The 55,955-nt window shown below is 72.0% G+C and carries 51 protein-coding genes (1 of these 51 running past the window's edge); 23 read left to right on the forward strand and 28 right to left on the reverse strand.

The annotated features are described in order from the left end of the window. Positions 1-117 precede the first annotated feature (117 nt). Both ABIC29_RS00005 and lepB read left to right on the forward strand, forming a co-directional pair. Entirely contained in the window at positions 118-798 is a 681-nt protein-coding gene (locus tag ABIC29_RS00005) for a DUF305 domain-containing protein (protein ID WP_116080324.1), read from the forward strand. Then, the gene (gene lepB, locus ABIC29_RS00010) at positions 795-1,334 is read left to right on the forward strand and encodes a signal peptidase I (RefSeq protein WP_354241583.1); all 540 of its coding nucleotides are present in this window, start codon (positions 795-797) and stop codon (positions 1,332-1,334) included. The genes ABIC29_RS00005 and lepB overlap by 4 nt, the downstream gene beginning before the upstream one ends. A gap of 87 nt (positions 1,335-1,421) precedes the next feature. On the opposite strand, the gene ABIC29_RS00015 is transcribed toward lepB, so the two are convergent. From ABIC29_RS00015 to ABIC29_RS00025, 3 genes are all read right to left on the reverse strand, one after another. Further along, entirely contained in the window at positions 1,422-2,183 is a 762-nt protein-coding gene (locus ABIC29_RS00015; protein WP_354241586.1) for an IclR family transcriptional regulator, read from the reverse strand. After that, a complete protein-coding gene (locus ABIC29_RS00020) occupies positions 2,180-3,652 on the reverse strand; it encodes an APC family permease (protein ID WP_158551722.1) in 1,473 nt (490 codons plus the stop codon). The genes ABIC29_RS00015 and ABIC29_RS00020 overlap by 4 nt, the downstream gene beginning before the upstream one ends. Positions 3,653-3,767: 115 nt before the next feature. Further along, a complete protein-coding gene (locus ABIC29_RS00025; RefSeq protein ID WP_147309096.1) occupies positions 3,768-4,547 on the reverse strand; it encodes a hypothetical protein in 780 nt (259 codons plus the stop codon). Between the two features lie 172 nt (positions 4,548-4,719). Here ABIC29_RS00025 and ABIC29_RS00030 point away from each other — a divergent pair, with 172 nt between their 5' ends. The 3 genes from ABIC29_RS00030 to ABIC29_RS00040 all read left to right on the forward strand — a co-directional run bounded on the left by ABIC29_RS00030 (position 4,720) and on the right by ABIC29_RS00040 (position 8,366). After that, a complete protein-coding gene (locus ABIC29_RS00030; protein ID WP_354241590.1) occupies positions 4,720-6,237 on the forward strand; it encodes a peptide MFS transporter in 1,518 nt (505 codons plus the stop codon). A 61-nt stretch (positions 6,238-6,298) separates the two neighbouring features. Further along, complete coding sequence (locus ABIC29_RS00035; protein WP_116080330.1) at positions 6,299-7,066, forward strand: polyprenol monophosphomannose synthase; 768 nt, start codon at positions 6,299-6,301, stop codon at positions 7,064-7,066. 64 nt (positions 7,067-7,130) lie between these two features. Continuing rightward, positions 7,131-8,366 carry an MFS transporter gene (locus ABIC29_RS00040; RefSeq protein WP_354241593.1) on the forward strand — a complete coding sequence of 412 codons (1,236 nt, stop codon included), beginning with the start codon at positions 7,131-7,133 and terminating at the stop codon, positions 8,364-8,366. 43 nt (positions 8,367-8,409) lie between these two features. Here ABIC29_RS00040 and ABIC29_RS00045 read toward each other — a convergent pair whose 3' ends face one another. Then, the gene (locus tag ABIC29_RS00045) at positions 8,410-9,249 is read right to left on the reverse strand and encodes an AraC family transcriptional regulator (protein ID WP_354241596.1); all 840 of its coding nucleotides are present in this window, start codon (positions 9,247-9,249) and stop codon (positions 8,410-8,412) included. A 188-nt stretch (positions 9,250-9,437) separates the two neighbouring features. On the opposite strand from ABIC29_RS00045, the gene ABIC29_RS00050 reads away from it, so the two are divergent. Together ABIC29_RS00050 and ABIC29_RS00055 are read left to right on the forward strand one after the other, a co-directional pair. Beyond that, complete coding sequence (locus tag ABIC29_RS00050; protein WP_354241599.1) at positions 9,438-9,776, forward strand: ArsR/SmtB family transcription factor; 339 nt, start codon at positions 9,438-9,440, stop codon at positions 9,774-9,776. Beyond that, positions 9,773-10,480 (forward strand): cation diffusion facilitator family transporter, encoded by a 708-nt coding sequence (locus ABIC29_RS00055; protein WP_354241602.1) that lies wholly within the window; start codon positions 9,773-9,775, stop codon positions 10,478-10,480. The genes ABIC29_RS00050 and ABIC29_RS00055 overlap by 4 nt, the downstream gene beginning before the upstream one ends. A 39-nt stretch (positions 10,481-10,519) precedes the next feature. On the opposite strand, the gene ABIC29_RS00060 is transcribed toward ABIC29_RS00055, so the two are convergent. The 6 genes from ABIC29_RS00060 to ABIC29_RS00085 all read right to left on the reverse strand — a co-directional run bounded on the left by ABIC29_RS00060 (position 10,520) and on the right by ABIC29_RS00085 (position 17,278). Next, positions 10,520-11,755: an ROK family transcriptional regulator gene (locus tag ABIC29_RS00060; RefSeq protein WP_354241605.1), complete on the reverse strand. Its 1,236-nt coding sequence runs from the start codon at positions 11,753-11,755 to the stop codon at positions 10,520-10,522. 80 nt (positions 11,756-11,835) lie between these two features. Continuing rightward, positions 11,836-13,335 (reverse strand): carboxylesterase/lipase family protein, encoded by a 1,500-nt coding sequence (locus ABIC29_RS00065; protein WP_354241608.1) that lies wholly within the window; start codon positions 13,333-13,335, stop codon positions 11,836-11,838. Between the two features lie 11 nt (positions 13,336-13,346). After that, complete coding sequence (locus ABIC29_RS00070; protein WP_354241611.1) at positions 13,347-14,663, reverse strand: MFS transporter; 1,317 nt, start codon at positions 14,661-14,663, stop codon at positions 13,347-13,349. 156 nt (positions 14,664-14,819) lie between these two features. Then, positions 14,820-15,338, reverse strand: a complete 519-nt coding sequence (locus ABIC29_RS00075; RefSeq protein WP_116080337.1) for a DUF805 domain-containing protein — start codon at positions 15,336-15,338, stop codon at positions 14,820-14,822. Between the two features lie 142 nt (positions 15,339-15,480). Further along, on the reverse strand, positions 15,481-16,695 hold the full coding sequence (locus tag ABIC29_RS00080; RefSeq protein WP_354241615.1) for an ROK family protein: 1,215 nt from the start codon (positions 16,693-16,695) through the stop codon (positions 15,481-15,483). A gap of 4 nt (positions 16,696-16,699) precedes the next feature. Then, positions 16,700-17,278 carry a TetR/AcrR family transcriptional regulator gene (locus ABIC29_RS00085; RefSeq protein WP_199471207.1) on the reverse strand — a complete coding sequence of 193 codons (579 nt, stop codon included), beginning with the start codon at positions 17,276-17,278 and terminating at the stop codon, positions 16,700-16,702. A 100-nt stretch (positions 17,279-17,378) separates the two neighbouring features. Between ABIC29_RS00085 and ABIC29_RS00090 the strand changes: the two genes are divergently transcribed. The 5 genes from ABIC29_RS00090 (at position 17,379) to ABIC29_RS00110 (ending at position 22,753) form a co-directional block, all read left to right on the forward strand. Next, positions 17,379-18,689, forward strand: coding sequence for an MFS transporter (locus tag ABIC29_RS00090; protein WP_354241618.1), 1,311 nt, complete (start codon positions 17,379-17,381; stop codon positions 18,687-18,689). Further along, entirely contained in the window at positions 18,689-19,477 is a 789-nt protein-coding gene (locus ABIC29_RS00095) for a phosphatase PAP2 family protein (protein WP_116080340.1), read from the forward strand. Before ABIC29_RS00090 ends, ABIC29_RS00095 begins: the two co-directional genes overlap by 1 nt. Before the next feature lie 50 nt (positions 19,478-19,527). Beyond that, the gene (locus ABIC29_RS00100) at positions 19,528-21,810 is read left to right on the forward strand and encodes a glycoside hydrolase family 3 C-terminal domain-containing protein (protein WP_354241621.1); all 2,283 of its coding nucleotides are present in this window, start codon (positions 19,528-19,530) and stop codon (positions 21,808-21,810) included. Between the two features lie 132 nt (positions 21,811-21,942). Beyond that, positions 21,943-22,383: a hypothetical protein gene (locus tag ABIC29_RS00105; RefSeq protein ID WP_116080342.1), complete on the forward strand. Its 441-nt coding sequence runs from the start codon at positions 21,943-21,945 to the stop codon at positions 22,381-22,383. A gap of 22 nt (positions 22,384-22,405) precedes the next feature. Next, positions 22,406-22,753, forward strand: coding sequence for a hypothetical protein (locus ABIC29_RS00110; RefSeq protein ID WP_354241624.1), 348 nt, complete (start codon positions 22,406-22,408; stop codon positions 22,751-22,753). Positions 22,754-22,828: 75 nt separating this feature from the next. On the opposite strand, the gene ABIC29_RS00115 is transcribed toward ABIC29_RS00110, so the two are convergent. Genes ABIC29_RS00115 through ABIC29_RS00130 form a run of 4 tightly spaced genes read right to left on the reverse strand, consistent with a single transcriptional unit; the run spans position 22,829 to position 27,528 of the window. Then, positions 22,829-24,235 (reverse strand): alpha-hydroxy acid oxidase, encoded by a 1,407-nt coding sequence (locus ABIC29_RS00115; RefSeq protein ID WP_354241627.1) that lies wholly within the window; start codon positions 24,233-24,235, stop codon positions 22,829-22,831. A 32-nt stretch (positions 24,236-24,267) separates the two neighbouring features. Beyond that, entirely contained in the window at positions 24,268-25,008 is a 741-nt protein-coding gene (locus ABIC29_RS00120; protein WP_354241630.1) for a FadR/GntR family transcriptional regulator, read from the reverse strand. A gap of 57 nt (positions 25,009-25,065) precedes the next feature. Continuing rightward, positions 25,066-26,355 (reverse strand): NYN domain-containing protein, encoded by a 1,290-nt coding sequence (locus ABIC29_RS00125; RefSeq protein WP_354241633.1) that lies wholly within the window; start codon positions 26,353-26,355, stop codon positions 25,066-25,068. A gap of 21 nt (positions 26,356-26,376) precedes the next feature. Further along, positions 26,377-27,528 carry an NYN domain-containing protein gene (locus ABIC29_RS00130; RefSeq protein ID WP_116080346.1) on the reverse strand — a complete coding sequence of 384 codons (1,152 nt, stop codon included), beginning with the start codon at positions 27,526-27,528 and terminating at the stop codon, positions 26,377-26,379. A 137-nt stretch (positions 27,529-27,665) separates the two neighbouring features. On the opposite strand from ABIC29_RS00130, the gene ABIC29_RS00135 reads away from it, so the two are divergent. Next, positions 27,666-28,160: a DUF1707 SHOCT-like domain-containing protein gene (locus ABIC29_RS00135; protein ID WP_354241636.1), complete on the forward strand. Its 495-nt coding sequence runs from the start codon at positions 27,666-27,668 to the stop codon at positions 28,158-28,160. Positions 28,161-28,186: 26 nt separating this feature from the next. On the opposite strand, the gene ABIC29_RS00140 is transcribed toward ABIC29_RS00135, so the two are convergent. Continuing rightward, entirely contained in the window at positions 28,187-28,777 is a 591-nt protein-coding gene (locus ABIC29_RS00140; RefSeq protein WP_354241638.1) for a DJ-1/PfpI family protein, read from the reverse strand. A gap of 229 nt (positions 28,778-29,006) precedes the next feature. Between ABIC29_RS00140 and ABIC29_RS00145 the strand changes: the two genes are divergently transcribed. Continuing rightward, the gene (locus ABIC29_RS00145; protein ID WP_158551725.1) at positions 29,007-29,783 is read left to right on the forward strand and encodes an IclR family transcriptional regulator; all 777 of its coding nucleotides are present in this window, start codon (positions 29,007-29,009) and stop codon (positions 29,781-29,783) included. Between the two features lie 166 nt (positions 29,784-29,949). Here ABIC29_RS00145 and ABIC29_RS00150 read toward each other — a convergent pair whose 3' ends face one another. Then, positions 29,950-30,882, reverse strand: coding sequence for an endonuclease domain-containing protein (locus ABIC29_RS00150; protein ID WP_354241641.1), 933 nt, complete (start codon positions 30,880-30,882; stop codon positions 29,950-29,952). 289 nt (positions 30,883-31,171) lie between these two features. Between ABIC29_RS00150 and ABIC29_RS00155 the strand changes: the two genes are divergently transcribed. Next, the gene (locus ABIC29_RS00155; RefSeq protein WP_354241644.1) at positions 31,172-32,143 is read left to right on the forward strand and encodes an aldo/keto reductase; all 972 of its coding nucleotides are present in this window, start codon (positions 31,172-31,174) and stop codon (positions 32,141-32,143) included. Positions 32,144-32,313: 170 nt separating this feature from the next. Beyond that, entirely contained in the window at positions 32,314-33,951 is a 1,638-nt protein-coding gene (locus ABIC29_RS00160; RefSeq protein ID WP_354241647.1) for an alpha/beta hydrolase, read from the forward strand. A 5-nt stretch (positions 33,952-33,956) separates the two neighbouring features. Here ABIC29_RS00160 and ABIC29_RS00165 read toward each other — a convergent pair whose 3' ends face one another. From ABIC29_RS00165 to ABIC29_RS00175, 3 genes are all read right to left on the reverse strand, one after another. Continuing rightward, positions 33,957-34,928, reverse strand: a complete 972-nt coding sequence (locus tag ABIC29_RS00165) for a serine hydrolase domain-containing protein (protein ID WP_116080352.1) — start codon at positions 34,926-34,928, stop codon at positions 33,957-33,959. 92 nt (positions 34,929-35,020) lie between these two features. Beyond that, positions 35,021-35,944 (reverse strand): 2-hydroxyacid dehydrogenase, encoded by a 924-nt coding sequence (locus ABIC29_RS00170; protein ID WP_354241650.1) that lies wholly within the window; start codon positions 35,942-35,944, stop codon positions 35,021-35,023. Positions 35,945-35,981: 37 nt separating this feature from the next. Continuing rightward, entirely contained in the window at positions 35,982-36,446 is a 465-nt protein-coding gene (locus ABIC29_RS00175) for a TetR-like C-terminal domain-containing protein (protein WP_158551727.1), read from the reverse strand. Positions 36,447-36,545: 99 nt separating this feature from the next. Here ABIC29_RS00175 and ABIC29_RS00180 point away from each other — a divergent pair, with 99 nt between their 5' ends. Then, a complete protein-coding gene (locus ABIC29_RS00180; RefSeq protein WP_354241653.1) occupies positions 36,546-36,698 on the forward strand; it encodes a hypothetical protein in 153 nt (50 codons plus the stop codon). Between the two features lie 33 nt (positions 36,699-36,731). Beyond that, the gene (locus tag ABIC29_RS00185; protein ID WP_147309098.1) at positions 36,732-37,304 is read left to right on the forward strand and encodes a hypothetical protein; all 573 of its coding nucleotides are present in this window, start codon (positions 36,732-36,734) and stop codon (positions 37,302-37,304) included. Positions 37,305-37,355: 51 nt separating this feature from the next. Here ABIC29_RS00185 and ABIC29_RS00190 read toward each other — a convergent pair whose 3' ends face one another. The 9 genes from ABIC29_RS00190 to ABIC29_RS00230 form a co-directional block, all read right to left on the reverse strand. Beyond that, on the reverse strand, positions 37,356-38,813 hold the full coding sequence (locus ABIC29_RS00190) for a rhamnulokinase (protein ID WP_116080356.1): 1,458 nt from the start codon (positions 38,811-38,813) through the stop codon (positions 37,356-37,358). Further along, the gene (locus ABIC29_RS00195; protein WP_354241657.1) at positions 38,810-40,846 is read right to left on the reverse strand and encodes a bifunctional aldolase/short-chain dehydrogenase; all 2,037 of its coding nucleotides are present in this window, start codon (positions 40,844-40,846) and stop codon (positions 38,810-38,812) included. Before ABIC29_RS00195 ends, ABIC29_RS00190 begins: the two co-directional genes overlap by 4 nt. Then, complete coding sequence (locus ABIC29_RS00200; protein WP_116080358.1) at positions 40,843-41,781, reverse strand: alpha/beta hydrolase; 939 nt, start codon at positions 41,779-41,781, stop codon at positions 40,843-40,845. The genes ABIC29_RS00195 and ABIC29_RS00200 overlap by 4 nt, the downstream gene beginning before the upstream one ends. A gap of 4 nt (positions 41,782-41,785) precedes the next feature. Further along, complete coding sequence (gene rhaI / locus ABIC29_RS00205; protein ID WP_116080359.1) at positions 41,786-42,952, reverse strand: L-rhamnose isomerase; 1,167 nt, start codon at positions 42,950-42,952, stop codon at positions 41,786-41,788. Further along, a complete protein-coding gene (locus tag ABIC29_RS00210; RefSeq protein ID WP_116080360.1) occupies positions 42,949-43,428 on the reverse strand; it encodes an L-rhamnose mutarotase in 480 nt (159 codons plus the stop codon). The genes rhaI and ABIC29_RS00210 overlap by 4 nt, the downstream gene beginning before the upstream one ends. A gap of 210 nt (positions 43,429-43,638) precedes the next feature. Then, positions 43,639-44,673 carry a rhamnose ABC transporter substrate-binding protein gene (gene rhaS / locus ABIC29_RS00215; RefSeq protein WP_116080361.1) on the reverse strand — a complete coding sequence of 345 codons (1,035 nt, stop codon included), beginning with the start codon at positions 44,671-44,673 and terminating at the stop codon, positions 43,639-43,641. Between the two features lie 63 nt (positions 44,674-44,736). Next, positions 44,737-45,795, reverse strand: a complete 1,059-nt coding sequence (locus tag ABIC29_RS00220) for an ABC transporter permease (protein WP_116080362.1) — start codon at positions 45,793-45,795, stop codon at positions 44,737-44,739. Continuing rightward, entirely contained in the window at positions 45,795-46,802 is a 1,008-nt protein-coding gene (locus ABIC29_RS00225; protein WP_116082103.1) for an ABC transporter permease, read from the reverse strand. The genes ABIC29_RS00220 and ABIC29_RS00225 overlap by 1 nt, the downstream gene beginning before the upstream one ends. 29 nt (positions 46,803-46,831) lie before the next feature. Beyond that, positions 46,832-48,322, reverse strand: a complete 1,491-nt coding sequence (locus tag ABIC29_RS00230) for a sugar ABC transporter ATP-binding protein (RefSeq protein ID WP_354244541.1) — start codon at positions 48,320-48,322, stop codon at positions 46,832-46,834. Positions 48,323-48,489: 167 nt separating this feature from the next. Here ABIC29_RS00230 and ABIC29_RS00235 point away from each other — a divergent pair, with 167 nt between their 5' ends. From ABIC29_RS00235 to ABIC29_RS00255, 5 genes are all read left to right on the forward strand, one after another. After that, positions 48,490-49,539 carry a LacI family DNA-binding transcriptional regulator gene (locus ABIC29_RS00235; protein WP_354241663.1) on the forward strand — a complete coding sequence of 350 codons (1,050 nt, stop codon included), beginning with the start codon at positions 48,490-48,492 and terminating at the stop codon, positions 49,537-49,539. Between the two features lie 97 nt (positions 49,540-49,636). Then, positions 49,637-50,488 (forward strand): urea amidolyase associated protein UAAP1, encoded by an 852-nt coding sequence (locus tag ABIC29_RS00240; protein WP_354241666.1) that lies wholly within the window; start codon positions 49,637-49,639, stop codon positions 50,486-50,488. Positions 50,489-50,503: 15 nt separating this feature from the next. Beyond that, the gene (locus ABIC29_RS00245; protein ID WP_116080366.1) at positions 50,504-51,202 is read left to right on the forward strand and encodes an urea amidolyase associated protein UAAP2; all 699 of its coding nucleotides are present in this window, start codon (positions 50,504-50,506) and stop codon (positions 51,200-51,202) included. After that, the gene (gene uca, locus ABIC29_RS00250) at positions 51,199-54,840 is read left to right on the forward strand and encodes an urea carboxylase (protein ID WP_354241669.1); all 3,642 of its coding nucleotides are present in this window, start codon (positions 51,199-51,201) and stop codon (positions 54,838-54,840) included. Before ABIC29_RS00245 ends, uca begins: the two co-directional genes overlap by 4 nt. Next, on the forward strand, positions 54,837-55,955 hold the 5' portion of the coding sequence (locus ABIC29_RS00255) for an allophanate hydrolase (protein WP_116080368.1). Its footprint extends 555 nt past the window's final position; the window shows 1,119 of its 1,674 coding nt (coding positions 1-1,119); its start codon is at positions 54,837-54,839; its stop codon lies off the right edge, out of view. The genes uca and ABIC29_RS00255 overlap by 4 nt, the downstream gene beginning before the upstream one ends.

The following is a 55,955-nucleotide window of genomic DNA, read 5'->3' on the forward strand; positions in this document are numbered from 1 at the left end:
GGGGGCGGGGGGGGGGGGGGGGGGGGGGGCGGCGCGGGGGGCGGCGGGGGGGGGGGGGGGCCGCCCCCCCCCCCCCCCCCCCCCCCCACCGTTCCACCCCACAGGACAGGAGCACCGATGCGACGACCCATCGCGACGACCATCGCCCTCGCGGCCGTCCTCGTCGCCGGTGCGGCCATGATCGGCCCGCGGCTCGCGGCGGCCGATGCCGCGCAGGCGTCCGAGCGCATCGACGGCGCGCCGGGCAGCACGGTCATGGAAGCCTCCGGCCGGGCCGCGGCATCCGAGGCCCGAGCACCCGCGGAGGCGCCCGACGTCTCGGCCACGGCGGTCGACGAGCTGCCGAACGACGCGGACATGATGTTCGCGATGATGATGATCCCGCACCACGAGCAGGCGGTCGAACTCTCGCAGCTGCTCGCCGCGACGCCCGGCATCGACGGGTTCTCCTCCTCGCTCGCGGCGTTCATCGAGGCCGACCAGACCAAGGAGATCGTGGCCATGAACGCGTGGCTCGACGCCTGGCACGGGGTCGGGGTCATGAACCACGCCGGTGGCGGCACGATGGCGGGCATGGCGACGCCCGAGCAGATCGCCGAGTTCGATGCGCTGTCGGGCGCTGCCGCCGAGGCCCGCTTCCTCGACCTGATGATCGCGCACCACCGCGGCGCGCTCGCCATGGCCGACGACGCGATCGCCGACGGTGAGAACAGCTACATCCGCACGCTCGCCAAGCACATCGCCGCCGAGCAGCAGCGCGAGATCGCGGCGATGGTGCTCAGGCGGGACGAACTGTGAACGGCCGCCGGGTCGTCGCGCTCGCCGGGGCCGGCGGGGCCGCGATCGCCGCGGTCGCGCTCGGCCTCGGCGCGCTGGGCGGGGCCGTGTACCGCGCGGACTCCGCGTCGATGCGGCCGATGATCGAGGTCGGCGACGTCGTGGTCGCGGCCGGGCTCCACGGGGCGCCGGAGCGGGGCGACGTGGTGGTCTTCTCCGACCCCGGCGGTTGGGGGCCTCGCGTCGCGCGACTGCTCGGTCAGGAGGAGGTGCCAGGCACCTTCGTGAAGCGCGTGGTCGGCCTCCCCGGAGAGCGGGTCGCCTGCTGCACCCTGACCGGTGAGCTCACCGTCGACGGGGCGCCGTTGCCCGAGGCGTACCGGGTTCCCGCCGCCGGCCTCGCGAGCGTGCTCGCCTTCGACGAGGTCGTTCCCGAGGACGCGGTGTTCGTGCTCGGCGACGCCCGTTCGGCATCGATCGACTCACGCTACCTCGGAAGCGTGCCGCTGGACTCGGTGTCCGGCATCGTCCACCTCGTGGTGCCGCTCGGCGGCTGAGCCGCGGTCGCCCTGGCGCTCGTTCGGCGCCGACGCCATCCGCGGCGGCCGGCGCGAGGCGGTCGCCCGCGTCATCCGATCGGCGCGTCAGCTCGTCGTGGAACCCACCGGAGCGGCGAGGCGCGCAAGCTCGGCGCCCGCCTCGAGCAGCGCCCCGAGGTGACGCTCCGCCGCCTCGACCTCGACGCCGCCCGTCGAGAGCGCGACGGCGGCGACCAGTTCGCCCTCGAGCGAGTGCACGGGAATCGCGATGCAGGTGCGCGAGACGGGCCCGGGCTCGATGCAGCGCGCGTACCCGAGCCGTTCGACCTCGGCGGCGATGCGCCGGCGCTCCTCGATCGAGATGCCCGAGGCGCGCGCCGAATCGGCGACGACCTTCGCCGCGCGCGGATCGGCCGTGGCCTCCAGCGGCGGGAACGCGGCGATGAGCAGCCGACCGATCGCCGTCGCCCCGAGCTGGCGCCGGGTGCGGTCGATCGAGAGCAGCGGCAGGTCGGGATCCTCGTCGACGACCATCACCCGCCCGCCCGAGTACCGCACGAAGTGGATCGCCTCACCGGTGCGCTCCCGGAGCCCGGCGAGGATCTCGGGGATCGGGTCGGCGTTGCGGGGCGCGATGAGATGGGCCAGCTCGACCACGCGCACGCCGAGCACGAAGCCGTCGAGGGTCGGATGCCGCAGCAGGTACTCGTCGCTCGTGAGCGAGTTGATGAGGCGGTACGCGCTCGTGCGCGGCATGCCGAGCAACTGCGCGATGCGGTTGGCCGAGAGTGTCGGACCGCCGCGCGCGACCTCTTCGAGCACCGCGAGCGCGAGGGCGACGCCGCTGCCGCCCGACGGGCCGCTCATGATCGCCGAGCCGGTGCGCCGGAGGAGATCGCATCGGATGCCACGGGCGTGTCGTAGGCGCCGACGCGACGCGCGAGCCCCGGCCCGGAGCGCACACGCAGGAGGTGCGCGATCGTGGCGACCGCGATGAGCGCGACGAGGATGCACAGCGCCGTCGCGTCGTCGGCCGCCTCGGCGAGCATCTCGGTGGCCGCGACGCCGGCGAGGGCGACCGTGCCGAGCAGCGCCGGCCACGCCTCGCGGAGGCTGAACTCCCGGATGCGCACCAGGTACGGGGTCGCCGCCGCGCAGACCGCGAGGTAGGCGATGATGAACGCCATGCTCTCGGCGAGGTGCACGACGTCGCGGTAGAGGGAGTCCCTGCCGGCCGAGACGAGCAGGAGCGTGCCGATCACGAGCACCGCGCCGACGCCGAGGGCGGCCACATGGGGCGTCGCGAACCTGGTCGACGTGCGTCCGAGGGCCTTCGGGAGCACGCCCTCGCGGGCCATCGTGAACACGAGGCGCACGAGGGCGTTCGTGCACGCGAGGGTGCAGGCGATCCACGATGCGGCGACGACCGCGTGGATCACGGGGTCGAGCCACGGGCTCGCGGCGAGGTCGGCATCCGTCAGCAGCGAGGCCTCCCGCCCTCCGGCGACCGCGGAGATCTGGGCGAGCATGCCGAACAGGTACACCGCGGCGACGGAGCCGACGGTCCACACCAGCGCTCGCGGCACGGCGGCGAGGGGGCGCCGGCTCTCGGGGCCGAGTGCGGCGCCGCTCTCGAAGCCGACGAAGCAGACGAGCGCGAATCCGATGCCCTCGGCGAACGCCGAGAGGGAGGGGGCGGCCCCGACGTCGGGAACGATGCCCGAGACGTTCCAGCCGGTCGCCGCGAACACGGTGAGCGAGACGGCGATGAGGGCCGCGACCACGACCGCCTCGACGACGAGCATGACCCGCGTCGACGTGCGGGCGCCGAGCGCGATGACCGTGGTGATCGCCGCGCCGATGCCGATCACGAGCAGCGTCGAGGCGAGTCCCTCGCCGGCCCAGCGCGAGGTGCCGCCGAACGCCGCGTCGAGCCGGCGCACGGCGCTGCGCAGGGTGTCGATCGAGACGCCCGCGTAGCCGAGCAGGAGTGCGACGCCGGCGACCATGCCGGCGGCCGGACCGAGGCCCCTCGTCACGAACGTGTAGATGCCGCCGGCGGCGGAGATCCGCCGGGCGAAGACCGACATGGCGAGCGCGACGAGGATCACCGCCGCGGCGGTCAGCAGCAGGGTCACGAACGCGAACGATCCCGTTCGGTCGATGAGTCCGCCGGTGAGGATGAGGAGGCCGCCGGCCGGCGCGACCGCGGCCACCGACTGGGCGACGAGGTCGAGCGTCGTCACCGATCCGCGGCGCAGGCCGTGCAGCGGCGACACGGATCCGAGGCTCGCGTCGGGTGTCCGTCGCGCGATCGCGTCGCTGAGTGCGCTCACCGGTGCCTCCTCGTGGTCCCTGCACCGTATGCTCCACCGATTTCGCCGCCGTCATCGCCGTGTTACGCGGGTATGACCTCACGCGGGAACCCTGGGGTGCCGGCACCCGCCGGGGTCAGGGCGCGACGGCCGTGACGGTGACCGTGCCGTCCGGCAACCACACGACCTCGAACCGGGCGGCCTCGCGCTCGGCGGCCACGCGGATGCCGCCCTCGGGGAAGCGTCCGTTCTCGGTGCAGCGACTCAGCCCGCCCTCCGGCACGAAGTCGATGATGAGGCAGGCCTCGCGGTCGCGCAGCGCCGCGAAGACGCCGGAGCCGTCCGGCAGGGTGAGGAGCAGTCGCTGCTGGCGGAATCCGTCGCGCACCCATGAGCGCGACAATGCGTCGCCCGAGATCGACTCGCGCGAGAAGACCGCCGCCGCTCCGGCCTGGGAGACGAGCGGCAGCGACTCCAGGTACTCCGCGTACGCCACGGCCGTCGCGGGCGGCGAGGAGGAGGGTGGCGGAGACGCGCCCGAGACGGGGTCGAGGGCGTCGCGGGACCCGAGCCCCCAGCCCACGAGGACGCCCGCTGCGAGGGCGAGCGCACCCGCGACGAGCGTCCACCGCAGGCGCGACTCCGGTCGGTCGGGGGTGACGGATGCCGGTGCGCGGCCGCCAGGCGTGACATCGCCCGTCGAGCGGGGCGGGGTGGCCGCAGCCGACCGCGGCACGGCGAGCAGCGCCGACCCCTCGGAGGAGTCCACCCCGGCGAGCTCGCGAACGGCCGCCTCGCGCTCCGCGTCGGTCGCCCCCGAGCCGAAGGCGACGCGCTGCAGGCGGGCGACCTCGGCATCGCGGTCGCCCGCGGCATCCCGAATCGGATCGGCGTCGTGCCGCTCGTTGCCTGCCATGCCGTCCTCCAGCACCGGTCGTCGGAGGGGCGGCGACCGCGAGATCGGGTCTCCCTCAGGATCCCGCACCGATCGGGCTGCGGCAACCATCGAAGGGTGGATGTCTCGCCGCGGCGCCGTCGCCCGAAGCGCTGCTCGCGACATCCGACCGCCCGGGTCTAGGCTGACCCGCATGGGCAAGGTCACCGAACCTGCCCCGGGGGAGTACGGCCCGCCTGAGCCTGCGAGTGAGGGCGCGAGCGAGCACGACACCCGGGGAGACCACGGCTTCTTCGGGCAGCCGCGACCACTCGTGCACATCTTCGGGGTGGAGATGTGGGAGCGGTTCAGCTTCTACGGCATGCAGGGCATCCTGCTGCTGTACCTGTACTACTCGGTCGCCGACGGCGGCCTCGGCATGGACCAGGCGGCCGCGGCCGGCATCGTCGGCGCGTACGGCGGTGCCGTCTACCTCTCGACGATCCTCGGCGCATGGCTCGCCGACCGGTTGCTCGGCTCCGAGCGGGTGCTGTTCTACAGCGCCATCGTCATCATGGGCGGTCACATCGCGCTCGCCGCGCTGCCCGGGTTCCTCGGCGTCGGCGTGGGCCTCGTGCTGGTGGCGTTCGGCTCTGGCGGCCTCAAGGCGAACGCCACGAGCGTGGTCGGCACGCTCTACTCCGAGCACGACCCGCGCCGCGACGCGGGCTTCTCGCTCTTCTACCTCGGCATCAACCTCGGCGCGTTCCTCGGACCGCTCATCACGGGCCTCGTGCAGGACACTTGGGGCTTCCACTGGGGCTTCGCCGTCGCCGCGGTCGGCATGGCGCTCGGCCTCACCCAGTACGCGTTCGGGCGCAAGGGGCTGCCGGCCGTGGCATCCGTCGTGCCGAACCCGCTGCCGCGCTCGCGGCGGGGCCTCGTGATCGGCGTCGCCATCGCGGCGGTGCTGCTCATCGCGGTGCTCGTGCTCACCGGGCTCGTGAACGCGGGCAACCTCGTGTCGTGGGTCATCGGGGCCACGATCGTCGCCGCCGTCTCGTACTTCGTGGTGATCCTGCGCAGCCAGCGCATCACGTCGACCGAGCGCAGCCGCGTGTACGCGTTCATCCCGCTGTTCATCGCGAGCGTCGCGTTCTGGTCGCTGTACCAGCAGCAGTTCACGGTGCTCACGATCTACGCCGACGAGCAGCTGAACCGCAGCATCTTCGGATGGGAGATGCCGGTGCCGTGGGTGCAGTCCATCAACCCGGTCTTCATCATCGTGCTGTCGGGCGTGTTCGCCGCGATCTGGACGAAGCTCGGCGACCGCCAGCCGTCGACGCCGATCAAGTTCGCGGTCGGCACCGCGCTCATGGGCGTCGCGTTCCTGCTGTTCCTGCCGTTCGCCGGCGGCGGCGCGAACTCGACCCCGCTGCTCTGGATGGTGCTCATCCTGCTCGTGTTCACGGTCGCGGAGCTGCTGCTCTCGCCGGTCGGGCTGTCGGTCGCGACGAAGCTCGCACCAGGGGTGTTCCACACCCAGATGGTGGCCCTGTTCTTCCTCTCGGTCGCGCTCGGCTCGTCGATCGCCGGCCTGCTGGCGGGCTTCTACACGGTCGTGAACGAGGCGACGTACTTCGGCGTGCTCGGCGCCATCGCGATCGTGCTCGGTGCCGCGCTGTGGCTGGGCCGCAAGCCCGTGTTGCGGCTCATGGCGGGCGTCAGCTGACGCGGCGACTGCACGCTCCTCGGCCGGATACGATTGGCGGGCACGCACGAGGGGAGTACGGATGTCGCGCGCCCTCGTCGTGATTCCGACGTACAACGAACGGGAGAACATCGCCGAGACCGTCGCACGTGTCAGGGCGGTCGTGCCCGAGGCATCCGTGCTGGTCGTCGACGACAGCTCGCCCGACGGCACCGGCTACATCGCCGAGGGGCTGGCGGCCGAAGACGGCGCCGTGCACCTGTTGAGCCGAACGTCGAAGGACGGCCTCGGAGCCGCGTACCTCGACGCGTTCGGCTGGGCGCTCGAGCGCGGCTTCGACCCGATCGTGCAGATGGACGCCGACGGCTCGCACCTGCCCGAGCAGCTGCCCTCGCTGCTCACCGCGCTCGAGACGACGGATGCCGCGGGCAGGCCGGTCGACATCGTGATCGGATCGCGGTGGATCCCCGGCGGCACCATCGAGAACTGGCCGAGGCGGCGCGAGCTGCTCTCGCGGTGGGGGAGCGCCTACGCGCGCAGCATGCTGCGCCTCTCGACGCGCGACGCGACCGCCGGGTACCGGGTGTTCCGGGCGTCCGCGCTGCGGGCGATCCGCCTCGACGACGTGCACACCCGGGGCTACGGGTTCCAGGTGGACATGCTCTGGCACGCCCGCCAGGCCGGGCTCGTGGTGGTCGAGGTGCCGATCACGTTCGTCGAGCGCGTGCGCGGCCGGTCGAAGATGAGCTCCATGATCGTGGTCGAGGCCATGCTCAAGGTCACCGTATGGGGCATCGCCGGGCTGTTCCGGCGTTCCGCCGCGACATCCGGACGTTTCGTCGGGTCCTGACGACGAACGGTCGGGCGGGTGATCGCTCCCTTCGGAAGGGTGGAGTTCCACCTGAAGGAGCGCCATGTCGACGAACACCGCGAGCACCACCGTCATCTCCCCATCGCCCGCTGGGTCGGCCGGCACCGGCACGGCCGCCGCGGACGACCCGGTCGCCCCCCGCCGTGCCGCGTGGGCCGGGGTCGTGTCGCTCGGCCTCGGCATCTTCACGCTCGTCGCGAGCGAGTTCCTGCCGGCGAGCCTGCTCTCGCCCATCGCGGCGGACCTCGGCATCACCGAGGGCGTCGCCGGCCAGCTCGTGACCGCCACGAGCGTCATCGGCATCATCGGCGGCCCGCTGGTCGTGTCGGCGCTGCCGCGCGTCGACCGCCGCACCGTCATGGTCGGCCTCACGACGCTCGCCGTCGTGTCGAACGTGCTCGTCGCGATCGCGCCGGTGTTCGGACTCATGCTGGCGTCGCGGCTGCTGCTGGGGCTCGCGATCTCGGGATTCTGGGCCATGTCCCTCGCGGTGACCTCGCAGCTCGTGCCGGCCGATCGGCTCGGTCGTGCGATGACCATCGTGAACACCGGCCTCTCGCTCGCGACGATCGCCGCGGTGCCCGCCGGCGCCGTCCTCGGCGAACTGGTCGGCTGGCGCACGGTGTTCCTCGGCGCCGCCGCCGTCGGGGTCATCGCCCTCACGGTGCAGATGGTCACCCTGCCGTCGGTGCCGCCGACCGGCGCGCCGGGCTTCGGCACCCTCGTGCGCACCGCCGCGCGCCCGGTGGTCGCGCTCGGGGTGCTCTCGGTCGTGCTCATCTCCGGCGGGCACTTCGCCGGGTTCACCTACCTGCGCCCGGCCTTCGAGTCGATCGGCGCGGTGACCCCGGCGACGCTCGCACTGCTGCTGGCGGCCTTCGGCGTCGCGTCGCTCGCCGGCAACCTCGTCGCCGGCCCGTTGGCCGATCGCCGGCTCGGCGTGCTGCTCGTCGCGGCACCGACCGCCATCGGCGCCTCGATGGTCGCCTACGCGCTGTGGGGTGCGGACCCGGTCGTCGCGGTCGTCGTGGTGGCCGTGTGGGGCGCCGGATTCGGGGCCGTGCCGACGATGATCCAGACCTGGATGGCGCGCGTCGCGCCCGACCGCCTCGAGAGCGCGGGCGGACTCATCGTGGCCGCCTTCCAGACGGCGATCACGATCGGCGCCGCCGTCGGAGGCCTGCTCGTCGACTCGGTGGGCGTGCAGGTCGCCTTCCTCGGCGGCGGCATCGCCGCCGTGATCGGCGGCATGGTGCTCGTGTCGGCGCGGGGGCACTGAGCGGCGACGTCTGCAGGTGCGGGCGGCGCGCAGCCGCCCGCGGTCAGGCGACGGGCTGCAGTGCGGTCCGTCGCCACCGGCTCGGGGCGATACCGCTGTGGCGGCGGAACGCGCGGCTGAACCCGTCTTCGCTGTCGTAGCCCAGGCGGTAGGCGATGCCGCTCACCGGCTCGCCGTCGCGGAGCATCCGCTCGGCCTGCGTCATGCGGATGCGGGTGACGTACCGCGCCGGGGTGTCGCCGACCGCGTCGCGGAACTGCTCGGCGAACTGCGAGCGGGACGCACGCGCGATGCGGGCGAGGGACGCCACCGTCCACGGCGAGCCGGGGTTCTCGTGGATCGCCGCGAGGGCGTCGCCGACGTTCGGATCGCGAGCCGCGGCCAGCCACGCGCGGGCCGTGCCGCAGCCGTGCTCGAGCCAGAACCGCACGGCCGCCGAGATGACGACGTCCGTCAGCCCGGCGAGCACGATGCTGGAGCCGGGCCGTGCGTCGGATGCCTCGCGGTGCATGGTGTCGAGCAGGCTCGAGAATCCCGGCTCGCTGCGACCGAACCCGCGGGCGGCCAGCACCGGCGGCATCGCCCGCGTCATCGTCGGGATGGGGTCGACCAGTGCGATGGTCGCGCTGAGCACGCGGGCCCCATCGGAGGCGGTCAACCGCGTCGGACCGCCGAGCGGCAGGAGCGCGACGTCGCCTCGGTCGAGGACGACCGCCTCGTCGTTCCGCACGAGTTCGATCGTGCCCGAGAGCACCACGTGCAGCCTGGTCGACTCGTGCGTCTCGCGACGCACCTCGCCCACGGCGAGATCGCGTCCGGACGCCTCGAGCACCGACCACCGCAGGTGTTCGAGGAACCGCTCGATCGTGCCGGCGTCATCCACCAGGCCATGGACCTGCGGCAACGGCGTGATCCTGCACATGTGAGGTGCAATCGCCGCGGGGCCGCGATCATTCCCGGGTGTCGCGCGGCGTCATCGCGATCCGCGTGCTGCGGCCCGAGATCGGGAAGCCGGGCAGGAGGCACAGTACAGCATTCCGTTAATTCAGAGATCCCTGTATAGTCGTGCGCATGCCGACCGCAACTGCCACCGTGACGCACACCGCTGCCCTGGCCAGACTCGGATATGCGCTCTCGGACGCGACCAGGGCCGGCGTGCTCCTCGCGCTCCGCGAGGCTCCGGCACATCCATCCGACCTGGCCGATGCGCTCGGCGTCTCCCGGCAGGTCATGTCGAACCAGCTCGCCTGCCTTCGCGGATGCGGGCTCGTCGAAGCGGTGCCCGACGGGCGCCGCACCTGGTACCGCCTCGCCGATCCGCACCTCGCCCCCGCGCTCGACGAACTGCTGCAGGTCGTGCTGTTCGTCGAGCCGGATTGCTGCGCCGGAGAGCAGTGCACCTGCGCATGACGAACGCCACATCGTCGCTCTCGGCGGAACGGAAGCAGACGCTGCAGCGGCGGATCCGCTGGATCGTCTCGGCGACGATCGCGTACAACCTGGTCGAGGCCGTCGTCGCGATCACGGCCGGCAGCATCGCGTCCTCCACCGCCCTGATCGCGTTCGGCCTCGACTCCACGATCGAGGTGCTCTCCGCCGCCGCGGTGGCCTGGCAGTTCACGCGACGGGACCCCGAGCGGTGGGAGCAGGGCACGCTGCGCGTCATCGCCGTCGCCTTCTTCGCGCTCGCCGCCTATGTCACCGCGACCTCCCTGATCGCACTGCACGGCCAGGCGGACGTGGAGCGCAGCACGCTCGGCATCGTCATCACCGCACTGAGCGTGATCGTGATGCCGTTCCTGTCGCTCGCCGAGCGCCGGGCCGGTCTCGAGCTCGGCTCGGCGACGGCGGTGGCCGACTCGAAGCAGACGCTCATCTGCACCTACCTCTCGGCCGCCGTGCTCATCGGGCTCGTGCTGAACGGCCTGTTCGGCTGGTGGTGGGCCGATGCGATCGCCGGGCTCGTCATCGCGGGCTTCGCCGTTCGCGAGGGGATCGAGGCGTGGCGAGGCGACACCTGCGCCACGTCGGTCGGCATGCTCCTCGAGGACGAGGACGAGGACGAGGACGAGCACGTCGACGGGCGTGACCGCCACGACGGCCACGCCCGCTGAGCGGCCGCTCGCGGTGGCCTGTGCCGCCGCTCGCCCGGGTCAGCCGACGAGCAGCAGCGGATCGGCGATGAGCCGCTCGCGCGCCTGCCGCCGAGCACCGACGAGCGCGGCATCCGCACCGCCGACCGCACGTGAGAAGACGGGGATCGCGCTGATCGCGCCGTTGCCGACGGTCGGGCGATTGCCCTTCAGCGCGCTCTGGATGTCGGTGATGAAGCCCGACCAGTACCCGCCCACCACGACGACCGCCGGATCGATCGTCGGCACCACGATCTGCAGCGTGCGGCCGATCCAGTGGGCGGCGTCGAGCCAGGCCCAGCGGGCGCGGTCCTCGGCCTCGCCGATGCGCAGCACGAGCTCCTCGAGGGCTGCCGCTCGACCATCGGTCGCGGCATAGCCGGCGAGGCCGGCGCGTTCGAGCACGACCTCGGGCGCCGCGACCGTCGCGAGGCAGCCCAGCTGGCCGCAGCGGCAGCGCAGCCCGCCGGGCACGATCGGCAGGTGGCCGAACGTCGCGCCGAGGCCGTGCGCCCCGGTGAGCGGCCGGCCGGCCGAGACGGCCGCGGCCGAGACCGCCGTGTCGCCGTCGAGGTAGAGCACGTCGCCGATGCCGGGCAGGGCCTCGAGCTCGACGGATGCCGCCGCGGTCGCCGTGGACGTGAGGCGGATGGGCAGCGGCAACGATCGCTCGACCTCGGCGAGGGTCGGGATCATGGCCCGCAGCTCGCCGAGCAGGTCGATCGGCTCGGCGCCGAAGCGCGCGTCGGTGATCACGACGGCCGGCGCACCGACGACGGCGCCGTCGATGAGCAGGGTGATGTCGGCGATGCGGTGGCCCGACCGGTGCGCGCGGGCGATCGCGCGCGAGAGCACCAGGGCGAGCGGGGCGACGAGGCTCTGCGGCCGCTGGGGGTCGGCGGGCGGGAGGCGCTCGGTGAACCGCGCGTCCTCGTCGCCGGCGAGCGTGGAGATGGTCGCGAGGGCGTCGTCGAGGGTCAGTCGGGCGGTCACGAGCACGCGGTCGCCGCCGGCGAGCGAGAGCGGCGTCGACCGGCCGTCGCCGTGAGCGTCGCCGGATTCGCGGATCACGCCCGCATCGAGCAGGCGGGCCGTGAGCCCCGCGATCGTGCCGCGACCGAGGCCCGTCGCGTTCACGAGCTCGCTTCGCGTCGCCGACCCGTGGAGCACGAGATGCTCGACGACGCGGGCGGATTGTTCGCGATGGAGGTCGAGCGGGCCGGTGATGGTCGGGACGGTCGTATCGCCGGGTGTCATGACGCAAGCATGAACCCGCGGGGTCTCCCGGTCACGTACCCCATTCGGGGGTCGCGCCGGGAGACGCCGCGGAGTCCGGGTCAGGTCGCCGGCAGCAGCGACCGCACCGAGGCGTAGCCGTCGGCGACCACGCTCGACGGGGTGTCGAACACGCGCGTCGCGCGCGCGGCATCCGTGTACCGCGGCCAGCCGGGCTCGCCCGTCGTGATGAAGGCCACCGCCGCACCGTGCACCTCGTCGGCGAGGCCCTGCGGGGGATTGGTCCCCGCGAGCGGCTCGATCGCGATCGAGTCGAGGCAGTCGAAGAAGAACGGCACGTCGAGGCAGTGCTCCGCGAAGCCGAAGGTGCCCGACGGCCACGAGAAGCGGTACACCCAGGTGGGGGCGTCGCCGCGGAGGGCGACGATGCCGACCAGTGCGGTGCGGAACATCCGGTCGGTGAGGAATCGGCCCGCGATGCGCGCGGTGCCCTTGCGGGCGACGTCGGCGTTCGCCGCGAGGTAGGGCTTCAGCTGCGGCTTCCGCATGCCGAGCTTCTTGAGCATCAGGGACTTCGGGATCCACCGCAGCTTCTTCTCGACCTCGGCGAAGGCCATCGTGAACTCGTCGTCGGTCGCGCCGATGACGAGCGGCTTCCCGGCGCCGACGCCGGCGGCGAGCGACTCCCGCGTCGAGCGGACGAGGAGCTCGCCGTCGATGCTCGGCCCGAGGGCGAGGCCGTTGTCGATCATGCTCTCGAGGGCGTCGGGCCCGAGTTCGGTCGCCTTCTTCTGCAGCTCGAGGATGCGCTCCTCGCTCAGGCTCGAGAAGCCGGCGCGGGTGGGCTCGACGCCCGCGGCGGCGGCCAGCTCGCGGCCGAACGCCTCGGCCCGCTCGGGCGTGACGTCGGCGAGCGCCCCCGAGATCGCGTAGACGCCGTGGAAGAGGTGCTGGGCCGCCTCCATGCCGAGCAGGGTCAGCACGGCACCGCCGCCAGCGGACTGGCCAGCGATGGTCACGCGCGACGGGTCGCCGCCGAAGGCCGCGATGTTCCGCTGCACCCACTCGAGGGCGAGCAGCCAGTCGCGCACGCCGCGGTTCGACGGCGCATCCGAGATCCAGCCGAAGCCGTCGAAGCCGAGGCGGTACGAGATCGTCACCGTCACGACCTCGTCGCGGTTGAACCGCCGGCCGTCGTACCAGAGGCTCGCGGGCGATCCGGCGAAGAAGCCGCCGCCGTGGATCCAGACCAGCACCGGCAGGCCGGCACCCGCACCGGGCTCGGCCGCGACGGGGTTCGGCGTGAACACGTTGACGTTGAGCGTCGACTCGCCTGGCACGCTCGGCTCGGGGATGAGGGTCACGCCGGGGTCGCCGCGCTGCGCGGTCGCGCCGAACTCGAGGGCATCGCGCACGCCCTCCCACGGCGCCTTCGGCACTGGTGCGGCGAACCGGAGCTCGCCGATCGGCGCCTCGGCGAAGGGAATGCCGAGGAAGGCGGCGGAGGCCTCTGGCGTGCCGGGTTCGCCGCGCCAGGCGCCGCGGACGCGGCCCGCCGCGGTGTCGACCTCCACGAAGGTGCCGGTGCTGGTCTGGGTCATGGGTGGTGCTCCTATCGGACGCTCTTGATGGGGATGAGGACGAGCGCGGCGGCGACCACGGCGACGATGCCGAAGACGAACAGCATGGGGTATCCGCCGAAGACGCCGATGATCACGCCCGCGATCGCCGGGCTCAGCGCCTGCGGGATGTTCGTGGCGATGTTCAGGATGCCGAGGTCCTTGCCGGCGCCGGCGCCGCCGCCGGGCAGCACCTCGGTCATGAGGGCCGCGTCGACCGACATGTAGACGCCGAAGCCGACGCCGTTGATGATGCTCATCACGATCATGCCGGTCATGTTCGGCATGATCACGGGCGCGAGCAGGCCGAGCACCATGATGGCGGATGCCGCGTAGATGAAGACCTTGCGCTTGCCGATGCGATCACTCCACCAGCCCGAGAGCCCGATCGCGATGAGGGTCGGCACGAACGCGGCGAGCGTGAGCGTGAGCACGGCGCCGGGGGCCTCGGCGACCGGGATCCGGATGTAGTCGGTGAGGATGTACAGCTGGAACGCCGTGACGACGAAGTACCCGAGCACGAGCAGGAAGCGAGCGGCGAACGCCCAGGCGAAGTCGGGGTTCTTGCGGGGGTCGATCCAGAACCCGGCGAAGAACTGCCTCCAGCTCCAGGCCGGGACGACGGCCTCCTTCGAAGACCAGTCGCGGTTGACGATCACGAACAGCAGGGTGACCACGATCACGGCGATGCCGAAGGCCGAGTAGCCGATGCCGATGTTCGCGGCGAAGATGCTCGCGACCATGATGCCGAGGGTCATGCCGACCTGGGTGCCGATGCCGAACATCGCGCTCGCGACGCCGCGCTTCTCGCGCGGGAAGCGGTCGGGGGTGAGCGCGGTCAGCGGGCCCTGGAGCCCGTTCAGGGCGACCTGGATGATCACCCAGAACACCGTGATCCAGAGCAGCGAGGTCAGCGAGCCGAGCCCGAGCAGGAAGATGCCGCCGATGAGCGCGCCGCCGACCATCCACGGGGTGCGGCGGCCGAAGCGCGAGCGGGTGCGGTCGCTGAACGCCCCGACGATCGGCTGCGCGAAGAGCGTGAAGACGAACGAGACCGTCGTGACGATCGCGAGGTTCGCGACCTTGTTCTCCTCGTCGAGGAGGGCGATCTGGGTGGGCAGCAGGATCGCGATGAGGCCGCCGTACGTCGCGAACAGGGTGAGGGCGGTGACGAGGATGCCGGGCAGCAGCGCCCGGGTCGGCGGGGGGCTCTGCGGCGGCTCGCCGGCGACGGGCGCGTCCGACGAGATGGCGCCGGTGGGCGCGATGAGCGCGGCGGGGTCGCCGGAGGCGGCGGGTTGGATCGACATGGGGGCTCCTCTTCGTTGAGAACGACCTGGGGGCAGGGTGCTGGCGCCCCGGCGAAAACCGAATGACGCTCGGCGATGAGTATGCGCCGTTTCGCGGAGAAATTCAACCGTTGAACTAAATCGACGACGAGCCGGGACCGTCTCGGAGCTCCGGGCTCACCTCGCGTCGAAGCGTGCGCCCTCGGGGTCGGACTCGAGGATCGTCAACGCCAGCACCACCCAGCTGCCCACCGGGATCAGCGAGAGCAGGTACCACCATCCGGACCGGTTCGTGTCGTGCAGGCGTCGCACGGTGACCGCGATCGACGGCAGGAGCAGGGGGAGCGAGAGCACGACGGCGATGAGGATCGGCCCGCCGATGGCGAGCGTCAGGTTCCAGGTCCACGTCGGAACCCCGAACGCGCCGAGGTCCTCGGAATTCCCCTGCACGGCGGCCGCGAACACGGCCATGAGGCCGAACATGAGCGCGATGCCGAGCAGGATCCCCAGGACGAAGCCGAGGATCGACTGGAACAGGGTCGCCCACCAGAACTCCGACCTGCTGGCACGGCCGGAGAACCGCGCGTAGCTTCGGAAGAACCTCGAGACGGACTGCCCGAAGGTCGCACCGTACAGCGGGAGGTCGAGGGGGGCGGATGCCGCAGCCTGGGGCCGGGGCGGTGCGAGCGTGGTCATGCATCTCCTGGTGGTGGGGCCGCGAGGCCGGACAGCCGGGCGCGGGGCGCAGTGCGCCGAGTCGGCACCCCAATATGCCACGGCGGGGGCGTCCGCGCGTTCCGGACGCACTGGCGCCCGAGCACGGCACGCACGCCGCAGCTCAGACGCCGAGCCGTGCCGGGTCGGCGAGCAGGCGGTCGCGGGCGGCCCAGGCGGCACCGAGGAGCGCGGCGTCGGCGCCGAGCCGGCCTGCCGTCACGGTCGGGATCTCGGATGCCGGCCGGCCGAACGCCTCGGCCACGGTGGGCCGGTTGGCGCGGAACGCCCGCTCGATCGACGCCGCGTGCGCCGCCCAGAACCCGCCGATGACGATGGCCGAGGGATCGGTCGCGAGCGACATCACCTGCAGCGCCCTGGCGATCCACGGCAGCGCGGCCTCCCACGCGGCGCTCGCGGCCGGATCGCCGGCGTCGATGCGACGGGAGAGCTCGTCGAGCGCGGCGGCGAGGCCCCGGTCGGCCACGAGCCCGGTGAGGCCGGCGCGCTCGAGCAGCGCGTCGGGCCCGGCGATCGTGACGAGGCATCCGCTCTGCCCGCACTCGCAGGGAGCGCCGTCGGGGATGAGCGCGAGATGGCCGAGCGACGCCCCGACCCCGTGCGCGCCCTCGATCGTGCGGCCGCCGGAGATGATCGCGCCGCCGATGCCCGAGTTGGACTTGAGGTAGAGGAGGTCGTCGACGCCGTCGAGGAGCGACCGCTCCGCCTGGGCGGCGAGCCAGCCGTCGGAGACGAGGGTCGCGATCTCGGGCAGGCCGGGCACGCGCGAGCGCAGCCCGCCCAGCAGGTCGACGACGGCCCACCCGAGGTCCGTGTCGGCGAGCACGACCGGCGGCTCCCCGCCGACCGGGGCGAAGACCACCATCGTGAGCTCGACGATGCGCCGCCCGAGCCGTGCGGCGGTGCCGAGCGCGTCGCGGGACACGTTCGCGAGCACATCGAGCACCGCGTCGGGGTCGCCCATCGGGCGTCCGTGCCGTCGCTCGACCCGGTGCAGCTCCTCGCCGGCGAGATTCGTCAGCAGAGCGGTCGCGGCATCCGCATCGACCTGGGCGACGAGGATCGCGACCTCGTCGGCGGCGAGCTCGAGACGGGTGATCGGACGGCCCCTGCCGGTCAGGGTCGGCTCGGCCTCGCGGACCACGCCCGCCTCGGCGAGGGCGGCCGCGAGCGCCGTCACCGCACCGCGCGTGAGTCCCGTCGCCGCCGCGATCTCGCTGCGCGCGCTGGGCCCCGCGCTCACGAGGTGGTCGAGCACGAGGGTCAGGTTGTGCCGGCGCACGTCTCCCGAGACGAGCGAACGCGGTGCGCGCGGCATCCGCCTAGTCCTTGCGTGCGACGAGCTGCCAGAGGTACGAGATGTGCTCGGCCATGTCGATGGACGGATCGAGCATCCACTGCGTCTGCAGGCCGTCGGCGGCCGCGAGGAAGAGGTTGGCGGTGCGCTCGACGTCGAGCCCGGCATCGAGCCTGCCGGCCTCCTGCTCCTCGCGGAGCATCGAGCCGAACAGCGCTCGGAACTGCTCGTAGCGCTCGATGAAGAACTCGCGTGCGGGGTGGTCGGGGTCGCCGGCCGCGGTCGAGAGCTGGGCGTAGAGCTGCACCAGTCCCGGCACGTCGGTGTTGTGGCGCACCACGTCGAAGAACGACTCGATCGGTCGGTCGCGTTCGAGCAGGAACGTCGCGGTGTCGACCTCGTCGCGCTTGCGGAGCACCTCCTGGAAGAGCTCCTCCTTCGAGCTGAAGTAGTGCAGCAGTCCGGCCTGGCTGAGGCCCACGGCGTCGGCGAGCTCCTTCACGCTCGTGCGGCGATACCCGTTGCGGGCGATCACCTCGAGCGCGGTCGTGAGGATCTCCTCGCGCTTGGCGATGCCCTTCGCATACGAACCCCTTGGTGCCATAAGGGGAATGCTACGGACTCGATGTTGCAAACCAAAACCGAGCGATGTATGGTTTTGCGATCAGCCTCGACGGCGAGGCTCCGAAAGGACCCCACAGCACATGACGATGGCGTCGACCCCCGCAGCAGATCATCGCCCAGACGAACCCGAAGAGCCCCTCGCCTTCATCGACGAGGCCGCGGGCAACGAGGACCCGCCCGCCCCGATCAAGGGCGTCCGCCGGCTCCTCGGCTGGATCATCCCCGCCAACCTCGGCATCTTCCTCATCTGGGGAGCCGTGCCCGGCATCCTCCTCCCCGCCCAGATCACCGCGCAGTTCGGCGAGGCCGACAAGGTCGCCAACCTCGCCATCGTGATGACGATCGGCGCGTTCTTCTCGATGCTCGCGCAGCCGATCGCCGGTCAGATCTCCGACCGCACGCGCTCGCGGTTCGGGCGTCGCGCACCGTGGATCTTCCTCGGAGCGCTCGCCGGAGGCCTCTCCCTCGTCGGCCTCGCGTTCGCGAACAGCCTCGTCGGCGTGGTGATCGCCTGGACGCTCGTGCAGATCACGTACAACTTCGCGCAGGGCCCCCTCAGCGCCGTCATGCCCGATCGCGTGCCGGTCAAGCGCCGCGGCACGTTCGCCACGCTCTCGGGCATCGGCCTCATGGTCGGCGCGCTCGGCGGGCAGATCATCGGCTCGATCTTCTACGGCAGCATCGCCGCCGGGTACGTGACGTTCGCCGTGTTCTCGCTCGTCATGCTCACACTGTTCATCGTCTTCAACCCCGACCACTCCTCGAAGGAGCTCGAGCCAGAGCCCTTCAGGTTCGCCGACTTCCTGCGCACCTTCTGGGTCAGCCCGATCAAGCACCCCGACTTCTTCTGGGCGTTCACCGGCCGTCTCCTGCTCTACACCGGCTACTTCGCCGTCACCGGATACCAGCTGTACCTCCTCACCGACTACTTCGGCGTCGAGCGGCCGCAGGACGTCATCCCACTCCTCGGCCTCATCAGCCTCGCCGGCATCCTGGTCGCGACCATCGTCTCCGGCCCGCTGTCCGACAAGCTCGGCCGCCGCAAGATCTTCGTCTTCGCCTCGTCCGCCGTGACCGGGCTGGCCTTCCTGCTGCCGTGGGTGTGGCCCGATCTCACCGCATGGATGATCATGACGTTCATCGCGGGCCTCGGCTTCGGCATGTTCCAGGCCGTCGACACCGCGCTCATGAGCGAGGTGCTGCCGTCGGCGAAGTCGTTCGCGAAGGACCTCGGCGTCGTCAACATCGCCGCCACCCTGCCGCAGACCCTCGCCCCCGGCGTCGCCGGCGCGATCGTGCTGACGTTCGGCTACACGGGCCTGTTCCCGGTCGCGATCGTGCTCTCGGTCCTCGGCGCCTTCGCCGTCTGGCCGATCAAGGCGGTGAAGTGATGACGGATGCCGCAGCCGGCGCTCCCGGCGTCACCGCCACGTCCGCGCAGCCGGGCCCGACGCCCCTGGCCGCCTCGAAGCGCCCCCGCGCGCTGCTCGTGATCGGCCTCATCGGCCTGGCCCTCTTCGTCGTGTTCGGCATCACGGTGTTCCAGAACGTCGCCGCCCCGTTGACGCAGCCCCTCGACGACGCCTGGCGCCGCCTGGTCGGTGCGAGCGCGGTCGAGAACGTCAGCTGGATCGTGCCGATGTTCTTCCAGTACCTCGGCGAACTGCCCGGCTTCGCGCTGACGATCCTGCTGATCCCGATCTGGCTGTTCATCATCCGCCGCTGGCGCTCGGCGCTGTTCTGGCTCACGGCCGAGCTCGTCGGCAACATGGTCGTGTCGCAGGTCACGAAGAACCTCGTCGACCGCCCGCGTCCGGCCGACGACCTCGTGAACAACCTGTTCGGCCCGCTCTTCCGCGTCGACCACGGATCGTTCCCCTCGGGTCACGCGGTGAGCGCCGGCATCCTGATCATCGCGGTCGCCGCCGTACTGCCGCCCGCCAAGCGCCGCGTCTGGTGGATCGTCGCCGCCATCATCGGCATCGGCATGATCTGGCAGCGCACGCTCATCAACGCCCACTGGTTCTCGGACGCCGTGTTCGGCGTCATCGGAGGCGCCAGCGCCACGCTCATCCTGTGGTGGGCGTTCTCGACCCTCATCGCGAAGGACTACGGCAAGCCGTTGTTCCGACGCGCGACCCCGACCACGGGTGCGCCATCGGCGCTGCCCGCCTCGTAAGCCTCAACCCAGAGAGGCCGGCGCCCACCGCCGGCACGTGAAGGAGCACCATGACCGACACCATCAACACCGCCGTCGAGGCATCCGCCGCGGAGGTCGTCGCCGGCCTCACCCTCGAGGAGAAGGCCTCGCTCACGAGCGGCGCCGACTTCTGGACCACCAAAGCTGTCGACCGGGTCGGGCTCCCGTCGATCCTCATGACCGACGGCCCGCACGGCGTTCGCCTGCAGCGCGCCGACAGCGACCACCTCGGCATCGGCGACAGCGTGCCGGCCACCTGCTTCCCGCCGGCCGTCGCGCTCGGGTCCTCGTTCGACGCCGAGCTGCTCGAACGGGTCGGCACGGCCCTCGGCGAGGAGGCGCAGGCCGAAGGCGTCGGCGTGCTGCTCGGCCCCGGCATCAACATCAAGCGCTCGCCGCTCTGCGGCCGCAACTTCGAGTACCTCTCCGAGGACCCCATCGTCTCGGGCGTGCTCGGCTCGGCGCTCGTGCGCGGCCTGCAGTCGCAGGGCGTCGGCGCCTCGCTGAAGCACTTCGCGGCCAACAACCAGGAGGCCGACCGCATGCGCGTCTCGGCCGACATCGACGAGCGCCCGCTGCGCGAGATCTACCTGCGCGGCTTCCAGCGCGTCGTCGAGGACGCCCAGCCCTGGACCGTCATGTGCTCCTACAACCGGCTCAACGGCGTCTACACGTCGGAGGACCCGTGGCTGCTCACGAAGGTGCTCCGCGACGAGTGGGGCTTCGAGGGCCTCGTCGTCTCGGATTGGGGCGCGGTCAACGACCGCGTCACCGGGCTCGTCGCCGGCATGGACCTCGAGATGCCCGCCAGCGGCGGCCGCACCGACGCCCAGCTCGTCGCGGCCGTGCAGGGAGGCTCGCTCGACGAGTCCGTGCTCGACCTCGGCGCCCGCCGCAACGTCGAGCTCGTGCAGAAGGTCGTGCGCAACGCCAAGGCGGATGCCGCCTACGACGTCGACGCCCACCACGCGCTCGCCCGCGAGGTCGCCGCCGCGTCGATCGTGCTGCTGAAGAACGAGGGCGGCGTGCTGCCGGTCTCGTCCGACGCCTCCGTCGCCGTGATCGGCGAGCTCGCCCGCACTCCGCGCTACCAGGGCGCCGGCTCCTCGCAGATCAACCCGACGAAGCTCGACAACGCGCTCGACGAGATCCGGACGCTCGCGGACGCCGAGGTGCCGTTCGCCGCCGGGTACGCCGCCGACGCGACGACGTCCGCCGAGCTCACGGCCGAGGCCGTGGCCGTGGCATCCGCAGCCTCGACGGTGCTGCTCTTCCTCGGCGTGCCCGCCGAGCAGGAGTCCGAGGGCTTCGACCGCGACGATCTCGAGCTGCCCGCCGGGCAGACCGAGCTGCTCGACGCGGTGCTCGCCGCCAATGCGAACGTCGTCGTCGTGCTCTCCAACGGCGGCGTCGTGCGCCTGTCGGGCTTCGCCGACCGCGTGCCCGCGATCGTCGAGGGCTGGCTGCTCGGCCAGGCCGGCGGCGGTGCGGTGGCCGACGTGCTCTACGGCATCGTGAACCCCTCGGCCCGCCTCACCGAGACCGTGCCCGTGCGCCTGGCCGACAGCCCCGCGTACCTCGACTTCCCGGGCGAGTTCGGCCACGTGCGCTACGGCGAGGGTCTCTTCGTCGGCTACCGCTGGTACGACGCCCGCGCGCTCGAGGTCAGCTACCCGTTCGGCCACGGCCTCTCGTACACGAGCTTCTCGTATGCCGATGCCTCGGTCTCGTCGGATGCGTCGGGCCTCACCGTGCGCGTCACGGTGACGAACACCGGCGACCGCGACGGCGCCGAGATCGTGCAGGTCTACACCTCGCTCGCCGGCTCGGTCGTCGTGCGCGCACCGCGCGAGCTCAAGGCGTTCGCGAAGGTCGCGCTCGCCGCGGGCGAGTCCCGCGAGGTCGCGGTGCACGTGCGCCGCGAGGACCTGGCGTACTGGGACACCCGCGTCGACCGGTGGGTCGTCGAGGGCGGCGAGTACACCGTCGAGGTCGGGGCGTCGAGCCGCGACATCCGCTCGGTCGCGTCGGTCGCCGTCGAGGGCGACGCCGTGAGTGCGCCCCTCTCGATGAACTCGTCGATCGGCGAGCTCATCGCCCACCCCGTCGCGGGCCCGATCATCATGCAGGCGTTCAGCGCCGGCAATCAGGGCGACGGACCCGATGTCGGCGGGGCGCTCCTCGCCGACCCGTCGATGTTCAAGATGATGGCGTCGTTCCCGATCGGCCGACTCGCGTCGTTCCCGGGCATGCCGGTCGGCGCCGAGCAGGTCGAGCAGCTCATCGCCGTGTCGAACGGGCAGGGCGCGTAGCGCTCAGCGCGCTCGCCGCACACGACCGGCGCCCCGTCTCCCGCCCGGGAGGCGGGGCGCCGTCGTGCAACCCCCTGTTGCGAGGCGACGGTCGAGTGCGAGACTGGGCCGAGCAGACGGAGGGGGTACCGGATGTCGCGGAAGACGACGGCCGAGAAGAACCGTGCGCGAGCTCGACACGAGGCGAGACGGGCCGTGCGCGAGGCGCGCCGCGCGGCGAAGCACGCGCGCAAGGTCGGCGCGAGCCTCACCAGGGCGGGCGCGGAACGGTTCGCGGCGCTCACCGCCGACGCGCAGGCCGACGTGCGGCTCGCACGCGAGGTGCGCAAGAGCCGTCCCCACGAAGCGGTGCGGCTCGCGCATCGGGCCACCAGGCGCCTGGTCGGGGCCTCGACGCGAGCCGAGGCATCCGGCGATGCCGACGTGCGCAAACGGGCGGATGCCGCCGCGAAGCGCAACCAGGCCGCACTCGTGCTGGCGACCAAGCAGCGCCGCGATGCGGCCAAGAAGATCGGCAAGTGGTCGGATGCGGCGACGAAGGCTTGGGAGAAGCACGCCACGGCGGCGGAGTGACGCAGGCGCAGGAGGAACACCGATGGCGATCAGGCTCAATGAGACGGCCCTGCGGCACGCCCGCTCGCTCGTGCGCGACGGCGCCGTGAAGCGCGACGAACGCGACGACTGGAGCGAGCACGCACCGAGCGCCGACGAGGAGAACGCCTTCATCGAGGAGCACGGCTGGACGGAGTACCGCCACTGGCACCTCGGCTTCGACGACGACGCGAACCCCGAGACCAAGGAGGCGTACTCGTTCCCCTACGGCGATTTCCGCAAGGTGCACCGGTGCGCGGTGATCTCGCTCGAGGGCCGCGCCGGCCAGTACGACCACGACGACATCCGCGACGCGTCGAAGAAGCTGCTCGAGCTGATCGACGCGGAGTGACGCGCCTCCGAACCGGGTGAGTCGCACGCCGCCGCCTCGGTCGTGACGCGGCGGCGTGCGTTCACGTGCCGGCGATCAGTTCTTGACGCTCGGCTTCTTCGCGGCGGGCCTGGCGGGAGCGGCCTTCGTGGCCGAGGGCGTCGACGACGCGGCCGTCGTCGACGGCTTCGCCGCCGCAGGCGTGCGCGGGCTGCGCGTCGTCTTCGGCTTGGCGGTCGCGACGGCCTGCGCAGCGGCATCCGCCAGCGGCTTGGCGATCGGCACCATGCGCGTGAGCTGTGTGACGTGCTGGGGGCCGAGCTCGTCGAGCGTGGCGACCTCGAGCAGCTTCATGGTGCGCTCGACCTCGCCCTTCAGGATCGAGATGGTCTTGTCGACGCCGCGGCGACCGCCGGCCATCAGGCCGTAGAGGTAGGCGCGGCCGATGAGCGTGAAGCGTGCACCGAGCGCGACGGATGCCACGATGTCGGCGCCGTTCATGATGCCGGTGTCGACGTGCACCTCCATGTCGGAGCCGATCTCGCGCACGACGTGCGGCAGCAGGTGGAACGGGATCGGGGCGCGGTCGAGCTGGCGCCCGCCGTGGTTCGAGAGCACGACGCCGTCGACGCCGCGGTCGGCGAGCAGGCGCGCGTCCTCGACGGTCTGCACGCCCTTGACGACGATCTTGCCCGGCCACATCGAGCGGATGATGTCGAGGTCGTCGAACGAGATGGTCGGGTCCATGGCCGAGTCGAGCAGTTCGCCCACGGTGCCGCCGGTCGTCGACAGCGAGGCGAACTCGAGCGGCGGCGTGGTGAGGAAGTTGATCCACCAGGCGGGCCGCGGGATCGCGTTGATGATCGTGCCGGGGGTCAGCTGCGGCGGAATCGAGAAGCCGTTGCGCTTGTCGCGCAGGCGCGCACCGGCGACGGGCGTGTCGACCGTGAAGAAGATCGTGTCGAAGCCGGCCGCGGCCGCGCGGCGGGTCAGCTCGTAGGAGATCTCGCGCTCGCGCATGACGTAGAGCTGGAACCAGTTGCGACCGGTCGGGTTCGCGGCTTTCACGTCCTCGATCGACGTGGTGCCGAGCGTCGAGAGCGTGAAGGGGATGCCGGCCGCGCCCGCCGCGCCCGCACCGGCGATCTCGCCCTCGGTCTGCATGAGCCTGGTGAAGCCGGTCGGGGCGATGCCGAACGGCAGGGCGCTCGTGCCGCCGAGCACCTCGCGCGTCGTGTCGACCACGGGCACGCTGCGCAGGATCGACGGGTGGAACTCGACGTCCTGGAATGCCTGGCGCGCACGCGCCAGCGACAGCTCGCCCTCGGCGGCACCCTCGGTGTAGTCGAAGGCCGCCTTGGGGGTGCGCCGCTTCGCGATCGTGCGCAGGTCGGCGATCGTGAGCGCCTTCTCGAGCCGACGATCGGTCGGGTCGAGGGTCGGCGTCTTGAACCGCATGAGCTGGGCGAGCTCCTTGGGATTCGGGAACTGGCGCTGGACCATCTTCGGTTCTCGCTTTCTGGTGGGTGCGGCCGTCAGGCGTTGACGGGAGTGGTTTCGGGGAAGGTCTCGGCGTAGTACCCCGAGATGTGGTCGTGGATGCGGGAGCGGGCTGCCGCGGCATCCGCTGCCCTGATCGCCTCGACGACGCCCCGGTGCTCGCTGCGCAGGCGGGCGGACGTCGCGTGCCAGTCGTCGATGCGCGCGAGGCCGTCGAGCGCGTAGCCCTCGATGCCGCTGCGGAGGCCGGCCATCGTCGCGGTCACGACCTGGTTGCCGGATGCCTCGGCCAGCGCCAGGTGGAACGCGGCGTCGAGCGCGAGGAACTCGGCGGGCTCGAGATCGGGGGAGTCCATGGCGTCGAGCAGGCGCTCGGCGGCGTCGAGGTCTGGTGCGGTGCCCGTGCCGGATGCCGCGTCGGCGAGCTCGCCCGCGACCGAGGTCTCGAGGATGAGCCGCGTGCGCACGATGTCGGCGACGGGGAACCCGTGGGCGGCGACCTGCAGGCGCATGAGGGCGCTCATCGCGCCGCCCGGCGTGGCGACGATGATGGCCCCGGCGTTGGGGCCGGAGCCCGATGCCGTGCGGATGAGGCCCATGGCCTCGAGCACGCGCAGCGCCTCGCGCACGCTGGAACGCCCGACGCCGAGGTCGGCTGCGAGGGCGCGTTCGCCCGGAAGTCGTTCGCCGGGGAGCAGGTCTCCGTCGAGCAGGCGGCGTTCGACGTGCTCGAGCACGGCGCGCCAGGCGCGTGGGCTCTCGCTGTCGTGCGTCATGTCGCCCTCCTGCCGCCCGTCCGCGCCGATGTGGTCTGACCACAGTAGCATGTGTGGTCAGACCACAGGGTCGAGGAGCCCCCCGCTCACCCATGACCGCAGCTCGGCGAGGTCGCGGTCATCGAGTTCGATCCGTGCGCCGCGGCACAGCGATTCGACGTTCCTCGTCCATCCGGCGGCGACCTCGCTCAGAGCGGGTCGGCGACCCACGCTGCGATCCGAGTACTGCAAGCCCCGTATGACGAAGCTGACGGCACCCCGTCCGACCGGCGTTCCCGCGCTCGCGCACGCGTCCCGTACCCGCTTCGCGGTGTCGTTGAGCACGAGCGCATGCTCGGCGAGATCGGCGTGCAATGCCGTGAGCACGCGCCGGTAGGCATCAGTCGTCAGCCGCGGGATGTCCGTGACCTGGGTCACCTGATGTTGCAGCGGCGTGAGCGGGACGGCGATGGACGCCACAGCGTCCGTCGACACGCCCGTCGGCTCGGGTTGGCGTGCGTCTTGGGCGAACGGCAGATCCTCCTCGCGGAAGCGCGCGGCATCCCACGCCCAGCCTCCCTCACCCGAGTGGATGCCGATGGCCGCGCCCGAGACCGCCAGCCAACTGCGGAAGGACCCGTACTCGCCCCAGTCGCGGGTGAGCGTCGGATCGGCGAGGCGCGCCCGATGCGCCAGCGTGGCGAGTTGGATCGGACCGTCCGCGGCGCGCAGGTGTGCGAGTACCGCGTCGCGGGCGGCCGATCCGAGACGGTCGTCCGTCGCGCTCGACGCCGACGCGGCCGACCTCGACGTGATGAGTTCGATGAGGTCGTCCGCCTGCACCACCTGGTCGGCGACGGCCCGGTATGCGCTCGCCACCGGGCCGGCAACGATCACACTCGTCCAGCGGTCCTCGGCCCGGAGTCTCCGCACCAGCGAGGTGAAGTCGGCATCGGCTGACGCGATGAAGAACTCGTCGACGCGGGTGGGTCCGGCCAGCACGTCGACCACGTCCAGGACGAGGTTGATGTCGGCGCTGCTCTTGCCCTGCTGGGTCAACGAAGGGCAGTCCACAACGCCGAACCCGGCACGGGTCCAGTAGGAGCGATACTTCGAGAAGGTGGCCGGGTTCAGGTAGCAGTTGCGGATGAGGAACCGGCGATCGTTCCCGTCGCCGCCGGCGATCGCGTCGAGCCATACGTCGGGTTCGGTGGCGAACGCCTCGGCCGCAGCGCTGTCCAGGCGCTTCAGGCCGAGGAAGATGTTGTCGAAGTCGACGAACAGCGCAGCCCGTCGGATGGCAGTGTCTCTCATGCGCCCATGGTCGGGGCTGCACGGGGAAGACGAAAAGCCCCCGTTCGGCCGCATCGGACGGGAGACCCGCCGGCGTCAGTCCTTGTCGGGCCGGATGCGCACGCGTCCGCGACCCGCTTCGTCGACCTCGACGACGCCGCCGCGTGACTTCAGGAAGTCGGTGAACGAGCCGAACCCGAGTCGACGCTCCTGGAACGAGGGGTCCATGCGCAGCATCTGGTTCTTCACGGCGCCCGACGACTGCCATTCGTCGTCGTTCTTCGCGCGGAGCAGTTCGAGGGCCTTCACGAGCAGCCGGCCGGGGTTGCGCGTGGGCGCGGAGGCCTCGGGGGACATGAACGCGACGGTGGGCACGCCGCGCGGGCCCGTGGGTGCGGCCTCGACGAGCTCCTCGTCGTCGTCGACGGCGGATGCCGCGGCTCGCGACGCGGCTCCGCCCGACTTCGCGCGGCGGTTCGTGCGCTTGGCCGGGGCAGCCGGTGCATCCGACTTCGCACCGCCGGCACCGTCTGCGCCGTCTGCGCCGTCGCCCGCGGAGGCCCCGTCGGCCGCGGACTCGTCGGCGCCGTCGGCGGCGGTGCCCTTGGGGGCGGACTTCCGCGAACCGCGGCGCGAGGAGGCCGCGGGGGCCGGCCCTGCGGCATCCGCCACCTGATCGACCGTGTCCTCGGTCGAGAGCAGCGCGTCGTAGTCGGCGTACTCGTCGCAGGCTGCCGTGAGGGCGCGGCTCGTGCCGCCGGCGACGCCGATGCCGACGACGTAGCGGCCGAGGCGCTTGGCCTTCTGCGCGAGGGCGACGTAGTCGGAGTCGCCCGCGACGATGACGATGTGCGTGAGGTCGTCGATGCGGAACATGTCCTCGATCGCGTCGACGGCGAGGCGGATGTCGGCGCCGTTCTTCGTCGCCGAGAGCGGGAACAGCTGCACGAGGTCGACGGCGCGGTCGATGAGCTGTCCCCGGTAGCTGGCGTTCACGGGCGTCGACCAGTCGGCGTAGGCGCGCGCGATGGCGATCGTCCCGAAGGTCGCGGCGAAGTCGAGCACCGCGTCGACGTCGACCGTGGCCTGGACGAGGCGCTCGGCCGTCTCGGAGCCGGCCGTGACCGTCTTGCGCCGCGAGGTGTCCCGTCGGTACTGGCTGTCGCCGTGCAGTTGGTCGTATCGCGAGATGACGATGTTGTCGAAGTCGAAATACAGGGCCACGCGGGGTTCTGCCGAGATGGGCATGGATACCTTCCATCGAGGGTGTGCCTCCGATGCTACGCCGCCGACCTGAGCAGATCCCGGTGCCAGACCGGGCACGGGCCCGTCGATCCGGGCGCATGGGGGTTGGCCCGTCGGGCGCGCTCGGCCACACTGGGCCTATGAGCGACCCCTCCTCGAGCCCCGAGCAGCCCGACCTCCGCCTGAGCGACGCCGAGCGGGAGCGTGCAGTGGCACTCCTGGCCGACGCCCACGCAGTCGGGCGGCTGTCGGCCTCCGAGTACGGCGACCGGGCCGCGGCGGCACGCGCCGCCGTCACCCGACGCGACCTCGTGCCCCTGTTCGCCGACCTGCCGGCGGAGACGCCGCCCGCCCCGGGCTCACCCGGTGCACGCTACGGCGACCCCGAACCCGTCAGCCGCCCCGCGACCTTCACCGATCCCGACCTCGAGCCGTCTGGCCGGTCGGGCTCGCGTGCGCTCGGCGGCGGAGTCGGGGCCACGGTCATGGCGCTCGTGCCGTTCATCGCGCTCATCCTGTTCCTGGTGAGCGGATTCCTCGGCGGCTGGGCGTGGGCGTGGCTGTGGTGGCTGCTCGTGCCCATCGCGGGCATCGTCATCTACGGGCCCGGGGCAGACGAGCGCCGCCGGCGCTGACATCGGCGGCGGCACTCGCATCGCGGTCAGGCGGATGCCGCGGCGAGCTCGCTCTCGCCCCGAACTCCGGCGGCCGCGAGCACGCCGAGGAACGCCTTCATCCACGTGCCGTTGTCGGGCCATGCCCGCGAGGTGACGAGGTTGCCGTCGACCACGCCGCCGCCGTTCTCGAAGACGCCGCCGACGACCTCGACGTCGATCGCGAGCTCGGGGTAGATCGACGAGGTCCGCCCGGCGAGCACCCCGGCGGCCGCGAGCAGCAGCGGCCCGTGGCAGGTGGCCGCGACCGGGGCATCCGTCGCGAAGAAGTGCCGCACGATGCGCTTCGCGTCCTCGTTGTTGCGCAGGTACTCGGGCGCACGGCCGCCCGGGATCACGATCGCGGCGTAGTCGGCCGGGTCGACGTCGGCGAGCGCGACATCCGCGGGCCAGGTGTGGCCGAGCTTCTCGGTGTACGTGTCGAAGCCGTCGACGAAGTCGTGCACGACGAACTGCAGCTTGCGCACCTCGGGCGCGCCGATGTGCACCTCGAAGCCCTCCTCCTTCAGCCGCTCGTACGGGTAGAGCACCTCGAGCGTCTCGGCGGCGTCGCCGGTGATGATGAGGATCTTGGTCATGAGGGGTACCTCCGGGGTTGCACGTCGCTGTACAGGCGCCAGCTGGTCGGATGCCACGGGTCGGCGACTCGGGCGGCCGCCGCGGTCGGCGGCGACGGGGCCAACTCTGCGCCGCCGCGGCATCCGTGTCACACGTCGTTCGCACTATGTGCGAAACGCCCCAGGATCGGTTGCGCTCGCCGCCGTGCGGCCGTGTCGCCGGCCGGACGCCGGGCGTAGCATCGGGGGCATGAGCGCAGAGGAGCGCCACGGCGGCGCGGGCATCCAGTCGGCCGAGCGCGTGCTGCGCATCCTCGAGCTCGTCGGCGCGGCGCCCACCGGGCTCACCGCCGCCGAGATCGCCCAGCGGCTCGGCTTGGGGCAGTCGACCACGTACCGACTGCTCGCGACCCTGCAGAAGCAGGACTACCTCGCGCGGCAGGCGGGCGAGCACCGCTACATCCTCGGCCGCACGGTCGACCAGCTCGGGCGTGCGCTCCAGTACCAGCTCGTCGCGACCGACCCCGTGCGCCAAGTGCTGCGGGCGATGCACGACGCGGTCGGCGCGCCCGCGTACCTCACGGTGTTCCGCGGCGACGACATCGCGGTCGCGCACATCGAGGACTCGGTGGCGCATCCGCGCATCGGCCAGCTGCACGTCGGCTTCTCGGAGGCGTCGCACGCGACCGCGTTCGGCAAGCTCATGCTCGCCTCCCGCGACGACGCCGCGGTGGCCAGGTTCCTCGAGCGGCACTCGCCCACCCGCCTCACGGCGTCGAGCATCACGGATGCCGCGGCGCTGAACGACCAGCTCGACGAGATCCGCGCGCAGCAGGTCGCCGTCGAGATCGAGGAGTACCTGCCGAAGCTCGCCTGCATCGCGGCACCCGTGCGCTCGGCCGCCGGACGCACGGTCGGAGCCGTCTCGGTCTCGGTGCAGGCGAAGGACTTCGCCGCCCGGTCCGCGCAGCTCGAGCGCGCGGTCCGCCGCGGCGCGTGGCAGGTCTCGGCGCGGCTCGCGGGCTGAGCGCTCCGGGCGGGGCAACCGCACCCGCCGGACCGGGCCCGCGTTCGTGGCCGCCGCGAAATTCAGGAGATCCTGACCTATGGACGCCCACAGGGGCGTGAATGCCGGGATCTCCTGAGTATCTGCGCCCGTGGGCGGCGCGGATGGCCGGTCGGCGGGAGACGCGTCAGATCGACGGGAAGGGCCCGGCACCGATCGGCCCGACGCGCCACCGGTGCTCCCGGCGTGCGAGCAATGCGAGGATCCCCGCCGAGGTGCGCTCCCAGTCGTGGGTGACCTGCCGGTAGCTCAGCCTCAGCACGAGGTACCCACGCGTCATGAGCTCGAAGTCGCGCCGCCGATCGTTCTCGAATTGCGACTGAGAACGGTGGAAGCTCCACCCGTCGACCTCGATCACGAGCCGATCTCCGACGAGGAAGTCGACGAGGCCGACGCCCTCGATCGGTGCCTGGGTGCGGAACCGAATCCGGCGGCTCCGAAGGAACAGCCGGACCTTCGTCTCGAGGCCGGACTGCCCGCCGAAGTCGAGCCGATCGAGCACGGCGCGGCGACCGATCGGCATCGCCTCGCGCACCGCGTCGAGGTGTCCCGGATCGAGCACGCGGCGTTCGATCGCCGACTCGACTGCCGCGAGGGCATCGGTGATCGGCGTGCACGCGAACATCTCGCCGAGGGCGGTCGACAGCGGATCGCGGCCGATGGTGCCGCGGATCCGCCCGCGGTAGTGCAGGCAGACGCCATGCGCGGCGGCGTCGAGGGGGAGCGTGCGATCGTGAGGTGATCGCAGCCGTGAGGCGTTCGCGGCCACGCGCACGTGCAGCCGGTCGTGTTCGGGAACCCAGAGGCCGCTGATCCTCGCGACCGTCGATGCGGTGGCGATGCCGCCGACCCTGATCGCGCGCACGACGTCGTCCGGGGCGTCCGGCGCGGCGAACCATCCGTTCCGGATCCGAGTCGCAGTACCGGCACGCACCGCGCTCGCCGCAGCCTCGCGCCTCACGCCCGCGGCCTCCAACGCCGCGAAGCCCGCCGCACCGCCTGCATGACGCAGGACCGGCGTCACCCCTGCGCTCGCCGTCACCCCCGCGCTCGCCGTCACGGGGCGAGTCTGCCCGCCCGGCGGCGCGGTCGGCCCGGGAACGCGGGGACTGTGGACAAACCCGGGCGGGCGGCATCAGAAATTCAGGAGATCTCGACCTAGAGACGCCCACAGGGGCCCACGTGCCGGGATCTCCTGAATTTCTGCGTCGAGTGCGAGCGACCTGCGCGAGCGCGCGCGTCACGCGGGGCAACAGGGGAATACCCGCATCCGGTCGTCGTTGGACTCACTGTCGCCGCCGGGCGCATGCCCGTGCTCCGTGCCAGAGCCCGAACCGTCAGGAGTCACCATGACCGAATCCGCCCAGACCGCCGACCGCGTGCGCATCGGCGCATCCGACCTCGAGATCGCGCCGCTCTCGCTCGGCACGAACGTGTTCGGCTGGACCGCCGATCGCGACGCGACCTTCGCCGTGCTCGATGCCTTCACGGCTGGCGGCGGCAACTTCGTCGACACCGCCGACGGCTACTCGGCCTGGGTGCCCGGCAACACGGGCGGCGACAGCGAGCGCCTCATCGGCGAGTGGATCGCGTCGCGCGGCTCGCGGGACGACGTGGTCATCGCCACGAAGGTGAGCACGCACCCCGACTTCGCCGGCCTGTCGGCCGCGAACATCCGGGCGGCGGCGGATGCCTCGCTCCAGCGCCTCGGCACCGACGTCATCGACCTCTACTACGCCCACTTCGACGACGCCGACGTGCCGCTCGAGGAGACCGTCGCGGCCTTCTCCTCGCTCGTGGACGCCGGCAAGGTGCGCGCGATCGGCATCTCGAACTACACGGCGGAGCGCATCGACGAGTGGTTCGCGGCGACCGAGGCGAACGGCCTGCACCGCGCGGTCGCCCTGCAGCCGCACTACAACCTCGTCGAGCGCGACTTCGAGACGAACGGCCTGCGCGAGCGCGCCGAGCGCGAGGGGCTCGCGGTCTTCCCGTACTTCTCGCTCGCGAAGGGGTTCCTCGCCGGCAAGTACCGCTCCCAGGCGGATGTCACCGCCGAGGGCGCCAGCGTTCGCGCGGGCGGTGCGGCGCCGTACCTCGGGGAGCGCGGCGACCGGGTGCTCGTCGTGCTCGACGAGGTGGCCGCCGCCCACGGGGCATCCGTCGCGTCGGTCTCGCTCGCGTGGCTCCGGCAGCAGCCGACCGTCGTCGCGCCCATCGCCAGCGCCCGCACCGTCGACCAGCTCGGCGACCTGCTCGCGTCGATCGCGCTCGAGCTGACCGGCGAGGAGCTCGCCGCGCTCGCGGCCGCCTCGGCCTGAGCCGAACGGCAGACGCGGCAGACCTGGCGGTCGCGGCGAACCCGGCGAACCCGGCGAACGCCGGCGACACGGCGACACGGCTCACGAAGGCCCGTGTCGCCGCCGCCGGGCGAGCGCACCGTGCCATGATGCGGTGACGTCGCCGGAGCGCGATGCCGGAGGGGGTTCGCGTGCACGCTCGCTGGTGGAGGCTCGATCCAGGAGGCGCGCTCATCGGGCTGCTCTTCGCAGCCCTCTCGATGACGCCGTCGCTGCTGCCGCGTCCCGCGCTGTTCCAGGGCATCATCACCGCGTTCGCGTTCCTCATCGGGTACGGCATCGGGGTCTTCGCGTGGTGGCTGGTGCGACGTTTCGTCCACTGGCGGCCGAAGCCCGAACACCGCCGCATCGCGTGGTGGGTGTACCTGGGCGTCGCCGTGCTGCTCGCGATCGCGCTGGGGTTCGCCTCGGTCGGGTGGCAGAACGAGGTTCGCCGAACGGTCGAGATGCCCCAGATCGACGGGTTCGACGCGCTGCTCTTCTTCGTCGGGTTCGTGCCCGTCGTGCTCATCGGCCTCGCGCTCGCCCGCGCCGAGCGGCGGCTCGGCATCCGGATGACGGCCAGGTTCGGCCGGGGCTGGGGCGTCACGCTCGCCACGGCGATCGTCGTCGGTTCGACCGTGGCCGCCGTGGCCGTGCTGATGTTCGGCATCGATCGGCTCTCCCTCGCGAACAACGGCCCTGCGGCGCCGTGGGTCACCGAGCCGATGAGCGCCTTCCGCTCGGCGGGCCCCGACTCGGAGGTCGAGTGGGATCTCGTCGGCCGGCACGGGACGGCCTTCCTCGGGGGCGGTCCGAAGGCCGCCGACATCGAGGAGCTCACCGGTCGCCCGGCGCTCGAGCCCGTGCGCGTCTACGTCGGCCAGGCGAACGCGCCGACCGTCGAGGAGCGCGCCGGGATCGCCGTGCGCGAGCTGGAGCGCACCGGGGCGTTCGACCGCGACGTGCTCGTGGTCGCCACGACCACCGGGTCGGGTTGGCTCGAGCCGCAGGCGGTCGACGCCGTCGAGTACCTGCACGGCGGCGACACGGCGATCGTGTCGATGCAGTACGCGTACACGCCGAGCTGGGTCTCGTTCCTCTTCGACCCCGATGCGCCGGTCGCGTCATCCGTCGCCCTGTTCGACGCGGTGAAGGCGAAGTGGGACACGCTGCCAGAGGCGACCCGCCCGCAGCTCGTGGTCTACGGCCTGAGCCTCGGCGCCCACGGCACGCAGGAGGCCTTCGACGGCCTCGACGACCTGCGCGCGAACACCGAGGGCGCGCTCCTCATCGGCAGCCCGAACGGCTCGACGATGTGGCGCACCCTCACCGCGGAGCGCGATGAGGGCAGCCCGCAGTGGCAGCCCGTCGTCGACGGCGGACGCGAGGTGCGGTGGCTGTCGGTGCCCGGCGACTTCCATGCGCTCGGCCCGGACTGGGAGTCGCCCCGCGTCGCGTACCTGCAGCACGCGAACGACCCCGTCACCTGGCTCGGCCTCGAGCTGCTCTGGGCGGAGCCCGACTGGCTGACCCCCGAGGAGCGCGCCGACGAGGTCAGCGACTCGATGCGCTGGATCCCGGGGGTGACCGCGCTGCAGCTCGTCATCGACATGTTCATGGGCGAGAGCGTGCCCGCCAGCCACGGCCACAACTACGGCGACGTCGTGCTCGACGGGTGGCAGGCGATCACGGGTGACGGCGGACTCGACGATGCGGCGATCGACCGCGTCCAGGGCGTGCTCGAGGGGTACGCCGAGGTGCAGCCGGTCGGCAGCGTCAGCGAGTAGCCGGCTCAGGCCCCAGCGGCCACGGCGTTGTGCAGGTGGTCGGCGTTCACGCCGAACCGGCCGAAGCCGCCGCCGACGTTCGTGAGCAGCACGAAGCACACGCCGAGCGTGGGCGTGATCCAGAACTCGGTGCCGGCCCAACCGCCGTGGCCGAACGTGTCGGTCGTCAGCAGGCCGGGGGCCGAGTGCCGCAGGTTCCACGTGAAGCCCCAGTCCTGGCCGCGTGACGCGGGGTAGGGCTCGAGCTTCGGCAGTCCCGCCGTGAGCGGGCGCAGCATGGCCGCACTCGTCGCGCGGGAGACGAGCGACCCGTCGTCGCGGAGCAGTGCGCTGCCCACGGCCAGCAGGTCCTCGGCACGACCGAGGAGTCCGGCGCCCGGATGCCGCTGGGCGGCGAACCTCGCGTAGTCGAGCCCCTGCTCGGCCGCCTCGATCGGGTCATGCCGGCTGGCGTCGGCGTCGAACGTGAAGCCCGTGGCGCCGGCGCGCGCGCCGACGGTCGCGACGGCGTGCTCCCACGGAGCGCCCGAGGCGTGCTCGATGAGCGCCGCGACGCCCTCGAACGCGATCGTCGAGTACCGGCTGACCGTGCCCGCGGCGAAGTCGCGCCCGGGTTCGAGCAGGCCGCGGCGGAGGCCCTGCGGGTCGTCCATGGCCGGCTCGACGATGCCCGACGTGTGGCTGACGAGGTGGCGCAGTCGCACGAGGTCGTCGCGCCCGGCGCCGAACTCGGGCACCGCGTCGGTCAGCGGGGTGTCGGGCGTGAGTCGCCCCTGCTCGACCTGGTGCAGGGCGGCCATTCCGACGATCGGCTTCGTCACCGAGAACAGCGGGTAGTGGTCGTCGACGGATGCCGCGCCGAAGGCGTCGAGCGCCACGGTGCCGTCGGCGGTGGCGATGCCGAGCACGGCCGAGGGCAGCGGACCATGCTCGACGTTGCGGCGGGCCCAGTCGAAGGCGTGGTCGAAGATCGGCATGGTGGTCCTTCCGGGTGGTTCGCGTGCAGGGTTTCCGTGGTCGGCGCGGCCGGCGTGGTCGGGGCGGTCGGCGCCGAGCGGCAGCGCGCAGCTCAGGTGCGCAGCACGACGTTGCGCGGCTCCTCGCCGCGGCGCATCCGGTCGACCTGGTCGCGCACGAGCCGGGCCATTCGCGGCATCATCGCGGTCGAGGCGCCGCCGACGTGGGGCGAGACGAGCACGTTCGGCAGCGCGAAGAGCGGGTGCCCTGCCGGCAGCGGCTCGGGCTCGGTGACGTCGAGCGCGAAGCGCAGCCGGCCGCGCGTCGCGTGGTCGAGGATCGCATCGGTGTCGGCCACCCGGCCACGGGCGATGTTCACGACGAGGGCGCCGTCGGGCAGCGCGGACAGGAACGCGTCGTCGACCAGCCCGGTCGTGGCATCCGTCAGGGGGACGCCCACGATGACGACCTCGGCGCTGGGGAGCAGTTCGGGCAGCTCGTCGATGCCGTGGATGCGGCCGCGGTCGTCGTCGCGGGCGCGGCTGGCCACGCGCGTGACGACGACCTCGAAGGGCAGCAGCCGCTCCTCGATGGCCGCGCCGACACCGCCGTAGCCGATGAGCAGCACGCGGCGGTCGGCGAGGCTCGCGTGCCTGGCCGGGGCCCAGCGCCCTTCGCCGGCGGCGCGCACGAAGTCGGGGATGCCCCGCTGGGCCGCGAGCACGAGGGCCAGCGTGAGCTCGGCGGTCGAGGTCTCGTGCACGGATGCCGCGTTCGCGTAGACGTGGCCGGGCGGCAGCGCCGCGGCGACGTCGTCGTAGCCGATCGACTGCGACTGCACGAGGCGCGTGCTGACGCCCGAGAGGGCGCCGAGCTTCGCCGAGGCGCCCATGTAGGGCGGCACGACGAGATCGAGGTGGTCGGCGGGGGCCGGGCCGGTGAGATCCCACAGCACGACGTCGACGCCGTCGGGCAGGTCGCCGACCGCGTCGCGGAGGGTGGCGCCGGGCAGCGACACGAGCAGTCGGTCGGTCATCGTTCGATCCTCTCAGAGCGCTCGCGCGCGGCATCCGTCACGGTCGCGGGTCGGACGACCGCGGTCTCGGGAGCTGCTCGACCTGGGCGCGGATGATGCGCTCGGCGACGTCGGTCGGGTCGGCGCTCGGCGCGAGCTCGTCGAACCCGTGCAGCAGGCCGTCGACCGCGAGCGACGCGATGCCGTGGCTCATGGCGCAGAGCTGCAGGAACGTGGTCTCGACGTCGCCCCCGATGTCGCCGGAGGCGTGCACCTCGACGACGAGCGCGCGCAGGCCGCCGAGTGCGGCGAGACGCGCCCGGTCCAGCGTGTCGTCGCCGTGGGCGATGCTCGGGGTGCGGAACATGGCGTCGAAGTGCGCCGGGTTGCGCTGCGCGAACGCCACGAACTCGAGTGAGTCCCGCACGAGCCGCTCACGCCCCGGCAGGTGGGCGGCGCGCTCCTGCATGGCGCGGAGCAAGGCCGCGCGCCCGGGTGCTCCCGTGGGGATCGTTTCGGTCATCGTGACTCCCATCGTCGTTCTCGGAGGGGCTTCGGGCAAGTGCGGCGATGCGGTGCTTGACAATGTAAAGCGACCGACGCCCTGCTGCACGGGCTCGACGTGAGCGACGGCGACGAGCACGGCCGCATCGTCGGCATCGGCGTGCGCCCGACGGGCGACTTCGTCACGTTCGGCGTCGGGGTCTCGGCCCTGGGCATGCGCGACACCGAGCAGGCCCAGGGGCGCGTGCGCGCGACATCCGTCAACGCCTGACCTCGCGGCGCATCGGCTGATACCGTAACGCTCATGGGTGACGCGGGGGCCGGATCCAGTTCCGGAGGCCAGAACGACGCAACCGCCGAGAGCGCGGTGGACGACCATCGGGTGAAGCCCGAGAACGTGCGCGCCGAGGCGCTGAAGGAGCGCGTCTACGCGACCTTCACCGGCCTCGCCATCGTGCTCGTGCAGGTGACGAACGTCGAGCATCTCGTCGCCGGCCGCGTCGCGATCGAGCTCGTCGTGGGCATCCTCGCGATCACGGCCGCCGGCCTGGCCGCCGACGTCATCTCGTTCCTGTCGGTGCATGCCAGGTTCCCCGACGGCCACGAAGTTCGCGTCATGCTCCGCATCGCGGCCTCGGCGCTCGCCTCGGCCGGCGTGCCCGTCGTGGTGCTCGTGCTCGCGGTCGTCGGCCTCGTCGAGCTCGAGACGGCGTTGCGCATCGTGTCGATCGTGTACGTCGTGACGCTCGGGGTGATCGCCTACCTCGGCGTGCGACGCACCCATGCGCCCTGGTGGAAGCAGCTCGTCGCGCTCGCGGCGCTCATGGCGGTCGGGCTCAGCGTGGTGCTGATCCAGCTCGCCGCCCACGGCCACTGACCGGGCCGGTCGAACGCGGCCGGCACCCGACCCCATCGTCGCCGAGGCGGCTCAGCGCCCGCGCGGCTCGTATCGTCGCGGCTCGAACGCCGCCGCGACGAGCGCGCGCAGGTCCTCGAGGGAGCCGTCGACGAAGCCCTGCGCCCTGGCCTGCACGAGCACGTTGCCGATCGCGGTCGCCTCGACGGGGCCGGCGAGCACCGGCAGGCCCGAGCGATCGGCGGTTCGCCGGCACAGCAGCTCGTTGAGCGCGCCGCCGCCGACCACGTGGATCGTCGCGACGTCGACGCCCGAGAGCACCGACGCCTGCCGCACCGCGCCCGCGAACGCCTCGGCCAGCGACTCGATGATCGAACGGGCGAACTCCGCCCGGGTCTGCGGCGCGGGCACGCCCTGCTCGCCGCACCACTCCGCGATGCGGCCGGGCAGGTCGCCCGGCGCCATGAACCGTGCATCGTTCGCGTCGAACACCGCGACCGGTCCGGTGACGGATGCCGCGGCCGCGAGCAGTTCGGACAGCACGATCGTCTCGCCGTCCCGCTCCCACCAGCGCACCGACTCGGACAGCAGCCAGAGGCCCATGACGTTGTGCAGGAACCGCACGCGCCCGTCGACGCCGCCCTCGTTCGTGAAGTTCGCCTCGCGCGCGGCATCCGTCGTCACCGGGTGCTCGAGCTCGACGCCCACGAGCCCCCACGTGCCGCACGAGATGTAGGCCGCGGACTCGGCCTGCATCGGCACGGCCACGACCGCCGACGCGGTGTCGTGCGACCCGACGGCGACGACCTCGACGCCGCTCGGTGCGCCGAGTTCGGCGGCCACCGAGGCGCGCAGGCCGCCGAGCGATTCCCCGGGGGCCACGATGGGAGCGAAGACGGATGCCGGGAGCCCGAGCTGCTCGATGAGCTCGTCGTCCCACTCACCGGAGTGCACGCCGAGCAGGCCCGTCGTCGACGCGTTCGTGCGCTCGGCGACGCGTCGGCCCGTCAGCTCGAAGCCGATGAGGTCGGGCACGAGCAGCAGGGAGTCGGCGATGGCGAGGCACCCACCGGGCTCGTCGCGTTCGGCCGCGAGCTGGTAGAGCGTGTTGAACGGCAGGAACTGCAGGCCGTTGCGGCGGTAGAGCTCGGCGAACGGCACGACGTCGTGCACCCGGTCGACGGCGCGCGCGTTGCGGTCGTCGCGATAGTGGAACGGCTGGCCGAGCAGCCGGTCGCCGCGGAGCAGCCCGTAGTCGACGGCCCAGGAGTCCACGCCGATCGACGCGACCGACGGGTCGCGGCGGAACGCGTCGGCGAGGCCCGCCGTGAGGTCGCGGTACAGGCCCGTGAGATCCCAGTGCAGGCCCGAGGCGAGGCGCACCGGCCCGTTCGGGAACCGCGCGACGTGCTCGAGCTCGAGCCGGCCGGCGCGGCCGTCGACGTGGCCGAGGATGACGCGGCCGCTCGTCGCGCCGAGGTCGACCGCGGCGACCGTGCCCGCGCGATCGCTGCCCTCGCCCCCGTTCATCGCAGGAAGGCGGCCGCGACGCCGGCGTCGACCGGGATGTGCAGGCCGGTCGTGTGGCTGAGCTCGGGGCCGGTGAGCACGATCACCGCGTTCGCGACGTGCTCGGGGAGCACCTCGCGCTTGAGGATCGTGCGCTGGGCGTAGAACTTGCCCAGGTCCTCCTCCTCGATGCCGTACGTCTTGGCGCGGTTCGCGCCCCAGCCGCTGGCGAAGATGCCGGAGCCGCGCACGACGCCGTCGGGGTTGATGCCGTTGACCTTGATGCCGTACTCGCCGAGCTCGACCGCGAGCAGGCGCACCTGGTGGGCCTGGTCGGCCTTCGTCGCCGAGTAGGCGATGTTGTTCGGCCCCGCGAAGACGGAGTTCTTCGAGGAGATGTAGATGATGTCGCCGCCGAGGCCCTGGTCGATGAGCACGCGCGCGGCGGCCTTCGACACGAGGAACGAGCCCTTGGCCATGACGTCGTGCTGCAGGTCCCAGTCGGCCTCGGTCGTCTCGAGCAGGGGCTTCGAGAGCGAGAGCCCGGCGTTGTTCACGACGAGGTCGAGGCCGCCGAAGGCGAGCACGGCGTCGTCGATCGCGCGCTGGATCGCCGCGCCGTCGGTCACGTTCGCCTGCACGCCGATCGCGACATCCGTATTGCCGAGCTCGGCTGCGGCGGCCTGCGCCTTCTCGAGGTCGAGGTCGGCGATGACGACGCATGCCCCCTCGGCCGCGAGCCGGGTCGCGATGGCCTTGCCGATGCCGGATGCCGCGCCCGTCACGAGCGCGATGCGGCCCGCGTGCGGCTTCGGCTTCGGCATGCGCTGGAGCTTCGCCTCCTCGAGCGCCCAGTACTCGATCGCGAACTTCTCGGCGTCGCTGATGGGGGAGTAGGTCGAGAGCGCCTCGGCGCCGCGCATCACGTTGATCGCGTTGACGTAGAACTCGCCGGCCACGCGGGCGGTCTGCTTGTTCGCGCCGTAGCTGAACATGCCGACGCCGGGAACGAGCACGATGAGGGGATCGGCGCCGCGGATCGCGGGGCTCTCGGAGGTCGCGTGCGCGTCGTAGTACGCCTGGTAGTCGGCGCGGTACGCCTCGTGCAGCTCCTGCAGGCGGGCGGCCGAGTCCTCGACGCTCGCGGATGCCGGAAGGTCGAGCACCATCGGCTTGACCTTGGTGCGCAGGAAGTGGTCGGGGCAGCTCGTGCCGAGGGCGGCGAGCGGGGCGAGCTTCTCGCGCGAGAGGAAGTCGAGCACCTCGGGCGCGTCGGTGAAGTGGCCGACCATGGGCCTGTCGTGGCTCGCGAGCCCGCGCACCGTCGCGGCGAGGGCGGCGGCCTTCGCGCGGCGCTCGCCGGGTTCGAGCGGCTCGAAGCCAGAGACGACGGCGCCGAACGGCTCGGCCGCGCCGTGCTCGGCGATGTACGCGGCGGCGGTGTCGATGATCCAGAGCGAGTTCGCCTCGGTCTCCTCCGAGGTGTCGCCCCACGCCGTGATGCCGTGTCCGCCGAGGATGCAGCCGATCGCGGCGGGGTTCGCCGCCTTGATCGCCGCGATGTCGAGTCCGAGCTGGAAGCCGGGCCGGCGCCACGGCACCCAGACGACCCTGTCGCCGAAGATCTTCGCCGTCAGCTCCTCGCCGTCGGCCGCGGTCGCGATCGCGATGCCCGAGTCGGGGTGCAGGTGGTCGACGTGGGCCGCGTCGACGAGCCCGTGCATCGCGGTGTCGATCGACGGCGCCGCGCCGCCCTTGCCGTGCAACGTGTAGTCGAACGCGGCGACCATCTCGTCTTCGCGCTCGAGGCCCGGGTACACGTCGACGAGCGCGCGCAGCCGGTCGAGGCGCAGCACCGCGAGGCCCGGTTCGGTGAGGGTGCCGAGGTCGCCGCCGGAGCCCTTGACCCACATGAGCTCGACGGGCTCGCCGGTGACCGGGTCGGTCTCGGTGCCCTTGGCCGACGTGTTGCCGCCGGCGTAGTTCGTGTTCTTCGGGTCGGCGCCGAGGCGGTTCGACCGGGCGATGAGGTCGGCTGCAGCCTGGTTCGTCATGAGGTGATTCCTTCGGTGGTGCGGAGGGTGGTCTGGTGGAGGTCCGTCGGTCGAGGAGGGCGTGCAGCGCCCGTCTCGAGACCCGCGAACCAGGCGACGATGCGCTCGATCGACGCGGATGCCGCGGGCTCGACGGGTCGGTTCAGGTGGCCGTGCTGGGTGCCGGGCTCGACGACGCACTCGACGTCGACGCCGGCCTCGGCGAGCGTCGCGGCGAAGCGCTCGCCGGAGACGCGCAGCTCGTCGGCCTCGCCGTTGATCATGAGCACGGGTGGGAAGCCCGCGAGGTCGGATGCCGCGGCGAGGCCGGGCACCGCGAACAGCGGCGCATCGTCGACCGGACCGCCGAGGTAGGTCTCGTACATGTCGCGCACGGCGTCGGAGCCGAAGCGATCGGCCCCGGGAGCGCCGTCGAGCAGCGCCCGCAACGCGGTGTCGGGGGCGGGCTGCACCGCGAGCAGCGTCGGATACGCGAGGAACACGCCAGCGGGCAGCGGCGCGGCCTCCTGGGGTCCGGCCTCACGGCCGGCCTCGCCGACGGCCTCGCCGCGCAGGCGGAGCACGGCGCCGGCCACGAGGTTGCCGCCCGCGCTCGCCCCGCCGAACGTGACGCGCTCCGGGTCGATGCCGAGCTCCGCAGCGTGCTCGAGGGTCCACCGCCAGGCGGCGAGCACGTCGTCGGAGGCCGCCGGGTAGCGCCCGGAGCCGTCGCCCGCGACCAGGCGGTAGTCGATCGAGACCACGGTGACGCCGCGGGCCGCCAGCGAACGGGCGACCCAGTCGGCCTCGGGCATGTCGAGGTCGCCGGCGACGAAGCCGCCGCCGTGCGCCCAGACGAGCGCGGGGGCCGGACGGCGCGTCGCGGCATCCGCCGTGCTCGCCGGGTAGACCCGGACGAGCCCGTCGGCTGCGCCGTACGCCGTCAGCTGCGACATCCGCTCAGGCGCCCCAGCCGGCCTGCACGCCGCCGACGCGGTCGGCCGCGATCTGCTGCAGGTATCCGGATGCCGCGAACGCGCGCATCGGGTCGGCGGGCAGTCCGCGCGACTCGCGCCACTCGGCGAGGGCGGGGCGCACGTCGGTGTAGAACGCGTCCATGAAGACCCGGTTGGCCTCGAGCACGTCGCCCGACAGCTGGGCCGCGCGCAGCGCCTCGGCGTCGACGAGGAGGGCGCGGGCGGTCATCTCCTGCACGTTCAGCACCGAGCGGATCTGGCCGGGCACCTTGTCTTCCACGTTGTGGCACTGGTCGAGCATGAACGCCACGTCGGGGTTGTTCAGGCCGCCGCCGCGGATCACCTCGAAGATGATGCGGAACAGCTGGAACGGGTCGGCGGCGCCCACGATGAGGTCGTCGTCGGCGTAGAACCGGCTGTTGAAGTCGAACGAGCCGAGCTTGCCGAGGCGCAGCAGCTGCATGACGATGAACTCGATGTTCGTGCCGGGCGCGTGGTGGCCGGTGTCGAGGCAGACCATGGCCTTGTCGCCGAGGGCGGCCACCTGGGCGTAGCTCGTGCCCCAGTCGGGAACGTCGGTGTGGTAGAACGCCGGCTCGAAGAACTTGTACTCGAGCACGAGGCGCTGCTCGTCGCCGAGGCGGGCGTAGATCTCCTGCAGCGACTCCTGCAGGCGGTCCTGCCGGCCGCGCAGGTCGGCCTGTCCGGGGTAGTTCGAGCCCTCGGCGAGCCAGATCTTGAGGTCGCGCGAGCCGGTCGCGTGCATGATGTCGATGCACTCGAGGTGGTGGTCGATGGCCTTGCGGCGCACGCCGGCGTCCTCGTGCGTGAGGGCGCCGAACTTGTAGTCGTCGTCCTGGAACGTGTTCGAGTTGATCGTGCCGAGCTGCACGCCGAGGCCCTCGGCGTGGGCCCGCAGGTCGTCGTAGGAGTCGACCTTGTCCCACGGGATGTGCAGCGCGACGGTCGGCGCGAGCGCCGTGAACTTCTGCACCTGCGCGGCATCCGCGATCTTCTCGTAGGGGTCGCGGGGGGTGCCCGGCGTGGCGAACACCTTGAAGCGGGTGCCCGAGTTGCCGAACGCCCAGCTCGGGAGTTCGATGGCCTGCTGCTCGAGCTGGGCGAGCTGGTCTGCGGAGAAGGTGCTCACGGGTTGCTGCTTTCTGCGATGGGGGCGACGGATGCCGCGTGGTCGGTGGGGGTCTGCGTGGCGACGGATGCCGCGTGGCCGGTGTCGTCGGCGACGCCGGCGGGCTCGGGCGCAAGCGCCGCGAGCTGGTCTTCGAGGTTGAACACCTCGGTGAGGCGCGGAGCGCCCTGGTCGGGGCGGGAGCCGTCGAGTGAGACGAAGAACTCCGTCATCTCGGCCTCCCAGGCGGCCGTGCGGGGGTCCCGCTCGAGCGCGAGCTGGGATGCCGCGTCGTCATCGGTCTCGTAGTAGCCGATGAGCAGGCCGTCCTCGCGGAGGAAGAGGGAGTAGTTGCGCCGCCCGGATGCCTCGATCGCGCGGAGCATGTCGGGCCAGACGGCCGCGTGGTGTTCGCGGTACTCGTCGAGGCGGCCCGGGTCGACCTGCAACTGGAAGCACACGCGTTCCGTGGCGGTGCCCTCGGGGTGGCTCGTCATCGAGCTCGCCGTCCTTTCTCGGTGGTGCGTTTCGCGACTCGGTTATGAATCGTTTCAAGACTCTACATGGAAGACGAGGACCGCGCAACGGGAATGCGCTTTCCATGATCTAGCCTACGTGTCGGGCGCATTCGACGGAAGGATCCGCGGCCGAGAACGGCCGAGGCCCGGCGGGGTGAACCGCCGCCGGGCCTCGGGTGCGGCATCCGATCAGAAGTCGAAGTCCGCGATGTTGTCGGCGTTGAACTCGAACGGGTCGCCGAGGAGCACGACGCCGTCGGCGCCGACCTCGTACTCGCCGAGCTTGCCGGCCTCGAACGAGTCGCCCTCTGCGCCCGTGATGTCGCCCTCGATGAGCGCCTTCGCCGCGTAGGCCGCGAGGTAGCCGAGGTCGGCCGGGTTCCACAGCGCGAACGCGGTGACGGTGCCGTCCTCGACGTACTCGCGCATCTGGTTCGGGGTGCCGAGGCCGGTCAGTGCGACCTTGCCCTTGTACTCCGACGTCGAGAGGTAGCGGGCCGCAGCCGAGATGCCGACCGTGGTGGGCGAGATGATGCCCTTCAGGTCGGGGTGGGTCTGCAGCAGGGCCGCGGTCTTGTCGAACGAGGTCTGGTCGTCGTCGTCCCCGTAGACCGTCTCGACGAGCGTGATGTCGGGGTAGTCGCTCGCGAGGTACTCCTCCATCATCTCGATCCAGGCGTTCTGGTTCGTCGCGTTGGCGGATGCCGAGAGGATCGCGATCTCGCCGGCGCCGCCGATCTGGTCGGCGATCAGGTCGACCTGCACCTTGGCGATGCCCTCGGCGTCGGCCTGGTTGATGAACAGGTCGCGGCAGTCGGGGTTCGTGTCGGAGTCGAACGTGACGACCTTCACGCCGGCGTCGCGGGCCTCGTTCAGCGCGTCGCAGATGGCCTCGGGGTCGTTCGCCGAGACGGCGATCGCGCCCACGCCCTGCTGCGTGAGGGTGTTGATGTAGCTGACCTGCGCGTCGGGCGTCGCCTCGGCGGGGCCGACCTCGGCGAACGTGCCGTCGAACTCGCCGATGGCCTCCTTCGCGCCCGACGACGAGGTGTCGAAGTACGGGTTGCCGAGGTTCTTCGGCAGGAACGTGATGGCGAGGTTGGCGCTGTCGCCGCCCTCGCCTCCGCCCGAACCGGAGTCGCCTGCGGCGCAGCCGGTCGCGAGGAGTGCGACGCTCATCGCGACGGCGGCGACGGCCGCGACGCGGGACTTCTTGTGAAACATCGTTGTTTTCCCTTCATCGGTTCTGGTCGATGGGTGATCGCATCGACACGCGTGCGCGGGCGGTCACCCTGCTGCGGAAGCCTTCGCGCGCGCGTTTCCCCCTGGTGCCCTGCGCTTCGTGCGCAGCCAGGCCAGGAAGCTGTTGGACACCACGGAGGCCACGAGGAGCACTCCGGTGATGATGTTGATGACGTCGGAGGTGACGTTCGCGAGGCGCAGGGCGCTCGCGAGGATGCCGATCAGCAGCACGCCGGCGATGACGCCGTGGATCGCGCCGCGGCCGCCGAAGACCGAGACGCCGCCGAGCACGACCGCCGCGATGACCTGCAACTCGAGGCCCGTCGCGTTGTCGCCGCGGGCGCTGCCGAAGCGGAGCGTGTAGTAGACGCCGGCGAGGGCGGCGATGGTGCCCGAGAGCACGAACAGCACGAGCTTCGTGCGCTCGACGTGCACGCCCGAGAAGCGCGCGGCAGACTTCGAGAGGCCGATCGCGTAGATGCCGCGGCCGAACGGCGTGAAGTGCAGCAGCACGACGAACACCACGAGCAGCACGAGGAACAGCAGCAGCACGGCCGGCACGTTCGAGCCGCCGAGCTTCATCTTCGCGAGGTCGGTCCAGAAGTCGGGGAAGTCGGTCACGGCGGTCGTGCCGAGCAGACCGACGGCGAGTCCGCGGTAGAGGGCGAGCGTGCCGATCGTGACGGCGAGCGAGGGCAGGCCCACGACCGTGACGAGGAACCCGTTGACCGCGCCGGCGACGGCGCCGGCGACGAGCGCCACGACGATCGCGAGCTCGAACGGCGCACCGGCCTGCGTGAGCACGCCGATGAGCACGCTCGACAGGCCGACGACGCTCGCGACCGAGAGGTCGATCTCGCCCGTGATCATGATGAGCGTCATCGGCAGCGCGATGAGCAGGATGGGCGTGACGTCGAGGATCAGGTAGGTCAGGGTGATCGGCTGGCCGAAGCCGCGCACGCTCACCGAGGCGACCACGGCGACGATGACGAGCAGGCCGACGATGGCCATCTCACGGGTGAGCAGCAGGCGCTGCCAGAGCGGGCGATCGTAGTCGCGGTAGGTGCGCGCGGTGGCGGCGGTGGAGGCGGTTGCGGTGGTCATCAGTCGTCCTCCCTGGCCGCGATGAGCTTGCGTTTCTGGCGGACGGCCAGCACGCGGTCGAGCACGATGGCGCCGATGATGAGCACGCCGACCACGGCGCGCTGCCAGAAGTCGGGGATGCCGAGGATCGGCAGGGCGCGGTTGATCGTGAGCAGCAGCACGGCGCCGATGGCCGCACCCCACACCGACCCGACGCCGCCCGTGATGGCGACGCCGCCGATGACGGCCGCGCCGACCGCGTCGAGCTCCCAGCCCGAACCGGCCTGCGAGTTCACCGTTCCGTAGCGGGCGGTGTAGAGCACGCCGGCCAGCCCCGCGAGGGCACCCGACGAGACGAAGGCGATGAGCAGGCGCCGCGTGACGCGCAGGCCGTAGAGCTCGGCGGCCGAGGGGTCGGAGCCGATCGCGTAGAACTCGCGGCCGCCGCGGGTGTTCTTCATGATCCAGCCGATGGCGACGAGCACGACGAGGGCGATGATCGTGAGGATCGGGATCCACAGCACCTGCCCCGTTCCGAGGGCGAGGAAGTCCTTCGGCAGGTCGGACGCGTTGACGCGGTCGCTGCCCGTCCAGAGCACGTTGATGCCGCGATAGGCGTAGAGCGTGCCGAGCGTGATGACCATCGCGGGCACCTTGGCGTACGCGACGAGCGCGCCGTTGATGAGCCCGAGCAGTCCGCCGAACACGATCGCGGCCACGAAGACGGCGAGGATCGGGATGCCGGGGATGTCGATGAACAGCCGCCCCGTCAGGTACGCCGAGAGGCCGAGGATCGAGCCGACCGACAGGTCGACGTTGCGCGTGATGAGCACGATCGCCTGGCCGACGGCGACGAGCACGAGGATCGACGGGGTCAGCAGCAGGTCGCGCCATCCGTCTGCGCTGAACAGGAAGTTCGGATTCGCGACGGTCGCCGCGATCACGACGATGACGAGGGCGAGCAGGATGCCGAACTCGCGCGCGGCGCCGACGGCCTGCAGCCGCTTCGTGACGGCGGTCTTCTCGATCGCGGGGGCGGGGGTCGGTGCCGGCGCGGTCACGAGGTGGCTCCCTGGGCGTGGGTCGCGGCGAACATGACGTTCTCGCTGGTGGCGTCGGATCGGTCGATCTCGGCGGTGATGCGCCCCTCGCGCATGACGAGCACGCGGTCGGCCATGCCGAGCACCTCCGGCAGCTCCGACGAGATCATGAGGATCCCCATGCCCTTGCCGGCGAGCTCGGACAGCAGGCGGTGCACCTCGGCCTTGGTGCCCACGTCGATGCCACGGGTGGGCTCGTCGATGATGAGCACGGTCGGTTCGGTGGCGAGCCACTTGCCGAGCACGACCTTCTGCTGGTTGCCGCCCGAGAGGGTTCCGGCGATGGTGCTGAGCGCGTTCGTCTTGACCTCGAGGCGGCTGGCCCACACCTTCGCGGCCCGGTTCTCGAAGCCGTTGGTGATGATGCCGGCCTTGGCGAGCTGGTTCCGGATGACGAGCGAGAGGTTGCGCGCGACGGATGACTCGAGCACGAGTCCCTCCTTGCGGCGGTCCTCGGGCACGAGGGCGAGTCCGGCCCCGATCGCGCGGTCGGGGCGGTTGCGCGGCAGCGTGCGGCCGGTGAGCCGGACGGAGCCGGACTCGTACGGGTCGACCCCGAAGACGGCCCGCGCGACCTCGCTGCGGCCGGCGCCGACGAGCCCGGCGAGGCCGACGATCTCGCCGGCGCGCACCGAGAAGGTGATGTCGTGGAAGACGCCGGTGCGGGTGAGCCCCTCGACCTCGAGCAGCGGCTCGCCGATCTCGGCAGGCGTCTTCGGGAAGAGCTCGGTCACGTCGCGGCCGACCATCTGCCGCACCATCTCGTCGACGGTGGTCTCGGCGATGGGCGTGGTGGCGACGTAGGAGCCGTCGCGCATGACGGTGACGGTGTCGCAGAGCGCGAAGATCTCGTCGAAGCGGTGCGAGATGAAGAGGAGTGCGCGGCCTTCGTCGCGCAGGCTCCGCGCGACGGCGAACAGGCGGTCGACCTCGACGCCCGAGAGGGCGGCGGTCGGCTCGTCCATGATGAGCACGCGGGCGTCGAGCGACACCGCCTTGGCGATCTCGATGACCTGCTGGTCGGCGATCGAGAGGCCCTCGGCGGGGCGCTCGGGGTCGATGCGCACGCCGAGCCGCTGGAACAGCGCCTCAGCCTCGTGGCGCATGGCCTTGCGGTCGATGCGCCCGAACCGGTTCACGGGCTGGCGGCCCATGAAGATGTTCTCGGTGACCGTGAGGTCGGGGAACAGCGTCGGCTCCTGGTAGATGACCGCGATGCCCGCGGCCTTCGACTGGGCGGTCGAGGTGAAGTCGACGTCCTCGCCGCGAAGGCGGAACTCGCCGGCGTCGCGGCGGTAGAGCCCGGCGACGATCTTCACGAGCGTGGACTTGCCCGCGCCGTTCTCGCCGACGAGCGCGTGGATGGAGCCGGACTGGAGTCGCAGGCTTCCGGAGCGGAGGGCGACCACCGGTCCGAACGACTTGACGACTCGCGAGAGCTCAAGCATGGGCGGCGCCGGCGTCTGCGGCGTGTCCGTCTGCACGATGGCCTCCTCATCGAGGTGAATCTGGATGAATCGATTCATGTACGATTCAGGGACACTGTATGGAACGATTCACTGGCGGTCAAGTTCGCCGGGTGGATGACCGGCACGACATCGGCGAGGGAGCTGGAATGGCTGGGGTGCGCATCCGCGACGTCGCGCAGCGCGCCGGTGTCTCCGTGGGCACGGTGTCCAATGTGCTGAACCGGCCGGGCGACGTGTCTCCCGACTCCGTCGAGCGCGTCAACCGGGCCATCGAGCAACTGGGATACGTGCGCAACGACGCCGCCCGCAAGCTCCGGGCCGGCGTCTCGACCACGGTCGGCTTCGTCGTGCTCGACGGGCAGAACCCGTTCTTCACCGACGTCGTGCGCGGCGCCGAAGACGAGGCGAGCAGCCACAACCTCGCGATCCTCTACGGCAACACCGACGAGGATGTCGCGCGCGAGCGCATGTACCTCGACCTGTTCGAGGAGCAGCAGGTGCGCGGCGTCCTCATCTCGCCGTACGGCGACATCCACTCCAGGCTCGAGCGCCTGCGCGCCCGCGGCATCCCCGCCGTGCTCGTCGACCGCTTCAGCGGCGACGGGCGCTTCAGCTCGGTCTCGGTCGACAGCGTCGCGGGCGGCCGCATGGCCGTCGAGCACCTCATCGGCGCGGGGCGACGGCGCATCGCGTTCGTGGGCGGGCCGTTCGAGATCCAGCAGGTCCGCGATCGCCTGGCCGGCGCGCGCGTCGCCGCCGAGAACGCCGTCTCGCCCGTCGAGATCGAGGTCGTCGCGACCGAGGCGACCACGGTCGCCGACGGCGTCGCGGCCGGCGCACGCATCCTCGCCAGGCCGCGCGGCGACCGCCCCGACGCCCTGTTCGCGGCGAACGACCTCGTCGCGCTCGGCCTCCTGCAGGCGCTCGTCGTCGACGGCCGCATGCTCGTCCCCGACGAGATCGCGATCATCGGGTTCGACGACATCCCGTTCGCGGCCGCGGCGGCCGTGCCGCTCTCGTCGATGCGCCAGCCCAGCCGCATGATCGGGCGCACCGCCCTGCGCATCCTCCTCGAGGAGACCGCGGACCCCGACCTCATCCCGCGGCAGACGGTGTTCCTCCCTGAATTGGTGGTGCGGCGGTCCACCGCGGCACCCGCCGTCTCCGCCGCGGCGCCCGGGGGCAGGGCGCGCTGACGCCGAACTCGTGCGCGGTTGTTTCGTCCCCGAAACACCGGTGAAACGAGCCGCTGGTCTGATTTCTGTCAACTGACAGAAATACGGAGGCCGGACGATGACCATCGACAGCTCGGCACGGATGGCGACCCTGGACAGCGTCGAGGCGGCACGCTCGGACGCCCGCGCCCGCGGCAGCCGCTCGCCCTGGATGCCGGACCTGCCGGCAGCCTCGACCCCGAACCCGCCGGAGGGCGTGCCGGCGACGGAGCTGCTCTGGTCGGAGACCGTCGCTCCGGGGGGCTACACGCACCTGCGTGTCGCCCGCGGCACCCGCATCCGCCTCGAGGACACCGACGGCGACGCCTCGGCGAGCGTCGTCGTGCTGAATGCGCTGAACACCGCCGAACGGCTGAACGTCGCCGACACCCAGAAGATCCCGTGGCAGGCATACCTCGGCGCGGGGCATCCGCTGCTCTCCGGCGACGGACGCGTGCTCGCGACCGTCGTCGAGGACACGTCGGGCCGCCACGACGCGCTCTGCGGCGCCTCCGGCGACGCCTGGAACGTCCGCAAGTTCGGCGACGCGACGCCCGAGGGCCCGACGCCGTCGGGCCACGCCCTCCTCCGCATGGCCGCGTCCAAGCACGGCCTCACGCGACGCGACATCCCTCCTGCCGTCTCGTTCTTCAAGGGCGTGCGGGTCGCCGCCGACGGGGCGCTCGACTGGATCGGATCGGCCGGCGCGGCCACACACGTCGACCTGGTCGCCGAGCTACCGCTGATCGTGCTCGTGGCGAACGCGCCGCATCCGCTCGACCCCCGCTCCGACTACGTCGCCGGCCCGTTGCGAGTGCACGCGTGGCGGAGTCGGCCGACCCGCAGCGACGACTCGCGCCACGCCACGACTCCCGAGCGAGAGCGCGCCTACCTCAACACGATCGCGTACGCCGAGCTCGCAGGCCTCTGAGAAGGAAGAACCGACATGGTCACCACCACCGTCCCGCCTCGGCCCGTCTACGCGGCCGGCTCCGTCCTCGACTGGTCGGAGGGGTTCGTCCCCGGTGCCGTCATCGTCGACGCACCCATCGCCCCCCGTGCCTCCTGGTCGGCGCTCGTGCACGCCGGCGACGTGTTCACGCTCGTCGACGTCGGGGGCAACCAGTCCGGCGACTGCCTGATCTTCGCCGCCGACGACACGTCGGAGCGGTACAGCGCACCCGACACGATCACTTGGCAGGGCAACGCCTACGTCACGGCCGGCACCGTGCTGCGCTCCAACCTCGGCGACCCGCTGATGACGGTGGTCGGCAACGAGATCGACCGGCAGGACACGATCGGCGGGGCCTGCAGCAAGGAGTCGAACACGCTGCGCTACGGGCACCACACCGCGTACCAGCACGCCTGCCGCGAGAATTTCCTCTTCGAGGGCGCGGCGTGGGGGCTCACGGCCCGCGACCTCGTCTCGAACCTCAACTGGTTCATGAACGTCCCGGTCGAGGCCGACGGCTCGCTCGGCATCGTCGACGGGATGAGCGCACCCGGGCGCCGGGTCGCATGCCGCGCAGAGCGCGACGTGATCGTCGTCATCTCCAATTGCCCGCAGATGAACAACCCATGCAACGACTTCAACGTGACGCCGCTCCGCGCGATCGTCACCCGTCCGGAACGAGGCACCCGATGACCTTCGACACCGTCCTCATCGCCAACCGCGGCGAGATCGCGCGCCGCATCATCCGCTCGGCGAAGCAGCTGGGGCTGCGCACCGTCGCCGTCTACTCGGACGCCGACCGCGCGGCGCCCCACGTCCGCGAGGCGGACGTCGCCGTGAGGCTCGGCCCGGCGCCGGCCGCCGAGTCCTACCTGCGGATCGACGCGATCCTCGACGCGGCCCGCGCGACCGGCGCCGGCGCCGTCCACCCGGGCTACGGCTTCCTCTCCGAGAACGTGGAGGCGGCGCGAGCGGTCGAGGCGGCCGGGCTCGCCTGGATCGGGCCGACGCCCGAGCAGATCGAGACGTTCGGCCTCAAGCACACCGCGCGCGACCGTGCCGAGGCCGCCGAGGTGCCGCTGCTGCCCGGCACCGGACTGCTCGGCTCCGCGGAGGAGGCCATCGCCGCGGCGCAGCGCATCGGCCTGCCGGTCATGCTCAAGGCGACGAGCGGGGGTGGCGGCATCGGCATGCGGGTGTGCCGCACCCTCGACGACGTGCGGGAGGGGTACGTCGCGGTCGCATCGATGGCGGCGCGCAGCTTCGGCTCGGGCGGCGTCTTCCTCGAACGGCTCGTGACCCGTGCCCGGCACGTCGAGGTGCAGGTCTTCGGCGACGGCGAGGGCCGGGTCGCCGTCTTCGGCGACCGCGACTGCTCGCTGCAGCGCCGCAACCAGAAGGTGATCGAGGAGGCGCCCGCGCCCGGACTCGGCGACGCCGTTCGCCGCGAGCTGCATGACGCGGCCAGAAGGCTCGCAGCCACCGTCGCGTATCGCTCGGCGGGCACCGTGGAGTTCATCTACGACGTCGAGCGGGGCGAGGTCTCGTTCCTCGAGATGAACACCCGACTGCAGGTCGAGCACCCCGTGACGGAGGCGGTCTTCGGCATCGACCTCGTCGCCCTCATGCTGCGTCTCGCGCGCGACGGCGCCGCGTCGATGGAGGCCGCCCTCTTCGAGGAGCAGGTCCCCGTCGGCCACGCGCTCGAGGCGCGCGTCTACGCGGAGGATCCCGCCAAGGGCTTCGCACCCTCGCCCGGACTGGTGACCAGGGCCGAGTTCCCCGAGGGCGACGGCGTGCGCGTCGACTCGTGGATCGAGACCGGCCTCCGGGTCACGCCCGACTACGACCCCATGCTCGCCAAGGTGATCGTGCACGGCGCCGACCGCGACGCTGCGCTCGACCGGCTCGGCGAGGCCCTCGCCGCGACCCGCGTCGACGGCATCGTGACCGGGCTCGGCATGCTCCGCGCACTCTGCGACGATCCGACGGTGCGCGCCGTGCGCCACGACACCGGCACGCTCGGCGATCCGGTCGACCCGGATGCCCGCATCGACGTGCTGTCGCCGGGCCTCATGACCACCGTGCAGGACCTGCCCGGCAGGGTCGGGCACTGGAAGGTCGGCGTGCCGCCGTCGGGGCCGATGGACCCGGTCTCCTTCCGGGAGGCGAACCTCGCGGTCGGCAACCCTGCGACGGCGCCCGCGCTGGAGATCACGATGTCGGGCCCACGCCTCCGCTTCTCGGACGCGACCGTCGTCTGCGTCACCGGTGCCGAGGCGGCCGTCACGGTCGACGGCTCGCCCGCCGAGCCGTGGACGCCGATCGAGGTCCCCGCGGGCGGCGTGCTCGCGATCGGGGCGACGACCATCGGCATGCGCGCGTACCTCGCGGTGCAGGGAGGACTGGACGTCCCCGAGTACCTCGGCAGCGCCTCGACCTTCACGCTCGGAGGCTTCGGCGGGCACGGCGGGCGGGCCCTCGTCGCCGGCGACGTGCTGCGGCCCTGCGAGGCCGGCGTCGTCGCGGCCGGTGGGCCGACCCCGTCGGCGCGTCGCCCGCGACTGACCAGCGAGTGGGTCATCGGCGTGACCGAGGGGCCCCACGCCGCTCCCGAGTTCTTCACTCGGGAGGACATCGACGAGCTGTACCGGGCCGTCTACGAGGTCGACGTGCAGTCGGCCCGCACCGGCGTCCGCCTGCGCGGACCGAAGCCCGCCTGGGCGCGAGAGGACGGCGGCGAGGCCGGCCTGCACCCGTCGAACATCCACGACACCGCGTACGCGATCGGCGCTCTCGACTTCACGGGCGACACCCCCATCATCCTCGGGCCGGACGGACCGAGCCTCGGCGGGTTCGTCTGCCCGGCCGTCGTCGCCAGCGGCGAGTTCTGGAAGGTCGGGCAGCTGCGACCAGGCGACACCGTGCGATTCGCACCGGTGCGCGACGACGAGGCGCATCGCTTCCAGGTCGACCTGGAGCACGGCCGCCCGGCCGGCGACGGCGACGACGGCGTGCTCGCCCGTCGCGAGCCGGTCGTCGACGGCGATGCCGTGCTCGCGCCTGCCGTGACCTACCGCCGCGACGGCGACGCGAACCTCCTCGTCGAGTACGGCGAGAACGAGCTCGACCTGGGCCTCCGCATGCGCGTCCATGCGCTGGAGCAGGCCGTCGTCGCCCGTGGCATCCCCGGGGTGCGCGACATCACGGCCGGCATCCGGTCGCTGCAGATCCAGACCGACCCGCTGGTGCTGCGCGCGTCGTCGCTGCTCGACGAGCTGCAGCACATCGAGGCCGAACTGCCCGCCACGCGGGAGCTCGTGGTGCCATCGCGGATCGTGCACCTGCCACTGTCGTGGGACGACCCCGCGACCCGCGTCGCGATCGAGCGGTACATGTCGAGCGTTCGCGACGATGCGCCGTGGACGCCGTGGAACATCGAGTTCATTCGGCGGGTGAACGGGTTGGCGACGGTCGAGGAGGTCCAGCGCATCGTCTTCGACGCGGACTACCTGGTGCTCGGCCTCGGAGACGTCTACCTCGGCGCCCCGGTCGCGACGCCCGTCGACCCACGACACCGGCTGGTGACGACCAAGTACAACCCCGCACGCACGTGGACCGCCGAGAACTCGGTCGGCATCGGCGGCGCCTACATGTGCATCTACGGCATGGAGGGCCCCGGCGGCTACCAGTTCGTCGGTCGCACCGTGCAGATCTGGAACACGTTCCGCCGCGGTGGGCTGATCGACGAGAACCCGTGGGCGCTGCGCCCGTTCGACCGGATCAGGTGGTACCCCGTGTCCGCGGAGGAACTCCTCGAGCTCCGCGCCGAGGTCGATGCGGGTCGCGGGGAGTTCCGCACCGAGGAGGGGACCTTCTCCCTCGCCGAGCACGAGGCGTTCCTCGAGCGTGAGCATGAGTCGATCGCCGAGTTCCAGTCGACGCAGCGGCGCGCCTTCGAGGAGGAGAAGGAGCGTTGGCGCGAGGCTGGCGAGTTCGATCGCGTCTACGACCAGCCCGTGGTCGCTGCGGCCGAGACGCCCGTGCCCGAGGGGTGCACCCCGGTCACGGCGCCCTTCGCGGCGAGCGTGTGGCGCGTCGATGTCGAGGCGGGCGCGTCGGCCGAGGCCGACGACCGACTGCTGGTGCTGGAGGCGATGAAGATGGAGAACGAGGTGCTCGCGCCGGTGTCGGGGCAGGTGGTCGAGGTCTACGTGAAGCCGGGCGACCAGGTCGCCGCAGGGCAGGTGCTCGCTGCCGTGCGAGCGGGCGCTCCGCCCGCTCCCGACGAGCCGGCGCCAGAACTCGTCGTCGTCGGAGCGAACTCGTGAGCGCCGCGGCCCGGGTACGCGAGGCGTACCGACGGATCGCCTCTGCGGACCGTCCCGAGGTGTGGATCACCCTTCGACCCGAGGAGGAGGTCCTGCAGGAGGCCGAGCGCATCGACGCGCGTGGCGCAGCAGGCGAGCGCCTCCGGCTCGCCGGCGTCCTCGTGGCGGTCAAGGACAACATCGACGTCGAGGGCCTGCCGACGACCGCCGGCAGCGCGGCGTACGCATACGAGCCCGAAGCGGATGCCACGGCCGTCGCCCGCCTGCGGGAGGCGGGCGCGATCGTGGTCGGCAAGACGAACCTCGACCAGTTCGCGACCGGACTCGTCGGCACCCGGAGCCCATTCGGCGCCGTGCGCAATGCCTGGCGTCCGGATCGCATCTCGGGTGGCTCCAGTTCGGGGTCGGCCGTCGCCGTGGCCCTCGGCTTCGTGGACCTGGCGCTCGGGACCGATACCGCCGGGTCCGGCCGCGTCCCCGCCGCGCTCAACGGCATCTACGGGGTGAAGCCGAGTGTCGGCCTCATCCCGGCGACCGGCGTTGTGCCCGCATGCCGGTCGATCGATGTCGTGACGGTCTTCGGGCGGGACCTCGGGCTCGCCCGTCGGGCCGCCGAGCTCATGGAGGGCCCGGACGGGCTCGACCCGCTCGCGCGACCGCGTCCCGTGCTGCCGGGACTCGCGGCGGTGCCCCGGATCGCGATCCCGACCTCCGAGCACCTCGAGGGGCTCGCCGACGGGTGGGCGGAGGAGTTCGCCCGCGTGGTCGACCGCCTCGCGCGCTCCGGCGTCGAGATCGTCGAAGTGGACATCGCGCCGCTCCTCGAGGCGGCCGCCCTGCTGTACGGCGGCTCGTTCGTCGCGGAGCGAACCGCCGCCGTCGGCGACTTCATCCGGGAGCATCCGGAGCTCGTCGGCACGGACCTCGATCCGACGGTGGCGAAGATCGTGTTGGGCGGCGACTCGTGCCGGGCGGTCGACGTGTTCCGCGATCGGGAGCTGCTCGCACGGCTCGGTCTCGAGGGTGCCAAGCGGCTGGATGGCACCGCCGCGCTGCTCACCCCGACGACCACGTGGCATCCGACGCTCGCAGAGGTCGCGGCGGATCCCGTGGGC

The sequence above is a fragment of the Agromyces sp. PvR057 genome (genome assembly GCF_040547485.1).
Lineage (GTDB): Bacteria > Actinomycetota > Actinomycetes > Actinomycetales > Microbacteriaceae > Agromyces.

What these genes read in the sequence shown, in the direction of transcription:
- ABIC29_RS00005 (WP_116080324.1), top strand. Translation starts at nt 118, where the DNA reads ATGCGACGACCCATCGCGACGACCATCGCCCTCGCGGCCGTCCTCGTC.
- ABIC29_RS00015 (WP_354241586.1), bottom strand. Translation starts at nt 2,183, where the DNA reads ATGAGCGGCCCGTCGGGCGGCAGCGGCGTCGCCCTCGCGCTCGCGGTG.
- ABIC29_RS00025 (WP_147309096.1), bottom strand. Translation starts at nt 4,547, where the DNA reads ATGGCAGGCAACGAGCGGCACGACGCCGATCCGATTCGGGATGCCGCG.
- ABIC29_RS00030 (WP_354241590.1), top strand. Translation starts at nt 4,720, where the DNA reads ATGGGCAAGGTCACCGAACCTGCCCCGGGGGAGTACGGCCCGCCTGAG.
- ABIC29_RS00035 (WP_116080330.1), top strand. Translation starts at nt 6,299, where the DNA reads ATGTCGCGCGCCCTCGTCGTGATTCCGACGTACAACGAACGGGAGAAC.
- ABIC29_RS00040 (WP_354241593.1), top strand. Translation starts at nt 7,131, where the DNA reads ATGTCGACGAACACCGCGAGCACCACCGTCATCTCCCCATCGCCCGCT.
- ABIC29_RS00050 (WP_354241599.1), top strand. Translation starts at nt 9,438, where the DNA reads ATGCCGACCGCAACTGCCACCGTGACGCACACCGCTGCCCTGGCCAGA.
- ABIC29_RS00055 (WP_354241602.1), top strand. Translation starts at nt 9,773, where the DNA reads ATGACGAACGCCACATCGTCGCTCTCGGCGGAACGGAAGCAGACGCTG.
- ABIC29_RS00060 (WP_354241605.1), bottom strand. Translation starts at nt 11,755, where the DNA reads ATGACACCCGGCGATACGACCGTCCCGACCATCACCGGCCCGCTCGAC.
- ABIC29_RS00065 (WP_354241608.1), bottom strand. Translation starts at nt 13,335, where the DNA reads ATGACCCAGACCAGCACCGGCACCTTCGTGGAGGTCGACACCGCGGCG.
- ABIC29_RS00070 (WP_354241611.1), bottom strand. Translation starts at nt 14,663, where the DNA reads ATGTCGATCCAACCCGCCGCCTCCGGCGACCCCGCCGCGCTCATCGCG.
- ABIC29_RS00075 (WP_116080337.1), bottom strand. Translation starts at nt 15,338, where the DNA reads ATGACCACGCTCGCACCGCCCCGGCCCCAGGCTGCGGCATCCGCCCCC.
- ABIC29_RS00080 (WP_354241615.1), bottom strand. Translation starts at nt 16,695, where the DNA reads ATGCCGCGCGCACCGCGTTCGCTCGTCTCGGGAGACGTGCGCCGGCAC.
- ABIC29_RS00085 (WP_199471207.1), bottom strand. Translation starts at nt 17,278, where the DNA reads ATGGCACCAAGGGGTTCGTATGCGAAGGGCATCGCCAAGCGCGAGGAG.
- ABIC29_RS00090 (WP_354241618.1), top strand. Translation starts at nt 17,379, where the DNA reads ATGACGATGGCGTCGACCCCCGCAGCAGATCATCGCCCAGACGAACCC.
- ABIC29_RS00095 (WP_116080340.1), top strand. Translation starts at nt 18,689, where the DNA reads ATGACGGATGCCGCAGCCGGCGCTCCCGGCGTCACCGCCACGTCCGCG.
- ABIC29_RS00100 (WP_354241621.1), top strand. Translation starts at nt 19,528, where the DNA reads ATGACCGACACCATCAACACCGCCGTCGAGGCATCCGCCGCGGAGGTC.
- ABIC29_RS00105 (WP_116080342.1), top strand. Translation starts at nt 21,943, where the DNA reads ATGTCGCGGAAGACGACGGCCGAGAAGAACCGTGCGCGAGCTCGACAC.
- ABIC29_RS00110 (WP_354241624.1), top strand. Translation starts at nt 22,406, where the DNA reads ATGGCGATCAGGCTCAATGAGACGGCCCTGCGGCACGCCCGCTCGCTC.
- ABIC29_RS00115 (WP_354241627.1), bottom strand. Translation starts at nt 24,235, where the DNA reads ATGGTCCAGCGCCAGTTCCCGAATCCCAAGGAGCTCGCCCAGCTCATG.
- ABIC29_RS00120 (WP_354241630.1), bottom strand. Translation starts at nt 25,008, where the DNA reads ATGACGCACGACAGCGAGAGCCCACGCGCCTGGCGCGCCGTGCTCGAG.
- ABIC29_RS00125 (WP_354241633.1), bottom strand. Translation starts at nt 26,355, where the DNA reads ATGCGGCCGAACGGGGGCTTTTCGTCTTCCCCGTGCAGCCCCGACCAT.
- ABIC29_RS00130 (WP_116080346.1), bottom strand. Translation starts at nt 27,528, where the DNA reads ATGCCCATCTCGGCAGAACCCCGCGTGGCCCTGTATTTCGACTTCGAC.
- ABIC29_RS00135 (WP_354241636.1), top strand. Translation starts at nt 27,666, where the DNA reads ATGAGCGACCCCTCCTCGAGCCCCGAGCAGCCCGACCTCCGCCTGAGC.
- ABIC29_RS00140 (WP_354241638.1), bottom strand. Translation starts at nt 28,777, where the DNA reads ATGACCAAGATCCTCATCATCACCGGCGACGCCGCCGAGACGCTCGAG.
- ABIC29_RS00145 (WP_158551725.1), top strand. Translation starts at nt 29,007, where the DNA reads ATGAGCGCAGAGGAGCGCCACGGCGGCGCGGGCATCCAGTCGGCCGAG.
- ABIC29_RS00155 (WP_354241644.1), top strand. Translation starts at nt 31,172, where the DNA reads ATGACCGAATCCGCCCAGACCGCCGACCGCGTGCGCATCGGCGCATCC.
- ABIC29_RS00165 (WP_116080352.1), bottom strand. Translation starts at nt 34,928, where the DNA reads ATGCCGATCTTCGACCACGCCTTCGACTGGGCCCGCCGCAACGTCGAG.
- ABIC29_RS00170 (WP_354241650.1), bottom strand. Translation starts at nt 35,944, where the DNA reads ATGACCGACCGACTGCTCGTGTCGCTGCCCGGCGCCACCCTCCGCGAC.
- ABIC29_RS00175 (WP_158551727.1), bottom strand. Translation starts at nt 36,446, where the DNA reads ATGACCGAAACGATCCCCACGGGAGCACCCGGGCGCGCGGCCTTGCTC.
- ABIC29_RS00185 (WP_147309098.1), top strand. Translation starts at nt 36,732, where the DNA reads ATGGGTGACGCGGGGGCCGGATCCAGTTCCGGAGGCCAGAACGACGCA.
- ABIC29_RS00190 (WP_116080356.1), bottom strand. Translation starts at nt 38,813, where the DNA reads ATGAACGGGGGCGAGGGCAGCGATCGCGCGGGCACGGTCGCCGCGGTC.
- ABIC29_RS00195 (WP_354241657.1), bottom strand. Translation starts at nt 40,846, where the DNA reads ATGACGAACCAGGCTGCAGCCGACCTCATCGCCCGGTCGAACCGCCTC.
- ABIC29_RS00200 (WP_116080358.1), bottom strand. Translation starts at nt 41,781, where the DNA reads ATGTCGCAGCTGACGGCGTACGGCGCAGCCGACGGGCTCGTCCGGGTC.
- ABIC29_RS00210 (WP_116080360.1), bottom strand. Translation starts at nt 43,428, where the DNA reads ATGACGAGCCACCCCGAGGGCACCGCCACGGAACGCGTGTGCTTCCAG.
- rhaS (WP_116080361.1), bottom strand. Translation starts at nt 44,673, where the DNA reads ATGTTTCACAAGAAGTCCCGCGTCGCGGCCGTCGCCGCCGTCGCGATG.
- ABIC29_RS00220 (WP_116080362.1), bottom strand. Translation starts at nt 45,795, where the DNA reads ATGACCACCGCAACCGCCTCCACCGCCGCCACCGCGCGCACCTACCGC.
- ABIC29_RS00230 (WP_354244541.1), bottom strand. Translation starts at nt 48,322, where the DNA reads ATGCTTGAGCTCTCGCGAGTCGTCAAGTCGTTCGGACCGGTGGTCGCC.
- ABIC29_RS00235 (WP_354241663.1), top strand. Translation starts at nt 48,490, where the DNA reads ATGGCTGGGGTGCGCATCCGCGACGTCGCGCAGCGCGCCGGTGTCTCC.
- ABIC29_RS00240 (WP_354241666.1), top strand. Translation starts at nt 49,637, where the DNA reads ATGACCATCGACAGCTCGGCACGGATGGCGACCCTGGACAGCGTCGAG.
- ABIC29_RS00245 (WP_116080366.1), top strand. Translation starts at nt 50,504, where the DNA reads ATGGTCACCACCACCGTCCCGCCTCGGCCCGTCTACGCGGCCGGCTCC.
- uca (WP_354241669.1), top strand. Translation starts at nt 51,199, where the DNA reads ATGACCTTCGACACCGTCCTCATCGCCAACCGCGGCGAGATCGCGCGC.